Below are 57,671 nucleotides of genomic sequence, written 5' to 3'. Positions count from 1 at the left end.
ACGGTGATGGATCCGCTGTTCCAATAGAATCCGTAACCATTACTCATCTGCGTGTACGCGTTGGCGTTGACCGTCCCGGAATCCGAGTCGATGGCCCACTGGCCATTACCCAGGATGGCGGTGTGGTCGATGGTAACAGAGGAGTTTGTGTCACATTGCATTCCGTGGATCTGGTTGTTTGTGACGGTGCTGTTCGTGAGCGTGATCACCGCGCCGGACCCGTAGATTCCTCTCTGGTTGAGGGTAATCTCATCGTTATTGAGGACAATCGCCGAATCATAAACGACAACGCCCGTGAAGGTACTGCCGTTTGTGATGTTGCCGATGCGGAAGCCATCGATGGTTTGCGTTGCGCCCTGGCTGGAAGGCACCGTGACGACGTCGCCCGCTCGGTCAGCGTCGAGGACTGTGAGGTTCGCGACGAAGTCGCGCTGAGCCCGGTTGGTTTCATTGCCGACGAAGCCGCCATATACGGCAACGCCTGAGAGCAGGGTGATGCGCTCGTGGTAGGTGCCCTGCGCCACCCAGACCTCCCCGCCACCGGCCACCGCGGCGATGCCGCCCTGTACGGTAGCCTTCGCCTTCGTCCAGTCGGTGCCGTCGTTGGCATCGTTGCCGGTGAGAAGGTTGACGCGAACGACCGTCGGCGTAACTGCGTGCGACACGTTGTCCGACTGGTCTGCGCCGATATCGACTTTGCCGGCCGTCGTGCGAGGCTGGCCGTCCATATCGACCCAGGACACCTGCACCACTGTCGCGTCCCCGGCATTCCGGAGCGTCGAGGCTGGCTCAATGTGCAGATCGCGGGACGGCGGACCGCTCAGGATCGGGTCCACGCTCAGGTTGCCGTTGGTTCCGGTTGGGGCGACGGGAAATCCCTGATAGTCGGCGCCCGAGTTGCCCCAAACGTCGTTGTGGCTCAGGTTCAAAGTGCTGTTGGCGGTTCGGAAGATGCCGGATGTGTTGTATGCCACGATGTTGTTGGCCACGAGCGGTTTCGTGTTGTCGAACACGACACCGCCACCGTTCGCCGAGCACGAGTTTCCGGAGATCGTGTTGTTGACGATTGACGGCTGACCCTGGCTGACATACATGCCCCCGCCGCCGTACGGCGTTCCGTTGGCGTAGATCAGGTTGTTGGCGATCGTAGCGCTGGTGTTATCGAGGAAGATACCTCCGCCGTTATTGGCGCTGTTGCGGGCGATGACGTTGTTCTGAACGTTGGGCGCGTTGCCGGAGATGTACATGCCGCCGCCGTTTCCACTCCGCGGGCCACCGGTGTTGTGCGTGATGGTATTTCCCGTGATGACGCCGGTGGACGAGGCGTCCTTGGCGACCCACACGACTCCGATGGTGCCGTTACCGTCTACGGTGTTGCCTGTGATGACGGCGTTCCCATATGAGTCAATGGCCCCGACGTTATACGCAGAGCCTGAACCCGTAACCGTATTGCCCGTGGCCGTGATCGACCCGTTACAGGAAATACCGCCTGAGTTTCCGGTTACCGTGTTATTTGTGGAGACAAGCGTACCGGTGACGCCGATCGCATAACTGCCGTTTGAGGTTAACGTATTGTTCGCGATGGTGGCAAAGCCTGTCCAGGCGACTCCACGGCCGTTGCCGACAATCTGGTTGCCGCTGAGGTTCAGCGTTCCGGAGTCGCCGTTCGCCGCATCGTACTGGTTGCCCTGCATCGAATTGTTTGCGGCCGTCAGATTCGTTCCCGTATAGCACAGGAATGCGTACCCGCCGGAGCCGCCACTATTGGTCTTGATCGTGTTGTTCGTCGCGGTAACGGTGCACGACGTGGCCTTCACGCCAGGGCCGGAGTTGTCCCGGATCGTGTTGCGGTCCAGGAACAGACCGCTGTTCGCCGCCGTGATGCCGGATCCGTTCGCGAAAAACACGTTGTTCGTCACGGCCAGGCCGGCAAGGGTGGCGTTGATTCCGTACGACTTGCCGTTGGTGATGGTGAAGCCGTCGATGGTTTCCGGCGAGCCCACGCCGACGGGTATCGTGAGGACGGCATTGCTGTTCCCTCCGTCGAGGACGGTTATGAACTTGCCGTCCCGCTGGCTCTTATCGGTTTCAATGCCCTTGAACCCGCCGTACATCGAGACGCCGTTCTTCAGCGTCAATTGCTCGACGTACTGGCCGGTCTTGACCCACACTTCGCCGCCGCCGGCCGCCGCATTGATTCCCGCCTGGACGGTCGCCTTGGCCAGCGCCCAGGACGCGCCGCTGTTTGTGTCATCGCCGCCGTCCGCCGCCGGCTCCACATAGATGACCGGGGTGGGAATCGTGTACACCGTTCCATCGGATTCGTCGGCTCCGATGTCGACTATTCCGTTCTGGATGCGGGCCTGGGTGTCCATGTCCGTGTCGCCGGGGGCGACAACGGTATTGTCGCCCGCATCCTTGCAGGGCGAGGACGGCTGTATGTGGAGGTCACGGGAGACCGGGCCGGCGAGCTGGGGATCGGTGCTGATGTCCCCGGCGCCCGCGCTGACCCCGGAATACGCGTAGACCAGGTTGCCGTATACGTCGTTCTTGCGGAGTACCAGGGTACCGTTGATGCGGCAGATGCCCGGCGCGTTGTAGCCGAAAATGTTGTTCACGGCGGTTACGACACCGCCGTCCACGAAGAGCGCGCCGCCATTGCCGCCCGCCGAGTTTGCGACGACGGTATTATTGAGCACGTTCACTGTGGCGCTCTTGCTGTAGATAGCGCCGCCTTCGTTGAACGAGGAGTTGATCGCCATCACGTTATCCTTGATAACGTGCGTGCCGCCGGAGCAGAAGACCGCCCCGCCCTGCGTGCCTGTGCAGCCTTTGATGATGTTGTTTGCGATGGTTGCGCTGCCGGAGGTCACCGAAATGCCGCTGCCGTTGTTGTTGGTGATGGTGTTGCCATTGATGGCGGGTACGGCGCCGGCGCTGAGCACGCAGTATACCGCGGCGATCCCGGCTGCCGCCCCGGAACCGCTGCCGGAGATGGCGTTGCCACTGATGGACAATGGAGTACCGTCGCAGCGAATTCCATAGTCGCGGTTGTCCGCAACCGTATTGTTGTTCACGGTGGCGCTGCCGCCGGTCCCCAATACGCCGCTGTTGCGGTTGCCCTGGATTGTGTTGGCGGTGATAACCGGGGATCCTCCGGAGAAGTTGATGCCGTGTCCGGCGCTCGTCAGAATCTTGTTTCCGTTAAGAACGGGGGAGCCGCCGTTGAACGTAATGTCGGTATTGTTGAGTTGAATGGTGTTGGAGGAAATGGTCGCCGCTCCGGCATTTGCGTTGACGCCATTGTTGCCGTGCTGGATCGTGAAACCGTCGATGATTGTGGCGGCGACCGCGCCGTTGACGATGACGACGCAGTCTCCATTATTCGTGCCATCTATGACGGTCACGTTGACGGCGGGCGCGCGCTGAGTGCGTAGGGTTTCAGTGGCCGCAAATCCACCGTAAAGGGCGACGCCGCTGTTCAACGTGATGTGTTCGTTGTATGTGCCGGCGGCTACCCAGATTTCATCGTTCGCTGCTGCGGCCGCCGCGGCGGGTCCGATAGTTTTGTACGCGGCGTCCCACGTGGCACCGGTCGCGGGTGTGACAGTGGCCGCGGGATTCACCCGCAGAATGGCCGCGGACGATACAGATGCCGCCGCTCCGAACGCGGCGACGAGCAGGACAAGTGCGACCGGCCTCATCAGTGATGAACGAATACTCCTCAGTTTCATGGGGCATTTCTCCTGACATCGGTCGTGAAAACCCATGGCGGGCCGACCGAGTCACTTTGCAGGGGCGCGATTAGCACGTCTGGAGCCAAACCGTGGCGACCAGCCGCGATCAGAATGTATGGCAGGATTGTATCACCCAACCGCAGGTTCCGTCCACTTGCTGGGACGGCGGAATAATATGAGTTCGATAACCGGCGTCGTTGTCTATGACATCAGTTGGCTACGCTGATCACAAAGTCGGATGTGATCACTTTACCGGCGCGCTGAAATTGGGCCCAGGCCTTGTACAAGCCTGCCTTGGGGAAGCGCGCAACGAAGCGCACCACGCCATCAGGGGTCCGTTCCGTACTCAACGGGTGGGAATGCACGAAGCGTGTTCGATCCTCGCTCACGATGATGAGATGGCCCATGGCGCCGAGATAGGGCTCCAGGTCCGCGACGGGCTTTCCGTCCGGGGTCGATAGATGGAACAGCAGCGGTATGTCCTGGTGAGGCTTCAGCGGTGACGGAGCGTCCAGGCGCACGGTCACGCCTCCGAAGGATCCCGTGAGGAGGGTCGGCGCGAGGTGATACGGGGTAGCAAATGGCGCACCGTCCACCTTCAGCGGGACAGGCAGAAACTGCTGGCCATACCCACGCGGGGAAACGTCGGATAGAAGCAGGTAATCGCCTCCGGCCGGAAACGTTTCCTCGACGGTGAACGACCCGTCCTCGTTCTGCTGTGGATGGATGTGATCAAACCACCGGAGATCGTTGCTCATGACCAGGAGATGCCACGGTTTCGTGTGGACAACGACGAAATCCGACCATATCTCCTGACTCCCCCTGGCGAAGACCTTGAACTTGAGCTTATCGGGCTTCTGAGCCGCGGGAGGGTTCGGGTCCGGCTCAACCGTCGCGGAGAAAAGGGGTGTGAACAATGGTGTGCCTTCCGGTGCATCTTCCACGCTGAGATTGAAGGCAGCCGACTGAAGCGCGCCGCTTCTCGGCTTCACCGTAAGCGCGATGTGGTACTTGCCGCCGTGAGGGAAGAGCGCGCTGAGCCCGTAGTAACCCGGGGCGCCCTCCTCATGCACCGTCGGCGTCATCGGAGCCATCCCCGGCATCGACGGCATAGTTACCTCTGCCGTCACGGTAACGCCCTCGACCGGTATAAGCGTGTAGATATTCCCCGGCCGATCGCGTCCGGCCAGGAAGAAGTGGACGTCCAGGTCCGCTCCGGCCCAGATCCGTCCCATCGCCATCGGAGTGGCCGAAAGAGCGCCGGTTGGACCGGGAACCGGCGCGGGGGCCGCCGGTTGGCACTGGACGGCGGAACCGCAGGAGAGGGATAGGACGGCCAGAAGCGAGCCGGCGCCGACGATTACGTTGCGCATAGTGATTCCTCCATGGGGGCCCGCGCCTGGTTCCGAGTCGAGTGACCCGGAACCCGGCGCGGGCTGCATTCACGGTTGTGCGATGAGATAGTTGAACTGTTCGTAGTTCGTCGCCGGAAGCGCGTAGAAGTTCTCGTTGTAGATCACCCACTTGCCGGCGTAATAATCGTACCAGACGCCGACGGGCGACACATTGTTCGTGCTGATTTGTTGGTGCTGGGCGAGCAAGATCGCATTCGGGTTGCCGTTGACACGAGCATCATCAATGTACACGCCGTAGGTGCTGTATGCATTACTGGGGAAGTGCGTCACGGCCCCGCCGCCAACCTGCCAGGCGTCGGCGAAGAAATAGCGCTCGCCGTTGCTCATGCTGCTGCCGTCTTCGTTGTAGGCCTCCCAGTTCCCGGTGTTCGCATTGCGCCACACACCCAGCGGCATGTAGTCGTCGATGGCGACGTAGTCGTGAATCGCGAGGGGCAGGGGGTACGCGCCGTTGAAGGCCGGGTCGTCAAGGGTCACACGCCACGGCGCGGTTGTTGTTGCGGGCGAGCGAACCACCGTCTTAACCAGTTCGCCCAGGTAGTAGTTGAACACCTCGCCGTCCGCCATATTCGAAACGTCCTCGTTATACACGAGCCAGCGCCCGCCAAGGTAGTTCGGGTCGTACCAAACGCCGATGGGACCATTGTAAGCGCCGATGAAGCGGTGGCAGGCCAGGATGTGCACCTCAGGGTGCCCGTTCAGGATCGGGTCGTCGATGTACACCCCGTACCCGTTATAGTGGTTCCCCGCGTTGCGGATGACGTAGCCGCTCCGGCGAACGCGCATACGCTGCAGCCAGTACGTTGCATCGGCAATGTCAATCACTCCGTTGCCATTGGTGTCCGCCGCGGCAACCTGCCCCGGGAACGCCGTTTCCAGCCCGCCCACGATGCGGAGCATCTCGACGACATCGTCCATCCCGAGCATGCAGTCGCCCGTCACATCGCCGGGCAGCGGCGGCGAGACGGCGGATATCGAATCGACGTGCCAGCACGACGCCAGGGTGTTCGTCCCGGCGAACATGCAGACGACCTCGAACGGGCACCAGACACTCACGTCGCTGAACAGGGAGCCGGTGAAAGTGCCGTCCGGATTCACCGTCAGAACGGACGCCGTCTGCGTCTGGAATCCCCGCGCTACGTTCAGGGCCTCGATCATGACCTTTGGCGGGTCGGCGGCGTTGTAGTAGGGGCCGATACCGCTGAGAGTACCCGTCACGACGATGTTTCGCGGCCCCTGTTGAACGGCCGTGCACGTGATGGACGTGGGCGACATGACATGCGTCTCTACGCGGGCTCCCGACAGCGGCTTGGACTCCACATGCGTGTTCAAGGGGTTCTTGTCACTCACGAGCGTCTTGTACCAGGAGGCGGACACGTTTACGCCAAACGAGCTGCCCACAACGGCCGGTCCCAATGGCGTGATCGTAACCGGTATATCGCGGACCTCATTCGGCTGAAGAAGCACCTGCATCATTCCGCCATTCACGTCGAGCCCCCAGGCCGGCGGAAGCTGGCTGTCATACGCGAGGTAGAACCACTTCGGGTTCACTTTGTCGTCGTTGCGCAGATGGACGGGCGTGAGCGACGCCCCTGGTCCCGCCGGAACGGCCTGGAAGTAGTCGATATTCTCCTGCTGCCGGTCGCCCGATGCGCTGGTGTTGCTGAGGGCGTTGGAAACCGGGTCGATACGGACGCGAAGGCAGGTGTGGAATCCGAACACTCCGGCCGCCTGCTGCTGGGGCGTGATCGCGAAGTTGGGCGTCCAATTGAGGTAGACATCCGTGGAGGAGCCGGCCGAGATGCTGGCCAGCGCGGCGAACTGGGTTGAGTCGATCGTGCTGGCGGCGTCCGTTCCGTTGATCGGCACCCACCCGCTTGCGCCGTTCATTCCGAGCCCCGGAGGGTCGGTGCGGTCAATGTGCACGACCACGTTGTTGGCGGCGGAGTGTCCAACGTTGCGCACGCGCACATAGACCCGATTCACCTGGCCGATGGCCGGATCGTCGCCGTTGCCCACAGGCACTGTTCCGCCGGCGAGGTCGCTCCAGGTGCCATATCGGAACGTGCCATAGCCGTTGACGGGGCTGTCCACCCAGATGTCGGTGGACTCGTACGTGTTGCCGGGCGGCGAGAGCCAGGGGTTGATGATGACTTCCGGTTTGTTGGAGTTCTCGTTGAAGTCGACCGATATCGAGTAGTCGTCGTCTGTCTGCTTGTGGATGCCGATGTAGATTCCTTCGGGCTGATTACTGTACTGGTCGCCGTCGTGCCAGAGTTTGTCCCGGTCGCCTGCGTTGCCGACGATGGTGACCCATTGGCTGGCGCCCTCCACCACTTTCTCAATGAGTACGCCTTCATCCGGGATGCCAGCGGGGGAGAACCCGGGGTTCAGATCATCTCCGAGTAGTCTGCGCCGCACGCTCACCAGATAGTAAGATGTCGCGGAAAGTGATATCTTGAGCGCCTGCGCATTGGGTTTCCCGTTGGGATCGTACTCCTCCGCCCAGATGCTTACAACGCTTCCGCCCGCTGCCGAACTCATGTTGATGTATTTCGTCGTTGGCAGCCAGCCGGGAAACGCAATGGTAGACTGCTTCTCGAAGACTCCGGTCTGCCCGGGATAGTTGGCGTCCATTTGCTCGAACGAGCTGTTGTAGTTGCTCGGGTGTGCGGGACCGCCCTGTTGGAAGGCGTGCCCCATCTCGTGGGACCAGCGGCCCCAGACGGCCGCATCGACATCGGACGGGTTTTCGCTGAAGATGGCGGCGCCAACGTTCTTGGTGGCGCCGCCCGGCCCCATCGGCAGGTTGGCCTTGTTACCCTGCCCGCGATGAAACTGAGTGGCGTCCGTTTCCGCCATGATCACAACCACAGCGTCTACATTCGTCCAGTCCAGTCCGGCGGGGGAATTGGCGATGGCGTCGTTCAGCACGTTGCCATACTGGTTGCCGTCCGAAGTATCTCCATCCGGGTGGTCGGTGATGTAATTGCTTCGGTTTTGCGGCAGTTGGTACAGGTCCGTGACGCGGGCGTTGATGTTCATTTTGCCGTAGGAACTGTGCTGCCAGAGGGTGTTCAGGTTTGTGTTGAAAAAGCCGTCGACTTGCGCTTTGGTGTACCGGGACGTGTTCGCGTAGTCCTTGAAATAGACGCGCAACACAACGATGTTTTTGGTCCCCAGAACGTCCGCCTTGGGGCCCGACCGCGCGCGGAAGCCATCCCGGTACTGGTCAAGGCCGGCAACCGGAGTATCCAGGGGCGCGCCCCCGAAGTCGACTACCATCGGCCCAAGCGTGGGCGGTTGCGGTGCGGCGACAGATTCCCGACAGGCGAAGCCGGTAAAGGCGACCCCCAGGAGATAGATTAAGAGCGATCCCCGTTTCATGTATGCATGACTCCAATGCAGAGTCCGGGCGGAGAGACTCTCTCCGCCCGGACCCGCGTATGTATAACAGCCCTAAGGCTGGGCAATCAGATAGTTAACCACCTCGTTCATCGGGAGCACCGGGTGGTTAGGGCCTTCATTGTACGCCACCCATTTGGCATTGAAGACATCGTACCAGACCCCCATCGGGGCGGGGTTGGTGGACGACTGGTAACTGTGCTGCGCAAGCACCAGCGCATTCGGGTTTCCGTTGAGACGGCTGTCGTCGAGATAAACGCCGTAGTTGAAATAGTCGTTGCTGGTACTGTGATAGACGCGGCCGCCCGACCCGCTCGCGTCTGTGAAGAAGAAGCGCTCTCCGTCCGCGATCGTGCTGAAGCTGTCGTTATAGGCTTCCCAGTTCGTGGTGGTGGGGTTCTGCCACACCGAGAGAGGCGAATTGTTGTAGGCCGCCAGCCAGTCGTGAATCGCCAGCGGATCCGCTCCATAGTTGGCGTTCAGGCCGGGGTCGCTGAGGGTGACGCGCCACGCCGCCGTGCTCGTTGCGGCGGTCTTGTCCACCTGATGCACCTTCTCGCCGAAGTAGTAGTTGAACTTCTCGCCGAGCTGCATCACCGAGTTATCCTCGTTGAAGATGACCCAGTGGCCGGCCCAGTAGTAGACGCCGAGGGGGCCGTTGTATGCGCGGATGAACTGGTGGCACGCGAGGAACCGGGCGTCCGGGTGCCCGTTCAGGAGCGGATCGTCGATGACAACTCCGTACGTCCCATAGGGGCTGCCGGGATAATAGATGTTGCTGGCGTTGAGGGTGACGGTGCCGCTTCTCCGCACGCGCATCGCCCGGAGGAAGTACGCCACGTCAACGATGTCGAGACGTCCGTCACGGTCGACATCACCGGCGGCCACCTGGCCCGGATAGCCGACTTCGAGGCCACCGACGATGCGCATCATCATATAGATGTCGTTCATCGTGAGCTGGCAGTCGCCATCCATGTCGCCGGGGGTGGGGGGCGAGACGTTCTGGATGACATCGATGTGGTAGCACGAGGCCACTTTGTCCGTACCCGCGAAGAGGCAGACGGCCTCATACGGGCACCAGACATTGACGTCGCCGTTGATGTAGCCACTGAACGTGCCGTCCGCGTTCACCGTCAGCAAGCGGGCGGTGTCAGTGAGGTAGTGGCGGTCAACGTCCATCGCTTCCACCATCACAACAGGCGGATTTGCGGGGTCGTAGAACCCTTGGATTCCCGTCAGTTTCCCGCTGACAAACACGAGGCGAGGCTGCTGCTGGACCGCCTGGCATACGATACTTGACGGCGCCATCACGTGCGATTCCACGCGAATACCGCCAAGCGGCCTGAACTCCAGGTGCTGCCCCTCGGCGGGGTTGGAACTCACGAGATTCTTGAACCACGACGCTGAAACATCGACCCCGAATGAGCTGCCGACCACCGCGGGACCCATCGGCACAATCGTAACCGGCACCTCACGCACTTCGTCCGGATTCAGGAGAAGGGCAAGATTGCCCCCATTGACGTCCAGGCCCCACGCGGGCGGCAGCCCGCTGACGTAATTGAGGTAGAACCACTTCTTGTTGACCTTGTCGTCGTTGTGGAGGCGAATGATGTTCTTCGATACCGGCGTACCGGCCGGGACGGCCTGGAAGTAATCGATGTTTTCCTGTTCGCGATCGCCATCCTGGTTGTCGAACACGGTCTCGCCGGGTACGTGGTCCATCTTGACACGCACGCAAGTGTGGAATCCGAACACGCCGGCCGCCTGCTGTTCCGGAGTAAGGGTGAAATTGGGCTTCCAGTTCAGGTAGACATCTGTTGTAGCGCCCGGAGCAAGGCTGGCAAGTGAAGGAAAATCGGCGGAAGTGATCTGGCTGTTCGCTACGGTGCCGTTGATCGGCACCCAGCCTGAGGCGCCATTTATACCGAGGCCGGGCGGGTCCGTTCGTTCGATATGGACAACGATGTTGGTAGCGGTGGCATATCCCACGTTGCGCACGCGGACATAGAATCGGTTGATCTGCCCGATGGCGGGGTCGTCTCCGTTGCCAACCGGGACCGTTCCACCGGCCAGGTCGCTCCATGTGCCGTACCGGTAGGTTCCATAGCCGTTAACGGGGCTGTCGATCCAGATATCCGTGGTCTCCCAGGTGTTCCCCGGAGGTGATGTCCACGGGTTGATCATGATGTCCGGCTGGTGTGAGAAGTCGCCGTTGTAGCGAACCGTCACGGCGTAGTCGTCGTCGTCGATCTTTCTGATGACGATGTAGATCCCGTCCGCGGGGTTGCTGTACTGCCCTCCGTCGTGCCAAAGAGTGTCTCGGCTGCCGTTTCCCACGATGGTGACCCATTTGCTGGCCCCCTCGGTAACCCGTTCAATCAAGACGCCCTCGTCCGGGATGCCCGCGGGGCTGTAGAAGGCATTGAGATCGTCGCCGAGTATTTTGCGCCGCACGCTGATGAGGTAATAGAGGCTGCCCGTGATGTTAGCCCTGATCGCCTGAATGTTGGGCCTTCCGGTGGGGTCATACTCCTCCGCCCAGATATTGCCGATGCCTCCACCACCAGGGGGGTTGAACACCTGGTACTTGGCCGCCGGCATCCAGCCCGGGAAGGCGATGCTGTCCTGCTTTTCGAAGACGCCCGTTTGTCCGGGGTAGTTTGCGTCCATCTGTTCGAACGGGCTGTCGTAGTTGCTCGGGTGGGCGGGACCGCCCTGCTGGAACGCGTGGCCCATCTCGTGCGACCAACGGCCGTAGACCGCCGCTTCACTGTCGGACGGGTTTTCGCTGAAGATGGCGCAGCCTACGTGTTTGCTCCCTCCGCCCGGGCCCATCGGCAGGTCACACGTGCCGCCCTGGCCCCGGTGAAACTGGGTAGGATCCGTCTCCGCCATCACGACCATCACCGCATCGATGTTGGTCCAGTCGATCGTATTCGGTGAAGCGGCGATCGCATCCAGGAGGACGTGGCCGTACTGGTCACCGTCGGAAGTGTCGCCGTCACTGTGATCCGTGATGTAGTAGCTGCGATTCTGGGGAAGCTGGTAGAGCGCTGTTGTCTGGGCGCTGATGCTGATCTTGCCGTAGGATGAGTGCTGCCAGAGAGTGTTCAGCTGATTGTCGAAGAATCCCTGGACCTGGGCCTGCGTGAAGCGGGAGGTGTTGGGGTAATCGTGGAAGTAAACACGCATCACGACAATGCGCTTGGTGCCCAGAACGTCCGCCTTGGGTCCGGAGCGGGCGCGGAATCCGTTCTGGAACTGGTCCAGTCCGGCCACCGGGGTATCTGGAGGCGCGCCTCCGAAATCGGCGATGACCGGAACATCAAGCGGCGCGGCAATGATCGGCGCGCCGATTAAAAAGCCCAGGGCCGTCAATAACAGCCCGTTTCGCCATTTCATGACTGACTCCTCTATATGAACAGGCATATAACACGGGTGCTCAGCTACCGCACTCGGAGCGTCGCTGATTCATAGGATGGGCTACTGGGTGCGATAACAAACGTCTATACCCGAGTTCAGTCACAATCTATCCCGTCGGTGCGATATTCTTTTGGACATATCTGTCGGAGGGACGCCCGCGAAGAGGTCCATTGACATGGCGGCAAGCGGGCCGTATAATCGAGACCGTGGTTCATCCGTGGCCTGGACTCGCCCACGGACGCCTGCGGTCGTCGAATGGATCGGGGCGATGAGCGCCGGGCTCGCTCAGCGCGCCGGCGAAAGCCGCCGTACGCGCGGCGATGGAGCTTGGGGATGAAATCACCATCAGGGGAAGAGGAACCAACGGAATGAACACGGCACGCATCATCACATCACAGGCGCTGGATGCCATCATCCGCTCGGCAGCGGGCACGAACGCCGAGCGCGAGTTGATGGATGGACCGCCGACCCGCGTGGCCATCTTGCACGAATGCGGCAAGGCCGGCGCCACGGCGGAGACGCATGAACAGGCCGACGATATCTTTTATGTGCTGGATGGATCGGCGGTGGTGACGCTTGGCGGAACGCTCAATGATGCGGTTCAGACAGCGGAGGGCGAATGGAGGGGATCCGGCATATCCGGCGGTATGGAACAGCAGGTATCGAAGGGAGATGTCATGCTGATCCCGCGCGGCACGCCGCACATGCGCCACACGATCGGGCGCACCGCTGCACTGCTGCTGGTGAAGGTCTCCTAGCCTGACCCCAGCGGCGCGTCTTCGGTCCTACACGCCTTCCGCTTGCCGGCAGCACCATGCATACAGCGCATCGTACATCGGCGACTCCAGTGCGATCTTGCGATGGTCGTCCAGCCCATGGACGAGGGCGAAACCGGATGCGATGGCCTTGAGCCCGGCGCCCTCCGGCGACGACGCCACATCCGCGGAAACGTCGGCCGCGTGCACGATTCGGGCGAGACCGACCAACCCCGGATCGCCGGTGAGGCCATACTTCTGAACGATGCTCTCGAACGAGCACCGGCCGTCCACGTGTCCCAGTTCCACGCCCGGAACGTCGTACGGGATAGCGCCCTCGCGCTCCGCCGCCGGCAGGACCTCGTCCTTGGGGACAAAGAGGAACTCGGCGGCAGGGTCGATAAACCGTCGAATCAGCCACGGACATGCGATACGATCCACATTCGCGTTCTCACGGGTTATCCATTTCATTTCATAATCCCTCTCACTGTTCGCGGCCGACGGCCCATATGGCTTCCGCCGCGCGATCGACGTCTTCTTCATCCACGTCCAGGTGTGTTACCATCCGGATTCGGTTCTTCGCCGTCGCATTGGCAAGTACTCCGCGCACGGTCAGTGCATCGACAAAGGCGTCCGCGGGGCCCGTGGTGTTGAAGTAGACCATGTTGGTCGGCGGCGCGTACGGGTCGGGGAGCACGCCTGGAGCGTCCACGATGGCTACGGCGAGCCGTATCGCGTTCGCATGGTCTTCGACCAGGCGGTCGATGTTGTGCTCCAGCGCATAGAGGCCGGCCGCCGCGAGTATGCCCGCCTGTCGCATCCCGCCGCCCAGCATTTTGCGTACGCGCCGCGCACGGTTCACGAAATCGTTTGTGCCGCACAGGACGGAACCGATTGGACATCCGAGGCCCTTGGAGAGGCAGAACGTGATGGAGTCGGCGCGGGCGGCGTACTCACGAACCGGGATGCCGGATGCCACGGAAGCGTTGAAGATCCGCGCGCCATCTACGTGGACGGCCACGCGGTGCTCGTCCGCAACGGCCCGGACCGCGTCCATCACTTCGAGCGGGATGACGGCTCCGCCGGCCCGGTTGTGGGTGTTCTCGAGGATGATGAGGGCCGTCCCGGGCCCGTGCAGCGATTCATGTTGTATCGCATCGGCAATTTGCGATATGTCGGGTACGCCGCGTTCGCTGTGGAACTGCCGCGTCATGACGTTGGCGATGACCGCCGGCAGGCCCACTTCGTAGAGCATTGAGTGAGCGTCACCATCCATCAGCACCTCGTCGCCCGGCTTGGTGTGGACCTTCATGGCGATGGAGTTGCCCATCGTCCCCGAGGCGACGAACAGCGCCGCTTCCTTGCCCATTCGCGCGGCGGCAACCTCCTGAAGCCGGTTGATGGTCGGGTCGTCCCCGAAAACGTCATCGCCCACTTCCGCGTCCGCTATGGCCCGGCGCATTTCTGCGGACGGCCTGGTTACGGTGTCGCTTCTGAAATCCGAAACGGTGTGCATCACGGTTTCCTCCCGATAGTGAGGATAATCGCCCTGAGGCGCCGCATGGAAACCGTACTGGCGCGCTCGTGGCACGAGCGGCCTACAATGCGATGTAACCTCGCGAAAGGAAGCATGCATGACCTCCCGTGAACGGATGGAACTGGCGTTGGATCTGAAGGAAGCCGACCGCATACCACGATGCGAATCGTTCTGGCCTGAAACGCTGCCGCTCTGGCGGCAGCAGGGCATGCGCGACGATACGCCGATCAACGAATTGTTCGATTACGACATCGTTTCCGCGGGCTGGGTGAATCACGAGGCGCGCCCGGGTCTGGTGGAGCTAATCGCCGAGAGCGACGAATGGCACACCCGGAGAGACGGTCACGGCGCGGTCTTGCGCTATTGGAAGAACAAGAGCGGGACGCCGGAGCATGTGGAGTTTACTGTCAATACGCCGGACGCCTGGGCCGCGCACAAGAAGGAACTCCTTAAGGTGCCCATCCACCAGAGGGTGAATCTCCAGCAGGTGCTCTGGCTTCAGGAAGAGGCTCGACGCAACAACCGGTGGTTCTGCTGGGGCGGAGTTGAGTGTTTCGAGATGGCGAAGGACATCCTGGGTCACGAGATACTCTGCTGCGCGATGGCGGAGGATCCGGATTGGGCCGCGGATGTGTACATGACCCTTGCCACTCTGGCGGTCAGCGCCCTCGACTATCTGGAAACAAACGGCGTCCGGTATGACGGCGCCTGGGTCTACGGAGATATCGCATACAACCACGGGCCGTTTTGCTCGCCGCGCATGTATCGCCGCCTGGTTATGCCCGCGCACCAGAAGCAGATCGGTTGGTTCAAAGACCGCGGGATGAAGGTGATCTACCACACCGACGGCGACTTCCGTCCGCTGATACCCAGTTTCCTTGACGTGGGCATCAACTGTTTCCAGCCGCTGGAGGCGAAAGCGCACATCGACGTCAGAGAACTGAAGCCGCTCTACGGTGATCGCGTGGCGTTTATGGGGAACATCGACATCATGGTCCTCATCACGAACGACCGGGAGAAGGTTGAGGAGGAGGTTGCCGCCAAAGTACCGCTCGCGATGAAGGGCGGCGGGTATATCTACCACAGCGATCACAGCATCCCGCCCGGCGTCACCTGGCAGACGTATGAGTACCTGATGGAACTGATCGACCGCTACGGGCGGTACCGCTAGGTCCCTTGCAGTGCGGCGTTACCGAAACCGTTCACCTGTTAGCGCTGAGCCTGCGCGGCGAGCGCAGCGCATCAGGAGAGAGTAGATAATGACTGTCCTTCGACTCCGCTTGTTCCTCGCTTTGTTCAGGATACCTGCGGTCATCGCGGCCGCGGCGCTCTTCGCTGTGTCCGGCCCGGCCCGCGCCACGCCGTGCCGGCTCTACCTCGCGCAGCAGTACGACTGGGGCGCCAACAGGGGTTTCTACCTGGATTTCGAGAATGACGCGTCCACCGGACCGTGCAAACTCGTGAATCTTCAACTCATTCTGGGTGTGGCGAATGGCACGAACTGGCGGTTCATCTTCCATAAGCCTACGTGGCAGTTGAACCACGACTACACGGCCAAGGCGGTGATTACGCCGACCGGCTCGGAGTTGTGGCTGGACGGAGCGAAGGTCGGCCAGAACAGCGGCGGCATCGCCCGGGCCGACGGGAGCCTTTCGGCGGATTACCAGCCGGACTGGGCCGCGGGTCCCGCGGAGTACTGGGTCATACAGTCCGATATGACCGCGACATCCAGCGCGGGCGGGCTCGCAGACCTTTCGTTCGTCGAGGAATCGTCTCGGCCGGTTCCGCTCATGCTCTTCGCGCCGTATGTACCGAAATACGCTCCCTGGAACCCGGCGGCCAACGAGACGCAAACGTTCACGGCCACCTTCAGAATCATCCCGTTGCAGGATCCCTCGGTTTTCAGCCCATACGTCGATCGTTACGGTCAGAGTATTCAAGCCACGTGGCCCGGCAAGATCGCTTCCGACGCCGACCTGCTGGCGGCAATGAGCGATGAGACCGCGCGCAATGCGGCGTGGGGAATTCCATCGGGCTTTGACGCCTACGGCGGGTCCACAACTTCAGGCTGGCGCGAAGCCGCTACCGGCTATTTCAACGTTGTGAAGCGAAACGGTTTCTGGTGGCTCATCTCGCCGGATGGCAATCCATGCTTCTACCGCGGAATCTGCACGGCGCCATCGCTTTCGTGGGAGATGACGCCGGTATCGGACCGGCAGAGCATTTTCGCCGAACTGCCGTCCACCGCCGCGCCGTACTCGTCGTGCTGGGGCGCAGACGTTTGGGGCGAGGGGCAGGGGACGTCATATGTGGCATTCCATACGGCGAACATGATCCGCAAGTACGGCGCCGGGTGGCAGAACAGTGCTACCCAGTCAACGAAGACCCGGGCGCGGATATGGGGGTTCGCGGGGTTGGGGAAATGGTCGGACGAGACGCCGCAGTTAGCCGATACCCCGGTTCTGAACCGGAATGGTATTCCCAACCTGGTGCGCCATCCGGACATCTTCGATACTTCGGTCCAGGCGACGTTCCGAAGCGTTCTCAGCGCGCAGGTCACCCCGCGCCGTTTCAGCCCTCTCGTGGTCGGGTGGACGGTGGGCAGCGAGATCGATGAGATCGTCACGACCGACGAAACCGCTTCGATGCTTAATCTGGGATCCTCGGTTCCCGCCAAGCGAGCGCTCGTGGACTACGCGCTTTCCACGATTTATGCCGGCAGCGTGGCCGCGATGGCATCCTCTTGGAAGGTTACAGCAGCGTCCGCGCAGGACCTGTACGCCGCCAAACCGACGCCGCCCGCGGGCGATGTGGAAGCCCTTCGGCGGTACTTTGCCACCGAATACTACGGGTTCATCTATCGCACCATCAAGTCGCTGGATCCCAACCACCTGTACTTCGGCAACTACATTGTGCCGGGTTGGTGGCAGAACGAGGAAGACTGGCGCCTGATCGCGGCCAACTGCGACGTGATCGGCTACGACCGCTATGCCCCCTTGTTTGCCGACGCCACGATGGCGCGGCTGATCCGCGACACGAACAAGCCGGTGTTCGCCGGCGAATTCTCGTTCCCGCCGTTTTACTCCGGACTCCGCGCGTTCGGACGCTATGAGGCCGTTTCTACCGCTGACGACGCGGATGCCGGCGCGGCCTACGCGCATTGGATGCGGGATGCCACGGCGAACCCATTCTGCATCGGCGGAAACTGGTTCGAATACCGCGACCAGGCGATCACGGGCCGGGGCCCAGGACGGGGAACAGCACTCGTCTACGGCGAACACTATGCGTTCGGTCTGGTCGATATGAATGACCGCCCCAAATGGGACCTCGTGTCCGCGGTCCGCGCAGCCAACCTCGGCGCGACGGCATCGCGCCTGGCCGCGAACGACGCGTTTCAACCTCTCGCTCTCTCCGCGCGAGCCATGCGCATCGCCGGCGGATTCTCCGTGGGAACAGCGGCCGATATTGCAGATCTGGATACTGTCGCAACGGGATCGTCCGCCAACCGGATCGACCTCGCCGACGCGCTGGCGCTGGCGGTGAGGGGATTATGAGATTGTCAACCAGCCGCCTCAACCGTCACGAACGCGGCTCGATCTTTTCCAACAAGGCCTTCATTGGGCACCAGTTCGTAAAGGCGCTCTGAAACAGGTTCAACCCAACAAAGGCCGTGAAAGCGTAGAACCACGGGCTCACATATGTGCCGAGGGCGACTGAGGCCACCACAAACGCTCCACCGATCAACCGCAAATACCGTTCTGTTGTCATTTCTGTATCCTTTCACAAGAGTTGTTCAGCCCCGAGTCGGGCACGGAAGCCCGACCTGTCGATTGGCATCAGGGCAAAGGCGCGGGAATGGCGTGTGCGACCGCGGCGATCCCTTCACGCTGCTTCATCACGAAGTAGAGGATCGGCACGGCCAGCCGGGAAAGAAGCGTAGAGGCGATCTCGCCTGCCATCAGGCTGATCGCCAGACCCTGGAAGATCGGGTCGAACAGGATGATGAACGACCCGACGATGACGGCGGCGGCCGTCAACAGCATTGGCCGGAAGCGGGTCGCGCCGGCGTCGATTACGGCCTCTTCGAGCGGCATTCCCTGCTTGAGGCGCAGTTCGATGAAGTCCACAAGGATGATGGAGTTGCGCACGATGATGCCGGCGCCGGCGATGAATCCGATCATGCTTGTGGCCGTGAAGAACGCGCCCATCAAAGCGTGGGCCGGCAGGATGCCGACCAGCGTGAGCGGGATCGGCGCCATGATCACCAGCGGTGTCTTGAAGGACTGGAACCAGGCCACAACCAGGATATAGATGATCGCCAGAACCGCCGCGAACGCGATGCCCAGGTCGCGGAAAACCTCGTAGGTTATCTGCCACTCACCATCCCATTTCATGACCGGTTTCTGAGTTGTGAACGGCATCCGAGTGCTGAGGATCTCCAGCTTTGAATTCCCGGGGAATGATGCCTTGCGCAGAGCATGGTTCATCGCCATGATCGCGTAGACCGGGCTTTCCTGCCGCCCTACGACATCACCCGTAACGTACACAACTGGCAACAGGTTCTTGTGGTAGATGGACTTGTCGGTGGGAATCGCCACCGCCCTGACCAGAGAGCTGAGGGGCACCAGGTGGCCGTCACGCGCGCTTACCGAGAGTTGCTCAAGATCGTTCAGGCTGCTCCGTTCGGAACGCGCGAGCCGCATCGTTAGGGGGATGTCCTCGCGGGCGCCCTCGTCGTGTAACAGCCCCACCTGCGCTCCGCTCAGGGCCGTGGCGAGGGTGCGGTTGATGGCGGAGGTGTCGACGCCGACCAGCGCGGCCTTCTCCTTGTCTACCTCAAACCGGTAGGTTTCCTGTTCGTCATCCGAATACCAGTCCACATCCGCCACGCCGGACGTCGTTTCGAAGACGCGCTTCACGTGGGCGGCGACGGCCTGGCGGCTCTCGGGCGTTGGACCGTAGACCTCGGCAACCAGCGTCTGGAGAACCGGAGGACCCGGCGGCACCTCGGCCACTTTCACACGGACGCCCCATTTTGCGGCGATCGCGGCGATCTGGGGGCGGATCCGTTTGACGATACCGTGGCTTTGCGCCTTGCGATCGTTCTTTCCGAGCAGGTTTACCTGAATGTCCGCCTGGTAGGGGGCCTGGCGCATGAAATAGTGCCGCACGAGCCCGTTGAAGTTGAACGGCGCGGCCGTTCCCACATACGTCTGGTAGTTCTCAACTTCGGGGATGGTGGCAACGTAATCCGCCAATGCGCGTGTTGCCGCGGCCGTTTGTTCCAGAGTGGAATTCGTCGGCATATCGACAATCACCTGGAACTCATTCTTGTTGTCGAACGGCAGCATCTTCACCGTGACGGCCTTGAGCGCCACCAGGCCCATCGATGCGAGAAGCAGTACGATGACTCCGCCGAAAAACACGGCGCGCAGTTTGCCGGAGCGCAGCATCGGCGTCATCACTCCCCGGTAGAGGCGCGTTAGGAAATCATCCTTGCCCTCGTGAGAGTGCTTGTCGTGGAAGGCTTTCGAGTGTTCACCCTTGAGCACGCGAAACGCCGCCCATGGCGTCACGATGAACGCGATGAGGAGCGAGAACAGCATAGCGGCTGTTGCCCCGACCGGAATGGGCCTCATATATGGGCCCATTAACCCGCCGACGAATGCCATCGGCAGGATAGCCGCGATAACGGCGAACGTGGCCAGGATCGTCGGGTTGCCAACTTCGTCGACGGCCCGTATCGCAAGTACCAGGGGAGGCACGGGCTCGTCCTGGGGCATCCGATAGTGCCGAACGATGTTCTCTACGACCACGATGGCGTCATCGACGAGGATACCGATGCTGAAGATCAACGCGAACAACGTGATTCGGTTCAGGGTATAGCCGTACAGATAGAATACGAGAAGGGTGAGCGCCAGCGTCACAGGGATCGCAACCGCCACCACCAGAGACTCCCTGCGGCCGAGAGCGAACGCGATGAGAAGCGTCACGCTCACAACCGCGATCAGCATGTGGAGGAGAAGTTCGCCGGATTTTTCGTTGGCCGATTCGCCGTAGTTGCGCGTGACTGCTATCTGCACATCCGAGGGGATGATCGTTCCCTTCAGCGTGTCAACCTTGCGAAGAACCGCGTCTGCGATCTCGATCGCGTTCTTACCCTGGCGCTTGGCTATGGAGATGGTGACCGCCGGCTCAACGGCCGACCTCTCGACCCCGCGCGAGACCGCGCCAGCCGCAGCCTCGCGGCCGGCGGGGCCGTACCCGAACTGGACGTAGTTGTGGGGCTCCCCCGGGCCGTCAATGACGGAAGCAATGTCGCGAAGGAAAATCGCCCGTCCGCCGGCAGCTCCGACGACAACGCTTTCAACATCTTTCGCGTTCCGGAGAAACTGCCCCGTCTTGATCGACAGCTGCGAATTTCCTCCGGCGAAATCACCGGCCTGAGAGCGCTGGTTCGATGCGCCGAGGGCTTCGGCAACGCCATCGGGCGAAAGACCGAACCCGGCGAGCCGGCCCTTGTCCAGGACCACTCGCACCTCGCGGCGCGGCCCGCCGATGATGGTCGTCTCGGAGACGTTTTCCACCTGCTTCACCGCATCGTCGATGCGGGCTGCGATCTGCCGGAGCGCCGGCGCATCGTACTTCGTGCTGTGCAGCGTGAGCGCGAGGATTGGAACGTCGTCGATCGAGTGTGCCTTCAGTATCGGGGCCGATGCGCCCGGCGGGACCAGGTCATAGTGGCCCTGGAGTTTCTCGCGGAGCCGAACCTGGCTGGCTTCCTGGTCCTGGCCCACGAGGAAGCGGACGATGGCCATGGATTGCCCCGGGCTGGAAGTCGAGTAAACGTATTCGACGCCGGGAATCTCCCAGATCAGCTTCTCCATCGGTACGGTGACGCGCTGCTCCACCTCTTTCGCAGTCGCGCCCGGCATCTGAACGATGACGTCCATCATCGGAACGATGATCTGCGGTTCTTCCTCGCGGGGTGTCTTCCATACCGCGAAGGCGCCCAATGCGAGCGACGCGATGATAACGAGCGGCGTAAGCTTGCTGTTTATAAATGCGGAGGCCATCCGCCCTGCGATTCCCAATTTCATAGTCATGTCCCTGTCGGCGGGCGCGCGAAAACTCGGCGCCGTAGCGCTGATCTACTCTTCCACGGACTGCCCGTCGCTCACCGCTCCGGACGTCACCACCCGTTCACCAGGCTGCAACCCCGAGAGAACGGCCGTGCGGTGTCCGCCCGCGGCTGCCGTGGTCACCAGTCGAAGACTCGCTCGGCGGCCTTCACCCACGGCGTACACGTACGTGAGCCCCTCGCGAGGCAGGATGGCCGTGGTGGGAACCAGAATCTGGCGCCCCGTGCCGGTGCGGAATCGCGCTCTGCCGAACATACCGGATCGGACACCGCTGTCAGCGGGGAGCCGCACCTTCACGGTGAACGTGTGACTTGCCGGATCGCCTTGAGGGGAGATCTCCACCACTCTGCCGGTCACGGGGCGGCCGGCGAACGCATCCAGGTCCACCGGCACGGTTGATCCCGGACGGACCGAGGAGAGGCTGCTCTCGGGCACGGTTGCTTCCAGCCTTAGATCTCCACCCTGAAGCGTCAGGAGCGGCGTCCCGGGGGTCGCAAGGGAGCCGGGGTCAACGGAACGTCGGGTGACAACCCCATCGAACGGCGCCACGATGGTCGCGTAGTCGAGGGTTACCCTCGCCATCTGAAGGGCTGCCTGGCCTTGTCCGACCTGTGCCTTCGCGCCCAGTATCTCGGCGCGGCGAACGTCGGCCTGCTTGGCTGCGGCCCGCGCCTGTTTCACGCCGGCCTTCGCCAACGCAATTCCCGCTTCGGCCTGGCGAACGCCTTCCCGGGCAGCGCGAATGTCCTCCGAGCGGCTGCCTTCATCGGAGATGCTTTGCGATTCACGGGCGGTATCGTACTGCGCCTTCGCCACTTCGTACTGGCTCTGATAGGTGTCGAGTTGCTGTCTGGAGATGGCGCCCTGCTCGAAAAGCGATTTCATGCGCCCGAGGTTGGCCTGGGCCAGATTCACACCGGATTGCGCCTGCGCGACGGCCAGCCCTGATTGGGTGCGCTCCTGGCGGCGGGGGCCCGATACGACCATTTCGGCCTTGGCCCGCGCGGCTTCCAGCGCGGCCTGTGCGTTCGCGAGGGACGCTTCCGCCTGGGCGATGCGCGCGGCGGACATGCTCTGCTCCATCGACGCGGCGACCTGCGCGTTCCCATAGCCCACCGATGCGCTTCGAACCCCGGCCGAGGCCTGTGCCACTGCGGCGCTTAGATCGCGCGCATCCATCTGTACGAGGGGCTGGCCGCGCCGGACGCGCTCGCCTTCGCGAACGAAGACCCGCAATACCCGGCCCTGGATCTTGGTGGCGATCACGGCTTCCAGTTCAGCGCGGGTCAGGCCGGTCGCGTCGAGATACTGGGGAACGGTGGTCAGATTCGCGGTGCTGAGCACCACGTGGGCGGGGGCGCGTGCCGGCGCGGGCGCCTCGTCGGCTCGGATCGGCGAATTGCGGGCCCTTAGCACCAACGCGCTCAGCGCCAAAACAAGCACAGCCACTCCTGCAAAGATCCGTTTGTTTCTGGGTTTCAAAGGCTAACCTCCACTGAAATACACACGGGGCATAGTAACATAGTAATATACATATGTACTCAACAGCGAAGGACGTGTAGTCGGTTCCCGACAGGCCCGGCCCGTTTGCGTCCCAAAAGTAGAATGCGGGAGGCCCTGCCGCAGCAAGGAGCCTCCCGCATTTCGAATGCCCTGTCAGGGCGGAATAGAAGCGTCCGCGCTAGAACTTGATTCCCCAGCTGGCTTCGGCCTCAAACTCGTGCATCCTGAGGCTTATGGTCTGCTGACCGGGGGCTTCCATCGGGTTCGGGCCCTTCACATTCACGTTTGGGGCAAACATCACGGACATCGTGAACTCGTCCTTCGGACCGGTGGCGTGCGTAAACCCGCCCGTGAAGTGCCACTGCTCGACACCCGGGGCCAGGATGTTAAAGAGGACTTCGGACGACGGGATGGGCTGGCGGCCGTAGCTGACACCGCCGCGAACGGTCCACGCCGGGCAGACTTCGCGCTGGTAGCCGAGTTTGGCAACCGTTACGTCGCGCCATCCGAACCCTGCACCCTTATCGTCACCCAAGAGCCCGGTTGTGTCCGGGCCTTCAAACAGGTTGCTGAGGGGATTGTGGATCGCGGCGACCTTGCTGTACCAGATGCTTTGAATATCGAAGGCTAGCACGGACTTCGGGTCGGTCTTGTACGCGAGGCCGATGGTTGCCGTGGGGGGGATGTCGAATCGACCCCGGCCGGCGAAAAGGTCGTCGTATTTCTTGAAGCGGCTCATTTTCATCTTCGACTGGTAAGACGCCGCGAGGGTGAGGTCCGGCTGCACCTGCCCCTGGACACCGACTCTGAAACCCATTCCGGTGGATGTATCGGTCCCCTTGTCGGAAAGGTTGTCCGCATCACCATCGGCGGCAAACGCGCCGAAGTTCTTAAGGCCCTTGGCTTCGAAGCGCTGGTAGGCGAAGATGGGCGCTACGCCCCACGAGGCGGTCTCGCCGAATTTGCTGGCGTAGGTCGGTGCAATGAAAAGCTGCTCCAGGTTCACCCCGGCGGGGCCGCCATAGAACGTTCCTGCTCCGCCGCCCGCGGAACCGGGATAGCTCGTGTTCATCCCACCATTTCCGTAGACACAGATGCCGACGCTGCTGTTCGGACCGAGCGGGTTGTTGTAGGCAACGTGCGGTATGGCAAACCAATCGCGCCCGCTCTTGACGGTCCCCGGGGTCAGCCCGAACGTGGCGGGGAGACCGGACGGCGCACCCTTGACGGTGTACTGGCGCACCGGATTGAACAGCGACAAGCCAAGGTCCAGGCGCTTGCCGACGAAGGCCATACCGGCGGGATTCGTGGCGCCGATCATCGCGTCCTGTGGAAGCGCAACTCCCGCGCCCGCCATCCCTTTGGATTTGGTGCCGAACCCGTGCGTGAAATAGCCGTTGGTGGCGAGGCCCGGGCCGGCGCAGGCGAGGCAGGCGGCCAAAGCAACGACCGGACTGGCGAACAAAGCGATCCTTTTCATGCTTTTGTCTCCTAAAGAAGTGCCCGTGGGGGGCGATGTAAGGCGCGGTGCTGCCGGTGAGCGCATCGAAATGGTGCGGGCCCGCGAACTTCAGGGCATTATATAGACACAGCAATATATACATATCAAATTTATGCGAAGGTTAATGAATCGCGGAGCCGACGCGTGCGTTCCGCCTATTTCCGACCAAAATGGTCGGCAATTGATAAATACCGGGTATGGGGCTATGCATTTTTTGCGAAATCGGTTATAATTCTTCCTGAACGTGGATAGATAGGTATATACCTATATACACCCCATCTCGGGAGGCACCTGTTGTGATTGGCGGTATGACAACAAGACGACGCACGCACGCCGGCCTGGCGACCGCCCTGTTTGCGGCGCTGGCGTGTATCCTTTCGGCGCCGGCCGCCGCGGTTGGGCCGGATGCCACCGTGAACGGCTCCTGTCTCCGGTGCCACTCCATGGGCACTTTCGCGCGACGCGCCCCAACCGGTGAGGTTGAAAACCTCTCCGTGAACCCGAAAACCTTCAGCGCCAGCGAGATCGGGGCCCTCCCATGTACGCGGTGCCACGATGCGGGGTTCAAGCGATTTCCGCACCCGAAGCGGCCTCCGCTTCAGTTTGCGGCCGTTTTAGGAAAGAACAAACCGGATCTCGCGGGGGCGCCCCTCGCGGAGATTCAGAACGAGTTCAAGCAGAGCGTTCACTTCCAAAAGCACCCTACCTTGTTTACGTGCTTCCGATGCCACGATCCGCACTCCTTCCGGCGCTGGCGCGAAGTTACGCGGCAGAGCGTGGCCGAAAGGAACGCGATTTGTCTTCGCTGCCATGCATCGCAGGAGAACTACTCGCGCATCGCCGGGCGTCGCGTGCCCGATCTATCCGTGGTGCACGCCTGGCTGCCGCACGCTGAGATACACATGGCGCAGGTCCGCTGCCTGGACTGCCACGCCAGCGCCGTCGCACCGTCCCACAGCCACCTCATTATGCCGAAGAGCCAGGCCGTCCGCGACTGTGTGAAATGTCATTCGGCCAACACGGTGCTGCGCGACAAGCTCTACAAACACGAACGCGGACAGGAGATGGCGCGGCTGGGGTTTGCGAACGCGCTCATCGTCAACAACACCTACGTTATCGGCGCAACGCGCAACAGGATTCTGGACACGCTGGGCGCCCTCATCGTCCTCGGAACGCTGGCGGGCATGGGTGGCCATACGGTCTTGAGGACGCGCGGACGAGGCCCATCCGGCCACGCCGGGGAGGACAAATGATGACCACGCGCCCGATGTTCCCGGGATGGGTCCGCGGATGGCACTGGATGAACGCCGCGCTCTTTGTCACGCTGGCCGTGACCGGCTTCAGCCTCCATTTCGCCGGCGCTGGCGCGGCGCCCGTGTCCTTCAGGCTCGCCGTCCTCACACATAACCTGGCCGGCGCGCTGCTGGCTCTGAATTACTTCGTCTATGTGGCAATCCTCATTTTCACCGGGGAATGGCGCCAGTATGCCGTCCGCTTGCACGGCATCGTCGGGCGGCTGCGGGTCCAGGCGGCGTACTACCTCGGCGGGATCGCCCGCGGTGAGCCGCACCCTTTCCATGCCACGCCGGAGCGCCGGTTCAACCCGCTGCAGCAATTGACATATGCCGCGACGATGTTCGTCGGGTTCCCAGTGCTGGCCATTACCGGCCTCTTCATGCTATTTCCCGAGACGGCGCCGGAACGGGTTGCCGGCATCGGAGGAGTGTGGCCGATGGCCGTCCTCCACACGCTGTTGGCTTACTGCTTCGTGGCGTTTCTTGCCATGCACGTTTACCTCGCGCTCACGTGCTCCGAACCGCATTCGGGGCTGCGCGCAATGATCACCGGCGGCGCTATCGCCGAGCCGAACGTGGGACCGACGCGGGTCCCGGAGATTGACAACCATGTTCTGGAAACGGATTAAGGACGCTCTGAAGGCGGGGGCGAAACCATTTGGCAAGGTCGCGCCGCCCCTTCGGACGTTTATGGCAAAGCGAAAGCGGCCGTTGATTTACGTCTCCATCCCGCTGGCGCTGTGGCTGGCATTTTACGTCTTCGCAGAGGGCGGGCTGGAATGGTACACAGGGATCAGGAACGGTCCGCTGAAGTACAGCAGCGTGCAAACGCTTACGCCGGATGAGTTCGATGCGCTGGCGGACAGCCTTGTGCGCGGCGCCCGCGAGGCCGATGCCGCCAAGCTATCGGAGAATTCGAAAGACCCCGTCGTGCGCCAGGAACGTGAGCGCCTGTTGCTCCAAACGGCGTCCTTCCGTTCTGCGGGCAATCGCTACCCGCATATCGAGTACTTCCGACGGGCCGGCATCCGCTCCTACACCGGGCCGGAAACCTGCCTGAAGTGCCATCAGACGATGAAGGTCAACGGGCCGGACGGCAACGTCCATCAGGTAGACACGATGGACGACGTGATGGACACCTCCCACTTCCAGTTCCAGAGAATGGTCGCCGGTTTCTCGACCGTTGGTTACGACGGCCGCGTTGTGGACGGGGCTGGAACCCGGCCCGTGCCGGTCGGCAAAATCGACCGGGCATGCGGCATCCCTGGGAGTTTCTCGTGGACCGGCTGGGCGTCCCTGGTGAAGAGCAAGCCGGCATCGGCCGGCGGCAAAGTCGTGATGCGGAGTGAGGGTTGCGGCCAGTGCCACATCGGCGGCAACTACCACCCGGCGACGGAACTGATGCTTCCGGCGTTCAAGATTCCGACGGCTACGAAGCACGGACTGGACTGCCTCATCTGCCACTCGGACACTTACGATATGAACTATCGCCACGTGATCAAGGACAACGTGGGGATGCGCTGGGATCAGGACCGGACGATGAGAGCGGCGCTGACGGTGGGGCGGCCGACCGCCAAATCGTGCCTGCGGTGCCACCAGCATAACATGGGCGGCGATGTCTATGCCCACAACGTGGCCTCGCGGTCGTTGGGATTCACCAACTCTCGTCTCCTCCACGACGGGGCGAAACGCGGAAATCCGTTCGCGGCCGAGGACGACGTGCACGCGAAGGCGAACATGAACTGCCTCGACTGCCACCGGCCGCAGGGTCACAAGATCCCGCGCGGCAGCCTGGGCACCGATCTGGTGTCGAACGACCTGCCGGGCAAGGCCGTGTCGTGCGAATCATGTCACACGACGGCGCCCCACACGAAGAACCCGCTCACCCGAGTGATCCTGAATGGGCACAGTGCGCGCGTAGCCTGCGAGACCTGCCACATCAAGAGTCTCCAGGCCAGGAGCGTTGTGCTGCGGGATTGGGTGCACCCGACGTTCGACAAGCGGGAGGGTGTGTACGTTCCCACCGACATCTACCGGAACGGACAGGCCGGCAAGGGCCTCCAGTTCCTGTGGTTCAACGGCTATGGAACGTTCCTTGCCAACGCGCTGGGCGACAATCCGTTGGGTGGCACGGCGTACAATCCCCTGATGAACCAGATTACCCGGCTGTCCAACCCGGCGATCCGCAAGGAAGTACTGGCGTCCAACCGCGCGTTTTTCGTGGCGAACAAACTGGATCCATCCACGTATCTGACAGCGCCGCTGGACACGTTGACACAGTTGAGCCCGGAGATGCGTGCGACGCGGGCATCCGTGGTCGAACAGAACCTTCGCCCAACTATGGACAGGTTCCCGAGCAAAATCTACCCGTTCAAGATGTTCAACGCCTACATGTACGAAGACATGGGCAACCAGGGACCGTTCGGGGCGATGATCATGCCGTTTGACTACGCCACCTACTACGAAACGGGAGATTCCCGCAAAGCAATGGAGGTGGCCGTGAGCAACCCCATGGTGAAGCGGATGTACCAGGCGCCGTTCAAGTACTACATGATGGACGAGTTCATGAAGTACTTCGGCGTGGGCGTGTGGAACCCGAACTACCCGCTGGATCCGCGATACCGGAAGAACCTGCAGCCGCACTGGATGCGCCAGATGGGCACACTGATGGTGAATCATGGCATCCAGAAGGAAGGCCGCGCGTGCCAGGAATGCCACAGCCCGAACGGGATCATGGACTTCAAGGCGCTCGGATACAGCCCCGCCAAGGTCCAGGATTTGACCCATCTGCGCGAACTCAAGTGGATTGACCAGGCGAAGAAACAGATGGCGGCGAGGTAGTCACCGCAAAGCGACGTAACAATGGGGCCCGGGCAGAAATTGCCCGGGCCCCATTGTTGCGTGTGCTGAATAATAGTAGATGGCTAGTGGCCGGCGACCGCGGCGATAACCCTCGTGAGGCGCTCTTTCGCCTCATCGGCGACCGGCTTGAGCTCTTCAGCGCCGAACGCGGCGATGCCAGCTTCGGGGTCCATCGCGGAAACGATGCACATTCCCTCCCGCTGTTCGATCACCACGTTGCACGGCAGCATCAGTCCCATCGCCGGGTTCGTTGTGAGCGACCGATAGGCGAGACTGGGATTGCATGCGCCGAGGATAACGTACGGACGGAAGTCGACGCCCAGCTTATCCTTAAGCGTCTGGGCCACATTGATTTCTGTCAGCACGCCGAACCCCTCTTCTTTCAGCGCGGCCTTCACCCGGGAGGATGTGTTCTCGATCGAATCGACCACGGAGGTCGTAATTCCCATTTTCCCATACGCGGCTTCAAGCGGTTCCATTCGCACTCCTCTTCAGTTGTTGTGCTCAGCGGGGGCGTCCGGGGACGGAGGCGCCTCTTCGTCCAGATGATCGCGTCGAGACTCGACGCGGCAGCTATCGGACATTCAGGTCGGGACTCCGGCGCGGGGCAGGATCCATTTCATCAACGCAAAGTAGGCGACGATGAACAGGATCGTCACTAGATAGTCTGGCATTGCTTTACCGTCCTTCCTCTATTCCCAACAACCGGGCGGACGAAACCATTCCCCGGGGGCGTCTAGCAGGAAGCGCCGGCATTGTGTTGCCGGATGCAGTCGAGGATGAGAAGGACGCTGGGGGTGGCGATGCTGTAGAAGACGAAATTGCCCTGGCGCTGTGAACCGAGGACGCCCTGGTCCTTGAGGATGCGCAATTGCTGGCTCACAACAGCCTGCTGCGCGCCGCATGCCTCCTCAATCTGGCTGACCGTACGCGCCTCGCCTTCATTACGCAGATAATCGAGGATCCGCAGCCGAATTGGGTGGGCCACCGCCCGCAGCATTGGCGTCACGGTGGTCAGGGCGTCCATCGGGATCAGGGATTGAGTGTTCGATTCGGTACTGTCTTTCATATACATCTACTATATAGCAATTTCGAGATTCTGTCAACCGTGCACTGAGTCAGCGCTCCACGTGTCCATGAGCGGATGCCGACGTCTGGAGCTGAAGACCGCCTGAAGCCGGTCAGCGCTGCGCCGTTCCACGGAGCGGGTACCAACAGGCACCGTATCCCAGGTGACGCCTTTAGCCGATGAGGGCAAGGGTATCCTGCAGCGAGCAATCGGAGCGGCTGGAGATAATCTTCAGTTATATGTGGCACCGGTCAATGCGTTCATGCTTATAATGCGGAGATCGTGGGCCGGTTATCAGTCCTTTGTGCATGACGGCACGATCAAGGAGGTCGTGCGTGGATTGCGTCTCGTGCTGCGGGCTGTTCGATTGCGGGCAGTGCCGATACCGTGATGAGGGTAATTGCTTCGGGTGCCGTCAGGGCAATTCTTTCCTGGAGGCGTGGGGACGGACCCCCTGCACGATTTACTCATGCGTTCACGCCCAGGGCATCACCGACTGCCAGGCGTGCACGAACGCGGAGTGCATGCAGCGGGGGAAGCTGGAACACGTATGCCCCCTGCGCGCCGGCATCGACGAGCGGGACCAGTGGGTTTGGCGCGTCGCCCGGCATATTGAGCACAGGGAAGTCGGCGGCTCGACGCTTCCACGGCTTCCTCTCAAAACGCTGATGCGCTTCCGCTGGTACGTCACGGCGCTCGGCGACTTCGCGGAGCACGACATTGACATTATCTCGTCACGCGAACTGGCGGACAAGGTGGGGGTAGGCGCCCCGATGGTTCGCAAGGACCTTTCCTATGTCGGCGACCTGGGCACGCCCGGGCTCGGGTATCAGGTCTCTTATCTTCAGGAGCGCCTCCATCAGCTTCTGGAGCACCAGACGTGCCTGCTGGCGTGGGTAGGGGCAGAATGGCTCAGTAACCTTCTAACAACATTCGCGCCCGCCGTTGACCTCAACTTCCGGATCGTCGCGGCTTTCGACACACGGCCGGAGTGGATCGGAAAGAAGGTTGGGCAATGGGAAGTGCTGCCTCTGTCCGATCTCGGCGCGGTCTTTTCAAACGGCAACGTCGATGGCGCGGTCCTGGCGCTGCCGGAGTTCGCCTCCAGAGTCGCCGACGAATTGGTTGAAGCGGGCGCGAGGGGCATCCTGAACATGACGCCATCTACACTGTCACTGCCCCCGCATGTCAGCGTGCGGCAGGTTGACCTCGTAGGCGAGATGATGGCCCTGGCGATGACGGTCAGCGACGATACCCGGCTTCCGCGCACTCGACAGCCCGCCCGGCCGTTCGGCGCCCGTGCCGCCGGCCGGCAGTCGCCCGCGGCAGTCTCGGCGATGCCTGAGTTAACGCGTCAGAGCCAGTGACGCCAAACGAAGTAAATGGGGCACGCTGACGTACCCCATTGCCTCACGCCGGACGAGATGCGCGGCCGCTACTTCGGCGGCTCGATGCCGATGATTCCAACGTCGATGTACTGCCCGCCGCTCGTCTGCCTCTATCTGGCTCACCGTACGCGCCTCGCCTTCATTACGCAGATAATCGAGGATCCGCAGCCGGATGGGGTGGCCCACCGCCCGCAGCATCAACGTCACCGTGGTCAGGGCGTCCATGGGGATCAAGGCCGGGTTATCTGAATCATGCTTCTGTCAACCATGGGGAAAACATGGGAAGATTCTCGCGGCGAAGGCGCCCCGTCCAACTCGAAATAAATCCAATTGTCCATTGACCTGGTTGATAAATCGGTGGTAGTTTATATTTGGTGCGAAAGAGCTACGGTTCGAGCCAGACCGTTGTTGGCGTCATTCACACTTTTTGTGTGTCGTCGAGAAAGGCAGTTACCGTGGAAGGCCCCTGGCTGACAAACCAGCAGGTGTCCTTCAACTATGCTTGCAGTTGCGGGGAGTTGGACACGGTAGCCATGCCGTACATGAATCACGTCAACCAACTAGGGACTAACAATGCGTCCGCCGGTTGGCAGTACGTAAGCGGTACCGATGTGCTGCTGGATGAAGCAGACTGGCCCGCGACTAATGACCTTACCGCCCTGCCGGACATGGTATTGACCGGTCCCGATAAGGTTGGTTCCGAGGCGGTAGTACGGAATCACATCTTTGACGACAGTGGTACCGGTTACCCGTCTGATGGGCTCTACAGGACAGTTGGGGAATCGATGACCGGAACTTCCGGTGACAACTACGACTACGCTTACACGCTCGACGATGTAGGCAACCGCACACAGGTCGATACCGCGTCGAACACATTCACGTACTCCTACGACACGATCGGCCTGAACCAACTCTACGAGGTCTGGGACACCGGCACGATCGACGACGCATTCTCCTACGAATCCGCCGGCAATCTGGAGTACATTATGCAGTACAATGACCCATCTCCAGGGGGCAACCTGTACTGGTTCTCGTATTCCCCGGCCAACCAACTAACCGCTATCGATGAATACGGAGGGACCTACGGCCCAACAGGAAGTTTCGTCTATGATGGCCTTGGGCGCCTTGTCACAAAGACGGATGCCGCCGGCCACGTTGACCATCTGTTCTACGATGGTTCGCATCTGGCGTACGAAACCCGATCCGGCACCTCCAACGCCGTAGCCTACCAGTGGGCGGGCGGCATGCTGCTCTCCCAAAAACAAACCACCGCCACCAGCAGCCATGTCTACTGGTACTTGGAAGACACTCACGGCAACGTGGTGGGGCTGGTGGACGGCGCGAACAACAACACACCGGTTGCCCAGTACATTTACGACGCCTTCGGCAACCTACTGCCAAGCTCGTTCGAGAATCAGGCGGCAATGCCCATCTCCAACCCGCTGCGCTACCGCGGCATGCCGGGCTATCATTACCTCGGTGAGATTCCTGGCACGACAACCAATACGCAGCACACCTTCTACACCGCCGGCGCAAGAACGTACGACGCGGGAACCGGCCGGTGGCTTCAAGAAGACCCGATTGTGGGAATCAGGTCTGACCCCTTGTCCTTCAACCGGTACCTCTATTGCGATGCCAACCCGGCAATGAACGATGACCCACTGGGGCTTGCGACGGTGCAGCGCATGGGCTTTCTTGACTGCCTGAATTGGCTAATGGACCCTGATAATGATCCGGCGTGGCGATTCTTACAGATATCTGATCTAGGTACAGGCGCTTATTTTGGCAGCTTTGTCGGTGGGGCAAGAGCTGGCGCTGTTGCAGTTGGTGTGTTGGCGGGTGGTGGCGGCCTTGTCCGTCCAAACCAATACGCCGGTGGCCCCATTAGCTGGATAATCTGCGTGAGCATAGGCCCAGTACGGTTCGTTGATCCAGGTTCGTTCGAGCCCTCGCGTTTGCACGACGAGATCTGGCGCCGGGAGGGGAAAACGATTCCTGAAAACTGATCAAATGCGCAACCCGCAGTGGGATTGCCCTTTACGAATAGCCAAAGAGCTTTCCATCTAGCGAACCTAGGTGGCCAATCGGATAAACCTCGTGGTTTTCTGCGGTAGCGCCGGCGTCTTCGTCGCCCCCCCCGCCATCGCCAGCCGGTCCTTCTGGCTGGATGTCGGCGGGGGACGCCGGCCCTATTGCGACGATATACGATCGTTCAACGACGGAACACTTAGGTCGCGATGTTTGGAGGAGTGCGCAAGCCGTGCCCGAATCTCTAGCGCATCTGCTGATTGTCCGTCGGCTCCGAAAATCCGGGGGGCACACCCCGAATGCTCGCGGCATAGAGGATGTCGCCGGGCATAACGCACTAGTTGCGTATCCGTTGTCCCCGAGTAGGAGTGGCGAAGCACCCTACTCCGCTGAATTCCAAACACAAAGTCAAGGAGCATACCGAGCCATGCCAATTCTTCGGTTTGTGATGTCGGCGCTTGTTAGCTTATTGGTTGGCGGCGCCGTTCAGGAAGTGCAGTTCCAATGCATAATAAGGTGGCTTAAGCTGTCCGCAGTTGCCCACAGGGTGGTGGCTGCCATTTCGATATTCATTACGACCTTCGCTGCCGCAGGTGTCTTCGTTGTTCTGGCGCAGGTACCGCCGTACAGACAGACGTGGACGGCCTTCTGTGCTGCAATTTCACTGGCGGGCCTTTCGGCCGCATCTCGCACCCCCCGCGGCGAACGCCCATTCACGTCCCTGTGGCGATACCCACCGCGATAGGCCGATGGCGAGAGCATAGTTGCACTGGGCGTCCGGCGCCTCCGAAATTTGCCAGATATTTTGCGTCCGGGGGTGCTTCCGACAATAATACGCAGGCTTGGATCAAACACGCCGCACAGCTTCTAGACCGCCGGCGCCAGATCATACGACGCCGACTTTGGCCGCCGGCTTCTTGTCGGTTTACGGAGCCGCCTCGTTCTTCACCTGCGGCGGCGGAATCTGCCCTGTGTTGGCGGCGCGGACGGCAGCGCTATCCATCTTGATGATCGCGCGGTCATACGTGAGGATGCCGTTGCACTCGGTTTCGACGTCGGTTGTCTGAGTGTACACCACGGCGCAGATGCCCGGATCGTCCTTCAGCGCCCAAACCTGGCGGAAGAGGTCCACGTACTCGGCCGTGAGGGCGTTGCGATCCTTCAGCGTCTGGTATCCCCACGCCTTCTTCGTCCACGTATGGTTGCGCACCGGGAGGCCCAATCCGCCGAACTCCCCCACAACCGCCACGCGCGGCCAAACGGGCGCGGGCGATTTCGGAGCAGGGTAACTGTGAGTATCAAAGGTATCGCCCACACCGGCGTCGGTCCAGCCGCTGGCGTTGTTCACCAGGCGGCTCGGGTCCAGCGATTTCACCCACGGCGCAATCCGTTCCGTATCATACTGGCCCCAGCCTTCATTGAAGGGCACCCACATGATGATGCACGGATTGTTGTGCCGCCCTCGAACCATCCGCTGAAGTTCCCGTTCGAACTGCCGTCTGGATTCCTCCGATTTGTTATCCCCTGAGGGCATGTCCTGCCAGACAAGCATGCCCATCTTGTCGCACCAGTAGTACCACCGCTCCGGTTCGACCTTGACGTGCTTGCGGATCATATTGAATCCGAGTTTCTTCGCGATCGCGATATCGTACTTCAGCGCTGCGTCCGTTGGAGCGGTATAGATCCCGTCCGGCCAGAAGCCCTGGTCCAGCGGGCCTACCTGGAATACCGGTTTGCCGTTCAGCATCATACGCGGGATGCCATTGACCTTCCGGATATCAATCGACCGCATGCCGAAGTAACTGCGAACGGAGTCCGCAGGCTTGCCATTCCGGCGCGTGGACACGTTAAGCCCGTACAGGAATGGCGAAGACGGCGACCACAACTTGGCGTTAGGAACGGGAACCTTCATCTCTTCGCCGGGAGCGCCCTCAGCGGCGCCCACGTTTCGATTGCCATCCCTCGCCACGGCGCGAACCACGACTCCTTCGCTGCCATCCACGCGCACACGGAGACGGAGGCAGGAGTTTTCGACGTCCGGGGTGATGATCAACTGCCTGATGCTGGATTGCGGAACCGGTTCGAGCCATACGGTTTGCCAGATGCCGGTACACGGGGTGTAGAAGATGCCGCCGGGCTTGTTCACCTGCTTGCCACGCGGCTGATTGCCGCCATCCGACGGATCGAACACCTCGACAACCAGGTCCTGCTTGCTGGCAGTAAGGTGGTCCGTGATGTCCACGCTGAACCCGTCATAGCCGCCCTCGTGTTCCATCACCATGGCACCGTTGATCGATACCTTCGCCTGCCAATCAACCGCGCCGAAGTGCAGGATTACGCGTTGACCGGCCCACGCCTGCGGTATTTCAAACGTACGATGATACCTCAGGCGCTCCGCCCTCTCCATCACCCCGGACAGCGCGGACTCCACAGGGTAGGGGACCAGTATCTGGTGATTGGATGCGACCGTGCCGCGTTCGTCCGCGAGGATGCTAAGCTCCCACAGGCCGTTCAGGTTGAGCCAGTCCTTGCGAACCATCTGAGGACGGGGATATTCGGGCAGAGCGTTGCGCGGTGAAACGGCTTTGGCCCAGCGTGTCATCAGCGGAGCTTTTGCCGCGTGCCATGTGGCCGCGGCAACCTGCGCCATCACCATTCCGGCGATAAGCATCAGGCAGAGAAACAGCAGCATTCGAGTCATCATTTTGGGTTCGGTCTCCTCCCCGCATTGTATGGCGGCTGGACAAAACCGTCAACACGGGTCGCCCGAATCACGATAGTTTTGGCGCGCGTGCCGGACGTAGCCAGGAGAAGGCGCAGCCGTTTTCATACTGACTGGAATCGCGCCCGCTTCGGGCGAACGGGACGCGGGGAAACGCTGCCGGGAGCGATCGCCAAAGGAGCCGCTGGCGGCAGGGAGAGGCTGACGGCGCCGCCATTCGACAACACCGAAGCGCTGCTCACATTATACTGCGTAGACCACATCCAGCAAACGGGCGGCCGCGCCCGTTGTAGAAACGGAGAAATGTGCCGAATGAAGCATTCCCAAGCGAGTCTGGCAGCACTGCTCCTCCTTTCAGGCGCTGCCTCATCCCAGGCCGGCCCTCAGCATTGGGGCTCCGGGTACCCCTATCTTGTGACCATCGAGCGTGACGCCCGGGGCGCCCGGTTGTCGGCGTATGAGCCGCCCCTCCGGGCGAAGAACGCGGTATGGCTTCGCCGGTGGGTCGATTCCGGCGCGCGATACAACAGCGTCATTCCCGGCGGACTGTCGGTAGGCGATTTCTGGCCGGGGGGCGTAGGCAAGGAATACGCCGTCCTACTGACAAAGGCCCCTTCCGGGACCAGGGCCTTCTTCGCCGAGGCGCCCGAAGCGTTCGGCACGATGCCGTGGAAGTGGTCGAGCGGAAGCTCTGTAAAGCTCCAGGGGGTGGTGCTCCAATCAGCCGCGGGCGACCTCCTTGGCCAGAAGAAGGACCAGTTGCTTGTGCTCACCTCGTCCCCGCGTGGCCGCCAGATCGAAGTCTGGGGAGTCACCGGTACCCCGGGAAGCCCCATCTTGCGGCGGCAGGCAATGATCCCGGTCGCCAGAAACGCGGGCGGTTTCGTTTGTGGAGACTTCTGGGGCGAGGGCAGGGACCGGATCGGGCTGATAACGGCGAACCGTATCGATTTCCTGAAGCTGACCGACGGCAAGCTTAGCCCGATGGTCAGCGCCAAGATGCGTGGCGGAAAACCCGGACTGGCGGTCTCCGCAGATTTCGTGAAAGATGGCTTCGACGTGCTGGCTGTGACCGGAGCCGAAACCGACTCATACAGTATCTTCTCGGCTCCTTTGCTTCCCGGAACGAAGAAGAAGCAGGGGCCGGTATATACAGGCAGGGCGATGTCCGGCCAACCGCTCCCGGGGTTCAGTGGAGCGAACCAGACATTCGCGATGGCGGCCCGGTTGGATACCAGGGGTGGCATCATCGGCGCCGGCGTGGGCCGTGTGTTCGGATACGTGAGAGATACGCCAATATCCGCCATCCGAAAGAGCCACGGCATCGATCCACGCCCGGATGCCGAGATCGCCTTCACTTCGAGGTTTCCGCTTTACTCGTTGACCAAGGGGGCTCCGCACTACGGATGGCCCCTCAAGGGTGAAACCTTCGGCTACGACGTTGCGATCAAGAACAACGGCGCGACGCCGATCCCAGCAGGTGCGAAATTGACCGTCTGGTTTGGCGCCAAACAGCGAAATGCGGACACCAGCGAGGCAACCATGCGGAAGCCCGATCGAGTGGTGAAAATTGGCAAGCCCATCCCGCCGTTCGACCCGATGCATCCCAGCTACATTCATATCAAAGTCCAGGGGAAGTGGCCGTACAGCCTGATCAAGATGTCGCCGCAAGCCACATGGATGAAGATCAACCTAGAGCAGGTGGGGGAACGCTGGCTCGTCCTGAAACTCGACGCCCCGGGGGATCGAACGCTGCGCAACAACCGCGTTGAGGCGGCCTTCCACGCGCACACGTTTCACCCCATCCACCGTGAGAACACCCTGGCGGACCGCGTCCCGACAGTGTTGGGCGACCCGTGCAGCCTGGAATATCTCTCGAGCAAACTCGCAGACGCGGAGACATGCGTTTGGGAGCGTTCACGGACGCAAAACAACGAGGATGTCCTCCAACGCGTCTTCTTTGATGGTTACAAGATCGGCTTTCCGGACGCGGAAACGGACGAGGCTAAGCGCCTCGCCGCCTGGCACGCGATTCAGGAGTGGTGGGAAGGCTGGCGAGAGCTTGATATCTGGACGGGTGAGAACCAGACCTGGGAGAAGTACGATTGGAGCTATTCCCCGGAACTGCACGAGACTGAACACCTTTTCCATCCTCTCGGCGACCTCTATGGCAACTACGTGATGCCCGTCTGGCTGCGGGAATGCAAGATGGCGGACGGAACCCCCGTGCAGATGCGCACAAACCTCTGGGGGCCCGATCTATTCGGTGACGGGCATGCGCTGATTGGCCCCGCCGCCTGCGAACTGATGAAGCGGTATCTGGTGGGGTCTCGCGGCGCCGGCCTAGAGGCGTGGTGGACCGTGGCGCCGAAGACGGTGAAGGTTCAGATACTCGATCGCGCAGGGAAACCTGTTCCGAACGCGGAAGTCACGTGGTGGAGCGATTCACACATCGGGGCGGTTGGCGCCGGAAGGACCGACGCTACTGGCTGCTGGGACGTCAGTTCCTTTTTCGGCAAGCTCAGTGAGCCGGACAAGATCGGCGTCCGGCATTTCTACGGCGATCAGAACGGCGGCCTCACCGACTTCAATGCTGACATCTTCACCGTCAGGATCGGCAGCTACCAGGACGCGGCCATCCTCGGCGCCAGCGACGTTAACGCTCACAGCCGCCTCTCGCTGCTTCACCACGCGATGTTGAACCCCGAGGAATGGACCTGGCCGATCAAGACCAACTACGCCCCCGACGCCCCCGAACCCGATTTCAAACTGGTGAGCGCCGTTCGCGGCGCGCGTATCTCGATCGACGTAGACGGGCCGAAAGCGAAGTATGCGCTCTACCGCAGTTGGGAACCGGCTTATATCCGGGAGAAACTCGGCGAGTTTGAGGCGGGAGGCGATACGCCTCCTATGATCCAGGACATGGCGGAAGCGGATGGCCACTCCGCCGGGAGGTTCCGGGCGATCTACGAGGTCACACGTCTCGCAGATGGGAAGGAGAGCCTCCCTCGCCGGATATCCGTTTGCGGATTGAAGAACGGCAAGGGGGTTTCGGCCATGAATGATGGCCGGCTTGTTGTGGCAACCAATGCCGGAATCGCGAATCCCTTCGCGGTCATCTTCGACGGCACGACACCTGCGGAGGAGTTCTTCTATCACTATCGATTCGGTCACACGGCCCGGAAAGTCGTACAGTCGCTAAAAGACCCGAAGCGGTTCTACGTGACGCTTACAGGATCGGACACGAAGCCGGCGTACGGGTTCGACATCGCCGTACCAAATGCGACCGGAGCCTACGAAGTGCGAAGCGAGATGAACGACTTTTCGTGCAGTTCGTTCACAGGCTCAACGACTCAGACGCTGACGTTGGCCGATCAGAAGATGGCGGACCGCCTCAACCCCGGGGACAGTATCTACGTTGGCGACAAATACGTCCGGATTATCGCAAAGGACGGCCTGGCCCTCACCACGGATGGGCGCGTATTCGCCGATGGCGCGACGAATCTCACCTTCACCGCGGACCGGACGGCGGGCTCGCCCGGAAGCCGCGCGGAGATGCGGGAACTTGATCACGCCGGCGGACTGGCGTGCCTGAACGTGGCCGGGAAGGAATACGTCGCCATCGCCGACACCGGGAATCACCGGGTCGTCGTCTGGAGCGATACCACCGCCTACGTCGCAAAGTACGATGATCCGGCATTCACGCCGATGGCCATAGCAGCGGACCCGATTGAACCGAGCGCATTCGGTGTGGTCGGACGCACCGGTGCGGGCGTTGCTTCCGTGCGAAGGATGACGTTCGACGGCGCGGGGCTGAATCTTGTCAAGGAAGTCCCGCTGTCGGACGCAAGCGTGAGCACGAACGGCGCGTTGGGCATCGCCATCGCGAAGATGCCGGGTGAACCCTTCCAGGTTGCCATTTCGGACGCCGAGGGCAAGCAGGTATTGGAGTACACCGCCGGAGCGAATGCCCTGACCCTGCAAACGAAACTCGTCAAGGCAATCGGTGTCTGCGCCGGCGACCCGACGCTTGAGAAGCCGCTCGACGTGGCGTACGTGGAAAAGGACGGGGTGCTGCAACTCTTCGCGCTCGATAACGCCGACAGGTTGGTTCGATTGCGGTAGGCCATCTCAGCAAAGCCTGAGAACGGACGACTACTGGTTCGCCCGTTCTCAGGCCGCGCTGTTGGCGCCGACCGACGCATGCCAGACGTGCTACGGGTTCGGGTCAATGCCTGCTGCTTTTCGCGCGATCATTACAACGTCGCGCAGGGTTACTGAACCCGTGTGGGTGAGGCCCAGACACGCTACGTCCGTCGCGGACGCCTGGCTCAGGCCCCCCACGATTCTCATCGCTTTCAGCGCATCCACGAAGGTGTATGTCTCGATGGTGTACGTAGCCTCGTTGCTGGCGACGCTTCCGCAGGGGTTGGACACCACGCAGCGGATTCTGTACTGGCTCACTCCCGCGCACGGGTGGATGCCGATGTTGACCGCCGATGAATTGATGGGTGAGGCGTAGGCGAACGCGCCGCCGCCGCAGGGCATGGGAAACGGATCGTTGCCAAGCCCGCGCCAGCCCGCTTCTCCTCCACCCGGGTCGGTCTGGATCTGCCATAGATACATGAAGGGTCCGGACCCGGAAGCCGTGACCGCGAATGAGGCGCCACCCCCAGGACATGTCGTCGCCGACTCAGGTCCTGTCACCCCGGTGATCGGGCCGCTGCCCACGCCGGTGAACCGGACCCAGGACGTGTATGAATCACTGTTCGCCCAGTAGGTCCCATCACCAAACCAGACCTGTCCGTTACCGCCCGCTGTACCCTCCACCGGGCCAAGTCCGGCCATGGCCAGGCGCTGGACCCCATCGATCTCGAGTGTTGCGCCGGTCGTAGACACCGCAAGCCGGTAGGTGTGGTGTGAGTCTGTGGTGTCAAAGGGCATGTCCACGGTGTTTGGGCTATCGTAGAGGCCGTAGGATGTGTTTGAAAGGAATACCCGGCCGCTGCCAAAGCCCACCCAGAACATATGACCGTGCGCGTCATACACCGCTACCGAGTAACCGGGGCGCGGCCACCCCGTGGCAGGGTTGACCGCCCGGTCCGGCGCGCTGGCGATCCGGAGGCGCGCTTCCACGGCAACCCCGTTGCCGAAGTCGATGGGAACATCACCACGTTGCCAGTAGACGGCGGCGCCGTTCACGCCGTCGGATTGAAGTCCCAAAGTGGACAGGTGCAGGTCTCCGCCTACGATTTCGAGCGGGTATGGTCCCGGTGGCGGATTGGCATCGACAGTCTTCTGGAAGCACTGTGCCTCGGGAAACGTACCCAGAGCGGCGCTATAGGTGACCCACGACTGGGCGTATGCTGTCTGGGCGCGGAGAAAGACCACTGTAGCGATGACCCCAAAATGCGCTATGGATCCAATCCGAACTCTCATAGTCTGTTCCTTCCGAATGGAGGCTCCTGTCCACCGCCCAGTTTCGAGCCTGGCCGCTGCTACTCCAGTCCGTCGACAGGCTTCCACCGATCGAGTGTATCACTTCTCCTAGAGACCCAACCATTCGCGCTGTGCCGCTGGTCGGTGCCCCCAAACCCGCGGCTGCCAAGACCCGCCCCCGTGCTAAAGTACAGTGGATTTCACAAGGAAACAGAGGCACTCCCCAACGCATGGATAAACTTGCCCGATACCTGAGCCCGGCGGACGCCGCCGCGCTCATGCAGCAGAATGCCAGCGACCTAGGGTCAACCGAGGTCGCCGTCGTCCGCAACCTCGAATACGTTTTCACGCCGGTCGAGTATTACCCGCTCGCGCCGCGCGTGACTGAACCGTTGGACGGCATCGCCGCCTTCGCCGTAGATATGGACGGCACGTCCACGACTACGGAGCCGCTGGCCGTTCACTCGCTTGAGTACATGGTCCGCCGATTCACCAACCGGATGACGAAGGAGCAGTGGTCCGGCCTCGATCACGAGAAGGACTACCCGTACATCATCGGTAACAGCAACTTTCGGCATACGGAGTTCCTGGTGGGGCGGTATGAGGGGCTGCTTGATCCCGCCGCGCTGCGCGACGCGTTCTTCGAGTCGCTGGCCTGGACCCTCGGCTGCATGGACGACCGCCACCGGCGAAAGGACATCAAGCTGGACGCCGCTAACTGTGGATTGGGAGCGCTTCTGGCCGATGGCGAATTCAAAAGGATCACCTCATCGGGCGAAGTTTCGAGCGAAAACGCCGCGGGCATTTCCCAGCGGTTTGTGGGCCGGTTCGGGCGCCTTTTCGATGCGCCGAACCGGTCGGCGCTCATCAGCGCAGTGCTGGACATCTATTACTACCGCTACCACTCCATCCTGCGCCTGGTTGAGCGCGGGGAGGGGAATCGACTCTCGGAGGAGTTGCTCGGTGAGCCGGGGAGGCATCTGGTGGAGCCGATGCCGGGCTATGCGGTATTTCTCGCACTGGTGAAGGGCCTGCTGGGTGACGATGCTCCCGCAATGGCGCCGGAACTCCTGAAGCACCTTCCCGCCGGGGCCATCTCGGAAGCGGACGCGCGGGTGGTGCTTTCGGTCCTCGGCAAGCGCTTTGAGGCGGAGCCCGCGCGGGTGGGGCTTGTGACCGCGTCCATCGCTTACGAGACGCACGCGACCATCAAGGCGATATTCGACGTGATGCGCGAGGAAGTCGTGGCCTGGCCGATTCCGGAAGCGAAGCGCGATTCCATCATCAGCGCGTTCTCCGATTACGCCGCGTTCTACGACGGCTTCGTGTGCGCGACGGACGCCAGCGAAGCGCGGTTGAAGCCCCATCGGGACCTCTACGCCATCGCATTGTACCAGATGTCGATCCCGCGCGAGGACTACGCGCGTTGCATCGGCCTCGAGGACTCCGAGCCGGGAATCATCTCGCTGCGAGCGGCGGGCGTCGGCTGCGCGGTCGCGCTGCCGAACCACGACACCGGACGTCAGAATTACCAGGCTGCCGCGCACATCGTCCACGGCGGCCTGCCGGAGTTCATCCTGCTGCGCAACCTGCTGTTGGTGAAGGGCGCGCGATGATAAAGGCCGTATTCCTGGACCGCGATGGCGTGATCTGCCACCGGCACGAACGGCGCTCAGAGGAGCGCAATCGCGCCGCCGCCGAGATGCTCGGCCGCCCGGACCTTCACATCACCGCCGAAGACGAGATCCGCATCTTCTGGAAAGCGCACAAAGAGACGCCGGCGACGCAGGTCGTCACGCCGGAGCAGGAAGACGCGTTCTGGTGGCGCTGGGGCGAACTCCTCTTGTCCGCGCAGGGTATGGCCGATGGCGCGGATGCCGCTCGCGAGCTTTGCGCGCGCTACCCCTACTACTCAATGCTCGAAGCGTACCCGGACGTTTCGCGTACGCTTGAGGCCTTGCGGAAGCGCGGATACCGCCTCGCTATCATCAGCAACACGTTCCCATCGCTGAAGGCCTCCATCGAAGCCATGGACCTCGGCGAGTATTTCGTTGCGTTCGTTTCAAGCGCTCTCGCGGGCGTTGAGAAACCCGACCCTGCCATCTACAGGATCGCGCTGGAGACGATTGGCGTCTCGGCCGAGGAATCGGTGTTTGTGGACGATCTGGCCGAAAACGCGGACGCAGCGCGTGAACTCGGGTTCACTTCATTCCGTCTGGACCGGCGGAGCGAACACGCGGACTGGGACGCCTGGACGATCCACTCGCTGGACGATGTGGTAATGTACCTGGAGGAGCACGGTGAACTATAACGATTGGATCATCACGAACACGGATACAACGGCCCACGCTCTGGAAGCGGCGAACAGCGTCTTCACCATCTCGAACGGCTACCTGGCGGTGAAAGGCAATCTGCTTGAGCGCCGCGAAGGTCGCTGCCCAACGACCATCGTGGCCGGCATCTTCGGCGAAGCGGACATGACGTCGTCCATCCCGCCGAACGGCGCTGAATGCCGCTACCTTGACGCTGGCCTGTTCGACGAACCGAAACTCCGCCCATCGGTTGCCAACCTGCCGAACCCGTTGTACATCAGTGTCCGTGTCGATGGGGAGGAATTGACGCTCGAATCATGTGTAGTCTCGGACTTCAGGCAGTTCCTCGATCTCCGCACGGGGGAATACCGCTACAGGTTCGAGATCACCCCGAAGAACGGTCGGACGTTCGCCATCTTGATGGAGCGCATCGCGTGCATGGAGCGTATAAACACGGTGGCGATGAGATACACCGTTACCTCCATCGATTACTCCGGCCCGGTCGCTATCCGCGCGGGAGTGGACGCCTCGGTTCGCTCCAATCTTCACGGCGAGAAGCAGTTCGACATAATTCAAGCCTCGCCCGAGTCGGTCAGAGTCCGCCTGGCCGGCAGTGGCGCCGAGGTTGAGACGCGCACGCACAGCCGAATCAGCGGGGTGAAGGCGAGGGACCGAGCGGTAGAGGTAGACGCGTTTTTCGGCGTGGAGTGGGACTTCGACATCGGAACCGGCCGGCAGGTGGTGGTGGAGCAAATTGCCACGGTCACGACTTCCGAGGATGAACGCCTCGAAATCCCCATAGTCCCGAGGCACGATAAGATGGGGCTGCACGAATCCGGTTACGACCATGCTCTTTCCGAAAACTGGGCCTGGTGGGACAAGGCGTGGGAACGGGCGGACGTAGAGATCGAGGGCGATGACCTGGCCCAGCGCTATATCCGTTTCTGCCTGTTCCAGCTCATTTCCGCTGCTCCGCGTCATACGGACAAGCTGAGCGTCCCCTGCAAACTGCTGACGGGAGAGTGGTACCAGGGCAGCGTGTTTTACGACACGGACCTCTACATCCTCCCGTTCTACACCTTCGTGATGCCCGAAGTGGCAAAAAGGTGCCTGAACTACCGTTATCTCGGTCTTGATAACGGCCGCGCCATCGCGAAGCGCCTGGGTTACGCCGGCGCCAAGTTCGCGTGGCAGTCGGGGCCGAGCGGTGAAGAGGTGCTCGGGCCGTGGTACCGCTTCGTTCACACGAACATACACATCGACTCGGACGTAGCCTACGCGCTGAACCTGTATAAGAACGCAACCGCGGATTCTGGTTTCATGCGTGAGAAGCGGATCGACATCCTGGTTGAGTCGGCGCGATTCTACGCATCCCGCGCCGTGCGGGACGGTGAAGTATATCACCTGAAGGACGTCTCCGGTCCCGATGAGGGCCACTGCGAGAGCACGGACAACTTCTACACGAACGTCATGGCCGCGAAGACCTTGAGATGGGCCGCCGGCACACTGGACCAACTCTCGCAGGAAAGCCCCGAAAGCGCTGCCGCGGTGAAGAAGCGTCTGCACATCGGCGATGGAGAGCCGGATGCATGGCGCCGTGTGGCGAATGGCCTTCGCCTTATCTTCGACCCGGCGACAAAGGTGTACGAACAGTACGACGGTTTTCACGCGCTGAAGCCGATCCCGCCGGGCTTCCGGGAGGACCAGAAGGAGTGGTGGTTCACCGTCCACCCGTACCAGGCAATCCACCAGCCGGACGTGGTCATGGCGATGACCCTGCTGCGGGAGGACTATCCCGACGATGTTTATGCCGCCAACCGCGATTTCTACGGGGAGCGGAGTATGGATTTCTCCAGCATGAGCCACGTCATTCACTGCCTCGCGGCGAAGGACGTCGGCGACATGGACGAGGCGTACCGCCAGTTCATCATCACGGCGGGGGAGGATCTGGACGAAAGCCTGACGGGACGGGGGGACACGGCGGACGGCCTGCACGGCACCGCCACGGGCGGCGCGTGGATGGCGGCGGTGTTCGGATTCGGCGGCGTGCGGCTGACCGACGCAGGCCTGACCATTAATCCAGCCCTGCCGGCGCACTGGAAAGCGCTTCGTTTCAATATCTGGCTGCGCGGCGAAAAGCTTCGCTTCGAGGTCACACAGACAACGCTGCGCATAACCGTCGGCAACGATGCGTCGCTGGAGATGCCGGCCGTAATCTTCGGGCAGAAAACAACGCTCAGGAGCGGAGAAACGTTCGAAACGATGTCATCCTGAGCGAAGCGAAGGATCTCGACAAACCGTTGAGATCCTTCGCTCCGCTCAAGATGGCACGTCAGGGATGCAGCCTGCCGGACATTCATCGTTCATCGCTTCGCGTTTGTCATTTCGTCTGCTTCTGGTGGTCGTTCGGGATCAGGAAGTGGTGTTTCGCCTTTCCGCGCAGCGGCTGAAGCCCGGCGTAACGACTGTCGGGATGCCGCGGCGGTCCGCCATCTCGCGACCGACGCTGGAGAGGCTTTCCTCATCCAGGACCCGGCCCGCCAGAGGGAATACAAACGTGTCCTCAAGGGCGATGTGGCTCGCGTACATGGAGCGCAGACGTGTGATGGCCTCCACCAGGCGTCCGGTATCCTCCGGCGGCAGGGTTCCCTCATCAAGCCATTTGCGGCCGAGCACGTCGACCTCTTCGTGCAGTGGCTCCGCGGCGCGATGGTCCGCCTCCAGGCCGTCCAATTTGACGAGGGCTTCCACAACGTCGTTACCACCGACCTCCCGCATCCGCGGGAACAGCGAGGCTTCCTCGTCCTGGGTATGGAGCGGCGCCGCCTGCTGGAAATAGCGGAGGGCGGTTTCGAGGCCGGCGCGGTACTCGGCGCTCAGTTCGCGACCCCGTCCTTCCGTCGCAACGGTCTCTATCACGCCGAGGAACTTCTCTACGCGACGGTGGCAGTCGCTCAACAGCGCCAGCGGCGTCTCGAAATTGGCCATCGGTTTCACTTCACCAATCTGCATCTTTCACCTCATCCGGTAGGACACCGGAACTGCCGTGAGTCGGGCACGGAGGCCCGACCTACCGGGAGAGCATGGCTGCCCCAAACCAGGCGGCGAACCACAGAGCGTAAACGGACTCCAAAGCGCCCACCCACTTGAGGGGAGGTAAGCGGCGACTCAGCCGGCCAACGGCCCAGAGCGCTCGTAGCGATACGGGCACAACAGCAATGGTCACCATCGCCATACTCAAACCAACCTGGGCGGCCATTGCCGGCGCCAGGATCAGCAGCGTCGCGTGATACAATGCGCTGGCCCGCCCCAGCCGCCAGCGAACCGGCAAATCGAGCGCGCCTTTGTGCCTGGCTCCGCCGAGCAGCGTCTTCACATGGAGTACGCCACCCGCAAAGAAAAGCGCGAACGCGGCCCAGAGGACCCAGGCCTCGGGCGTGAAGGTCCCGCGCGCGACGACGAGTGCCGCGGGAGCGCTGAGGGTGAGGCCGACGACGGCCAGCATTTCGCCGAAGACCGAGCGGTCCCATCGGCGCTTCGAGGGCAGGCCCAGGAGCACAGCATGGAGGCCGAATAATAACCCGGCGATGCACATTACGCCCAGCAGGGCCGCTCCGTGCCAGAAAACGATCAACGGGACCGCCGTCGCCACCGCAATCGCGCCGTAGGCGGTCATCCAGAATGCTGATCCGCGTTGCCCCTTGCCGCGTAGAAGCAGATCGGCGGGGTGCCTGGCGAGATAGGCCGCCGTCACTGCCGCGGTGAGAAGCAGCACCTGTGGCCAGCCCGAGGGGCGCGCGACCGCGAACGCGGTAAGCATCGGCAGCAGCAGCATCACCCACGCGCCGTGTTCGTGGGGTATCGGCGGCGCACCAATGCGCCCTGTGAGCGTCGCCGATACCCCTTCCGTCGGAGCGGACTTCAGGCGGGTGACCCCGGTCATCAGGCTGCCGCCTCCGTGGCGATGGCCTTCGGGAAGAGGACCACGTCTTCCTTGTAGATGTGGCGGTTCAGATCGTTGTCCAGGTGCCCCAGGCTCTCGATCACCGCGACGTGTGTAGTGCACGCCCACTCCGGAGCAGTGTAGGCGTTGGTGAGCCGGCTCAATTTGGCGAGGGCCTCTTTGGCGCCGACGTGTTCGCGCTCCATCACGAAGATCGGGTTCCGTACGCTCCCACAATGCGATGCGGCTCGAGCATTTCCCGCTTCAATCTGGCGGATGATCGGGAACAACACCTGCTCCTCCTTCGCCAGATGGAGTTCCAGTTCCTGACGAAGCCCCGTGAACACCGTCTCCACCTCGGGCAGGTTTGGGTCCTGATCCGCGTGGTTGGCGGCCAGCTTGCCGAGGAGGCGGCTCAGCCGCGGCAGTTCCTCGCGGAGATAATCGTGGTGCTCGGCGATGATGTTGTCCACGAGTTCACCCATCGAGGCGCCTGTCCAGTCGCGCCCTCCATCCAGCGGCTCAGCCTTGTCGGACGCGGCCAGCAGGCCCAATATATGGTCCAGCATGAGGCCGTTCTGGCGACACGCATCTGCGAGCGAGCCTTCGGCCTCACAGTTGTAGAGGATTCCGATTCTGTCCAGCACGCGAGCGCGTCCGGGCCGCTCCCGGACCAATTCGCCGGGTGTTTGGGTTGCATTCATTCCGTTCACTCCATTAGAAAACGTGCGCCGGTTCCGGCTATTTCACTGCCATGATCAGCAGCATTACGGTCGGTTCCTTCGCGAGGACACTGTGCGCCAGATTGGCGGGCATGTGCGCCCAGCTTCCGGCCGGGCCGGGGTGGGGGTCTCCGCCCAGCGTGAGGTCGGCGTTGCCGCTGACGATCTGTATCAGGGCGGGCACCGATGCCGTGTGCTCGGAGAGCTCCTGGCCGGTATCGAAGCCGAACAGCATGACCTTGAACTTGTCGTCCGCGCTGATCGTGGTGCTGATGATGCCATTCTCGGGAATCTGCACCCTTGCCGCCAGTTCGTTGATGTACGTGTAATCCATTGTTTTCCTTTCGACTCGTAGGTCGGGCTCCGAAGCCCTTTCTACCCTAGCGGACCGCCAATTCGCGGTCCCGTTCAGTATTTTCCGGCTCCAACGACCATCCCGTTTTCAAACCCGCGACGAACCAGCCGAGGGCAACGGCCCCCAGGCTGAAGGTTACGTCGCCGAACACGCGCATCCAACGCAGATGCGCCATTAGTGGCGTCTGCAGGAATTCCGCGCTTCGCGCATACCACATCCCGTGTTCAACACTCGCCCACGTTTGCAGAAGGCCCACCGGCAGCAGGCTGAGCAGAACCATCAGGGCCAGCCCGATGTTGATCGCCCAGAACGCGAAGGAGAGCACACCGGTCTTCCAGGGGCGCGTGCTGGTGAGCCCCCTCAGGCAGAACAACATCAGCCCTATGCCGAGCATTCCGTAGACCCCGAACAGGGCCGTGTGGCCGTGCACGGGTGTGGTGTTGAGCCCCTGCATGTAGTACAGCGCGATGGGTGGGTTGATGAGGAAGCCGAACAGGCCCGCGCCGACCAGGTTCCAGAACGCAACCGCGACGAAGAAGTAGATCGGCCACTTATAATTGGCCACCCACGGACGCACGCGGCTCATCGTCAGGTTCTCATAGCCCTCAATACCGATCAGCGCGAGGGGAACGACTTCCAGAGCGCTGAACGAGGCGCCCAGGGCGAGCACGGCGGTCGGCGTGCCTGTGAAATACAGGTGATGGAACGTGCCGATGATGCCGCCGGCGAGATAGACGATGGTGCTGAACAGGACGGCAGACGTGGCCGTGAGGGTGCGAAGCAGGCCCATTCGTGTGAAGAGGAAGGCGATGACCACTGTGGCGAATACCTCGAAGAAGCCTTCAACCCACAGGTGGACCACCCACCAGCGCCAGTATTCCGCGATGGCCAGGTTCGTATGCTTGCCGATCATCAGAGCCGCGCCATAGAAGCCCGCGATGGCGAGGGACGAGATGAGGAAGAGGCCCAGCAGCGATCGGTCCTCCGGGTTCTTCTTGAATGCCGGCGCCAGCGCACGTGTCACCAGGGCGAGCCAGATGAAAAGCCCGACAAGGAGGAACGCCTGCCAGAATTTGCCAAGGTCGATATATTCGTAGCCCTGATGGCCGAACCAGAAATTGGCGGTGTAGCCGAGTTTCTGCATCACGCCGAGCCACTCACCCGCCATGGAGCCAACAACGATGGCGACCAGCGCCACCAGGAGGAAGACAACGCCTGCCTTCTGGAACTTGGGTTCATACCCGGAGACGGCGGGAGCGACGAACAACCCCGTGGCCAGCCAGGCCGTGGCGATCCAGAAGATGCCAAGCTGGAGGTGCCAGGAGCGCGTCACCGCGTAGGGGAGGAACTTGGACAGCGGGAATCCGTAGAACGAATTGCCCTCCACGCCATAATGTGCCGTGACGACGCCGAGGCCGATCTGGACCAGAATGAGCGCCGCCACCACCCAGAAATACCATAGCGTGGCTTTCATGCTGGGCGTGGCCTTCAGGCCGGTGAGCGGATCGGTGGCCGGTACGTCCGTCTCTGCGCCCGTTTCGCGCCGGCGGAGCGCGGCGTAGTACCACGTCAGCACACCGATGCCGGCGAGAAGAAATACAACGCTGACGACGGACCATACCAGGATCGCGGGGGTGGGCCCGTTGCCGATGAGGGGTTCACCCGGCCAGTTGTTGGTGTAGGTGATCGCCTGGCCAGGCCGGTTGGTGGAGCAGGCCCAGGAGGCCCAGAAGAAGAATGCATTCATGGCCGCCATGCGCTCCGGCGTCTTGATGATCCCGGGCGGCAGGGCGTCGGCGTCGCGCAGTTTCTGGAGGTCGGGGGCCGTACCCCAGAGGTCCGCGTAGTGCTCGCCGACGGCCCGGATAGCCTCGGCGCGCATCGGGGATACCGTGATGACGCCGGTTGCCGGGTTGAACGTGTTGGTGCGCACTTCCTCGCGGAGTTGCGCCTTCAGCATATCCTGCGTGGGCATGTCGAGATCCGCATACGGCTTGCCGGAATGGGCCACGGCCAATTTGTCCAGGATGTACGTCGCTTCGCGATGAACGAAATCCGCCGTCCAGTCCGGCGCCACGTACGCACCGTGTCCCCACACCGTGCCGATCTCCTGACCTCCGGTGGACTGCCACACATTTTGACCATCCTCGATCTGCTGCTGCGTGAAGAGCGTCGTGCCGTCCGTAGTCACCACGCGAGAGGGGATAGGGGGCGCCTGCTGGTAAATCTCGCGCCCAAACCAGCCCAGCACCGCGAACGACCCCAGAATGACCACGGCCATCCCGATCCACAACCGTCTGTACTGCATCGCTGCCTCCTCAACTCACCGTCCGGCCGGACCCGGGCGCACGCCCCGGTCCAATGGATGATACCCCGATAACGTGGGATAATTCTGGATAAGTATATCCAATTATCGACAAAACCATTGTACGCTTGATATAAAGTGGATGTCAAGGTCCAGAATTGATTGGAGCCAACAAATGATCTCACAAACCGCGGAGTACGCCCTGAGGGCGATAGTGATGTTAGCGGACAGCGATGGCGCGCCCCAGACGACGCATCGCATTGCGGCCGCGACCAAGGTGCCGGCAGACTACCTGTCCAAAGTGCTGCAGAGCCTCGGGCGGGCCGGCATCATCACGTCGCATCGGGGAATGGGGGGCGGATCCGTGCTGGCCCGTCCGGCTTCGGAGATCAGCGTCTACGACGTTGTGCAGGCTGTGGACCCCATCGCGCGCATCCAATCCTGTCCGCTGGGACTGGTGAATCACGGCAAGCTACTCTGCCCGCTCCATCGCCGAATCGATAATGCCATCGGGTCCATGGAAAGCGCGTTCCGCTCAACATCCATCCACGAACTCCTCGCCGAGCCCGCGGAATCGCATCCCCTCTGCGGTGTGGAGGTGTAGTTCAGGTCCCCGGCGCGCCCGGCGCCCATTCGCGTCGCCCCTCTCCGGTGCATTTCTACGTTGTGCTCGGGGCTCCATTCGACACACGCGCACATAAGCGCTTCCCACTTTCCGGGCTAGCGCCAATTTCCCGCTTCAGGGGGTTGCCGCGCGATCTGCCTGTATGGTAGAATCCTTCAAAGGGCTGACGCGTCCGTTGGGCGCACTCTCAACAAGACCAATGCCTGATTGGTCTCATTCATCTCCGGGGTACCGGGTAACGACACCTATGGACCAGCACTTGCCTCGATTCATCTGTTTGGCCTGACGAAGTCCGGCAGTACTCCCCATCCCATTATCGAAAGGGAACACGCATGTCGAAGCTTTTCACGAGTCTGCGCGTGACGCTGATGGCTTTCGCGGCCTTCGGCTTCCTGGCTGTGGTCTCGCCGGGACGCGCTGCGGTGATGACGTGGAACGTGAACGTGACGTTCAACGGTTCCACCTACGACGTTTCTTACAACCTGTTGACGGACGTGACGGACATGACGGTCCGCATTTACACTTCCGCAACCACGCCCGTGCTTGTCAAGACCCTCAATGCCACATCGAACCCCGCGATCACGTCCGCTCAGTGGACCGCGGGCGCTCACAGCGTGGCCCTGGCCAATCAGGTCATATGGAACGGCGACAAGGACTCCGGTGGACCGGCTCCGGGCGGCCAGTATTTCGCCCAGATCACGACCAAAGGCGATCCCGTCACCACGATGGCGCAGATTGTAGACCCAGTTGTGGGTTCCGCCAGCACCGATGGGCGCTGGTCATACAACGGCTCCGCCAACATTCTCAGCAGCAGCTTGTACCACAACCTGATTTACTGGCCAACGATGGCCACGAGCGGCACGAACGCTCGTGACGGCATTTACGTGTATAAGCCGGACATGTCCAATGCTCTGGTGGGTTCGTCGCACATCTATGCCGCCGGCGTTGACAACACCACCCAGGGATTCTCCACCTCTACATCTGTCCTCCGCGATGGCACGGTCGCCGTGGCAGGCTCCGGACTGAAGAGCGGCGCGGCCGGGACCGGAGGTGTCATCGAGGTATTGAACGGCAACGCAAGCCAGGCGAATACGATTGCCCAGAACGTGGCGGCGGAGTTTGGCGGCGCTCCAACCAACAACGTATACGCGCGTGGCTCAATCGGATTCGGCACCAGCACCGATGCCGAATTCTTCTATGTCTCCGCGTCGCCTCGAAACGGATTTTCCATCTCCACAAGCCCAGACGCCCGGTCCGATATCATGTACGTCCGGTTCGGTTCAACGCCCGTGGCGCCGGTCACAATCATCCCGCTGGCAAGCCTCGCCGCGAACTGCAACCTCATACGCTCCATCGCGATCAACCGGGCAGAGGACACGATCTGGCTCGGTGGACAGTCCAGCACGACAGCGCTTTACGTCCAGAAGTTCGTCCGCGCGGCGGGGCAGCCGGTCAGCGACCCGGCATCCTGGTCTTCAGCGGGCGGGTTCAGCGTCTCCGCTCCCACCACATTCACCGGCAATACAGGCACGAACGCCTGGGTGGCGCTTTCACCGGACGAAACTATCCTCTGGGTGTCCTGCAATAACCTGGGGGCCAATACCGGCTCCGGCGATGGCGTCATCAAGGGTGTAAACCCGTCCACCGGCGCCGATATCGCCGGCCAATCGGTAGCGTCCAGCGCCACGACAGGCACTGGAACCAAACCGTCGCTGAATCACTGGCCGGAAGCGATCGCCACAACGGGCACCTTCGATGGAACAACCTATTACAACGGCAACATCGCCTACGCGACCTATGCCGGCACAACCAGCACCACGGCGCGCCGGGTTGGCCTCGTCGCTCCCGTGGATAACGGCAGCACCGACATCACCCGCGGCCCGGACTTCAGTGTTGTCACCGCGACCAAAGTGACGCTGCTCACCGGTCCAACCGCCGCGGTCACATACCATGGCGCGACCGTCACGTGGACGACGGATATCCAGTCCGACTCCATCCTGGAATACGGCCCCACGTCCGGCGCGTACACGATGGTGTCCATGCCGGATCCGGTGACCAACCACTCCGTGACGGTTGACAATCTCGAACAGAACACCTTGTACTACTACCGTGTTACGTCCAATGCGGGGACGCTGACTCCGGCGGTGAGCGCGGAAAAGACGTTCACCACAACGCCGTTAACGATCTCGGATGTAACCGCCGCCGCAACGGACAACGGCGTAAACGTGACTTGGACCACCAACGAACCGGCAACCACGCTTCTCCACTACGGAACCGCGAGCGGCAGCCTGACCAAACAGATCGAATCCACCGCGCTGACCACGAGCCATACCGCCACAGTCGCCGGATACAAACCCGGCACGGTTCTGTATTACCGGCCCGAATCCGGATACTATCTCACGCCTCCGCTGTTCTCCGTGCCGCCGTCCCCGACTCTGGACGTTGAAGGCCACGTAACGGTTCCGGCCAGCGTCATCTTCTCCAACCTGAAGATCAACGCGGGCGCCGATTCCGCCACGATATCCTTCGACACCAATATCGCCGCCACGGCGACGATGGTCTGGGGCGTCACCACGACGCCCACTACGCCGGTCGATGACACCGGAACCGCGACTTCGCACACGTATCTGATCACCGGCCTGGCGCCCGGAACGACTTACTACTACATCCCGACGCTCGCCCCGGCCGACGCCAGCCTGCCGGCCCGCACACTGCCGGTTTCAGCCTTCGTGACCAACGTTCTCGGCGGCGCGGCGGCCAGCGTAACCCATGCCAGCCCGGGTGACGTTGCGCTTTCGCTGCGCGCGAATCTCGAAGCGCCGGCCACCGGCAGCCTGTTCAGATTGGCGATGCAGGGCGTGCCCGCCGCGCCCGTCGCCGGACCTGACCTGCCGGCGGCCCGCCATCACGAGGGCGTGGTCGTCTACAACGGATACATGTACGTGATCGGCGGACGCAGCGGCGGTGGAACGTACTACGGCAATGTCTGGTACAACAACATCGACTCCACCGGCGCTATCGGCGGCAACGGAACCGACACGCCGAACCCGTGGGTAACCGGCGGAACCTCCGCCAACTCCTTCACCGGCGGTCCGAATGACCTCCCCGCGCCGCGCGCGCAGATCAACAACATGTGCTTCGGATACAACGGATTCATTTACGTCGTCGCCGGCGTGGACGTGTCCGTGGCGACCATCAACACCGTGTGGTACGCGAAACAGAACGCGGACGGGTCGCTTTCGCTGCCTCCGGGCGCCACCGCCGTTGCGGCCGGCTTCCCTTGGGCGGCCGCAACACCTCTCCCCTCCAGCAAGTCGCTGGGCAGCGCCCGCGTGGTGGATGGATGGGTGCTGGTGAGCGGCGGCACGATCGCGCCAACTTCCAACGCGAACTACATGGCACGAATCAAGCCGGACGGCTCGCTCGGCACGTGGTACGTTGCGCGGCCGATCAACTCGACCCATACATACCAGCGCACCATCGTCAACAACCACACCGTCTACTCGGTCGGTGGCCAGATAAACCCCGGCACGGAACTCACAAACACCGAAGACATCACTTCCGTCCAGCCGGACCGCGACCTTACCCCCTGGGTTCGGTTGACGAATGACCCCGCCTACGCCGCATCCGTGATGGACAATCCCGGCGATCTCCCCGAATACAGCGGGCACTGGGGAATGGCCGCCGACCTCGTTCGCGGCAAGATTCTCTCGGTTGCCGGGCGCCTGAACACCGATCCGAACAACCGCAACAACCCGGCGACGCTGTCCGCCGGCATTTCCTATACCAAACTCGATGCCTCCGGCATGCCGGGCGCGTGGGTTGACGCCACCGCCCAGGACTTCTCCATCGTGTACCCGCAGGCCGTGATAGACCTGGATGGCCAGGCGTGGAACGGCAGCCTGTATACCGCGGGAGGCCGCATCACCACCGCTCTCGGTGCGCAGGCGCTCACCGCCCGAATTCCGATGGTGGACGATGGCGCAAACCGCGTCTACTCGGGGACCGCTGAGTCCCAGATGATCGATCTGGGTTCACTGACCAACCTCAAACACTTCACAGTGGCGGGAACGAACGTGTCGCCCGGCACAGTAGAGGCTCGATATCGATTCGCCAACACGGAAGGCAACTTCACGGACTGGATCACACCCAGCAGCCTCGACGCCGACATCAGCGGAGGCGCCCGGTGGTTCCAGTACGAGCTGGTCCTCAAGGGCGATGGAACCGGAACGCCGGCCGTCTCCAGCGTCACTCTCACCACCGGTTCATTCGGCTCCGCCGCGTTCACAGTTCAGCCGGGCGGGGCCTCGCCGGGGCTGCCGTTCGCCGTCCAGCCGGTGGTAACGGTACAGGATAGCTCCGGCGTCGTACTTTCCGGCTACACCGGACCGGTCACCATCGCGCTCAAACCCGGAACAGGCACAGCCGGCGCGATCCTCAGCGGCACGCTCACAGTCAACGCCGTTGCCGGCGTCGCCACGTTCACGGACCTGGCGATCGACCTGGCCGGAAACGGATACATCCTCACAGCCACCGCGGGCGCCCTCACACTGGACAGCGCCGCGTTCAGCGTCGCGCCATCCCTGTACGTTCTGGCCGACGTGGTGAGCGCCCTTCGGGTTGCCGGGGGCCTCGAACCGGCCGGCTCCCAGTTCAGCCGCCTCAACGTTGTCACCGGCGACACTCCGGAGGTTATTGATATCAGGGACGCCCTGCGCATCGCGCGAAAGGTGAAAGGCAAGGACATCAACCCGTAAGCGGGGCTAAGTAAGGGCAAGTCGGGGAAGCGGCCCGTTTCCGGACCGCTTCCCCAAATCTGAAGTTAGAAGTGTGATGTTGGAAGTTGGAAGACGCTTGGTCTCACCTCCAACTTCCAGCAACCGTCTTCCGGTTCGCGCGGCGTCCTGGCATATGAACCGGCCGATGGCGGGATCGTAGTGCCGGTTGCCCATCAGGATCAGGCCGCTTTCGTAATCCGCCTTCTGCGCAGCTCGCAGGCTTATCACCTGCCATACCGCAAGATCCTCATGTCGGTAACGGGAAATCCGGAATCGAGCTGCCTCGCCAGATCTTCCATCATTTGACAGGCCTCTGCCCATCGGAGCCCGTCCATATCCCTGTCCTCGTGAGTCCACGAGAGGGAAAAAGACTCAGCGAATCTCCAGGCGGATCTGAGTTCCGAGTCCTCAAGGATAGCCTCGGAACACTTAGGAGCGAGGCCATTGACCAACTCCGCAAATTGGTCTGCATCAGCTCGGCGCGGACTTGAAATTGTCAGTCGAATAGCTCGCGATATCACAGCAGCTTGTTCCGGACGTGTCATCACCAACCTCCCTGCCACGGATGATGCTGCCCAAGGGAAGGCAAGCGATGATAGTGCGGCAGAGACCGTCCGCGGGCAATTGGAACAATGGTGTTCTTACGAGGCAAGCGATGCCAGTCAAGTCTTCCTAGCTGTTCACCATGTTGATACACCTTAATGAGCGTAACCCCACCTGTGTTGGGCAGTCGCCAAGGTCCCTCTAGTGCAATCGAAGTCGGGTTAGGGATCCTCTTGATGGCGGGCGAAAGTGCAAGCGTCAAATTCATCGTGGCGCGACCGGCGGACGCCATGTCGTCTGTCTTGTTGAACGGGTTAAGCCCATCGACAAGGGATTTGCCGACATCTTTGAACGATCCCCAGCTCCAATGGCTCTGATTCAGGAAGCTGACTGTATCAACCGCTCCCTTCACTGCTTCAACAGGATTCAGCGCACTTGCCTCGCCCTTGGCGAAATCACCTACGTCTTTGAAGTAAGCTCCCCAGGAGTCATAACCCAAGAATCCGCCATCACTATCGTCCTTTGGCGATCCCTGCGATACCAGCCTCAGCCCGCTTGGATCCACGGCCACCAACGGGCTGTTGCCGCAATACGAGTACCAGTTGCTCTCGTCCTGCGCGGGGTCCTGGCTGATGAACCGGCCGATGGCGGGATCGCCCGTACGGGCCGGTTGCCCATCAGCATCAGGCTGTTGGCATCCGTCTGGTACCGGCTCTTCCCGTTCCAGCTGTCAGCGGCGGGTGTAAAATGGACAAAAGGGCGCGGTTGAAAATTCCCCACCTGTAGGCGAGAGCGCCACCCTTTCCTGTAAGGGAAGGAGGTGGCCGTATGCTACGAGGAGGGACCGTGGAGAGAATACGGGAACTG

The 57,671-nt window shown here is 61.8% G+C and carries 36 protein-coding genes (1 of these 36 running past the window's edge); 15 read left to right on the top strand and 21 right to left on the bottom strand.

What is annotated here, in order from left to right; genetic code table 11:
* The 4 genes from VGM51_05485 to VGM51_05470 form a co-directional block, all read right to left on the bottom strand.
* A protein-coding gene (locus tag VGM51_05485) for a right-handed parallel beta-helix repeat-containing protein (protein ID HEY3412500.1) crosses the window boundary here: on the bottom strand, window positions 1-3,734 show its beginning. 4,717 nt of this gene lie to the left of the window's left edge; only the first 3,734 of its 8,451 coding nucleotides appear in the window; the start codon lies at window positions 3,732-3,734; its stop codon lies off the left edge, out of view.
* A 212-nt stretch (window positions 3,735-3,946) separates the two neighbouring features.
* A complete protein-coding gene (locus tag VGM51_05480) occupies window positions 3,947-5,110 on the bottom strand; it encodes a FixH family protein (protein ID HEY3412499.1) in 1,164 nt (387 codons plus the stop codon).
* Window positions 5,111-5,179: 69 nt separating this feature from the next.
* Entirely contained in the window at window positions 5,180-8,539 is a 3,360-nt protein-coding gene (locus VGM51_05475) for a dockerin type I repeat-containing protein (protein ID HEY3412498.1), read from the bottom strand.
* A gap of 72 nt (window positions 8,540-8,611) precedes the next feature.
* Window positions 8,612-11,959: a hypothetical protein gene (locus tag VGM51_05470; protein HEY3412497.1), complete on the bottom strand. Its 3,348-nt coding sequence runs from the start codon at window positions 11,957-11,959 to the stop codon at window positions 8,612-8,614.
* Window positions 11,960-12,348: 389 nt separating this feature from the next.
* Here VGM51_05470 and VGM51_05465 point away from each other — a divergent pair, with 389 nt between their 5' ends.
* Window positions 12,349-12,738 carry a cupin domain-containing protein gene (locus VGM51_05465; protein ID HEY3412496.1) on the top strand — a complete coding sequence of 130 codons (390 nt, stop codon included), beginning with the start codon at window positions 12,349-12,351 and terminating at the stop codon, window positions 12,736-12,738.
* Window positions 12,739-12,765: 27 nt separating this feature from the next.
* On the opposite strand, the gene VGM51_05460 is transcribed toward VGM51_05465, so the two are convergent.
* Both VGM51_05460 and ltaE read right to left on the bottom strand, forming a co-directional pair.
* Window positions 12,766-13,206: a chromate resistance protein ChrB domain-containing protein gene (locus tag VGM51_05460; GenBank protein ID HEY3412495.1), complete on the bottom strand. Its 441-nt coding sequence runs from the start codon at window positions 13,204-13,206 to the stop codon at window positions 12,766-12,768.
* Window positions 13,207-13,219: 13 nt separating this feature from the next.
* Window positions 13,220-14,251, bottom strand: a complete 1,032-nt coding sequence (ltaE, locus tag VGM51_05455; GenBank protein HEY3412494.1) for a low-specificity L-threonine aldolase — start codon at window positions 14,249-14,251, stop codon at window positions 13,220-13,222.
* 118 nt (window positions 14,252-14,369) lie between these two features.
* On the opposite strand from ltaE, the gene VGM51_05450 reads away from it, so the two are divergent.
* Together VGM51_05450 and VGM51_05445 are read left to right on the top strand one after the other, a co-directional pair.
* Window positions 14,370-15,443, top strand: a complete 1,074-nt coding sequence (locus VGM51_05450) for a uroporphyrinogen decarboxylase family protein (GenBank protein ID HEY3412493.1) — start codon at window positions 14,370-14,372, stop codon at window positions 15,441-15,443.
* An 88-nt stretch (window positions 15,444-15,531) separates the two neighbouring features.
* Window positions 15,532-17,826: a hypothetical protein gene (locus tag VGM51_05445; GenBank protein ID HEY3412492.1), complete on the top strand. Its 2,295-nt coding sequence runs from the start codon at window positions 15,532-15,534 to the stop codon at window positions 17,824-17,826.
* 25 nt (window positions 17,827-17,851) lie between these two features.
* Here the strand turns inward: VGM51_05445 and VGM51_05440 are convergent, their stop codons facing one another.
* From VGM51_05440 to VGM51_05425, 4 genes are all read right to left on the bottom strand, one after another.
* Window positions 17,852-18,040, bottom strand: a complete 189-nt coding sequence (locus VGM51_05440; GenBank protein ID HEY3412491.1) for a DUF2892 domain-containing protein — start codon at window positions 18,038-18,040, stop codon at window positions 17,852-17,854.
* A gap of 68 nt (window positions 18,041-18,108) precedes the next feature.
* Entirely contained in the window at window positions 18,109-21,372 is a 3,264-nt protein-coding gene (locus tag VGM51_05435; GenBank protein ID HEY3412490.1) for an efflux RND transporter permease subunit, read from the bottom strand.
* Window positions 21,373-21,423: 51 nt separating this feature from the next.
* Window positions 21,424-22,896 carry an efflux RND transporter periplasmic adaptor subunit gene (locus tag VGM51_05430; GenBank protein ID HEY3412489.1) on the bottom strand — a complete coding sequence of 491 codons (1,473 nt, stop codon included), beginning with the start codon at window positions 22,894-22,896 and terminating at the stop codon, window positions 21,424-21,426.
* Between the two features lie 199 nt (window positions 22,897-23,095).
* On the bottom strand, window positions 23,096-24,397 hold the full coding sequence (locus VGM51_05425) for an outer membrane protein transport protein (protein HEY3412488.1): 1,302 nt from the start codon (window positions 24,395-24,397) through the stop codon (window positions 23,096-23,098).
* 329 nt (window positions 24,398-24,726) lie between these two features.
* On the opposite strand from VGM51_05425, the gene VGM51_05420 reads away from it, so the two are divergent.
* From VGM51_05420 to VGM51_05410, 3 genes are read left to right on the top strand one after another with little or no spacing between them, the layout of a single operon-like run.
* The gene (locus tag VGM51_05420) at window positions 24,727-25,671 is read left to right on the top strand and encodes a cytochrome c3 family protein (GenBank protein HEY3412487.1); all 945 of its coding nucleotides are present in this window, start codon (window positions 24,727-24,729) and stop codon (window positions 25,669-25,671) included.
* A complete protein-coding gene (locus VGM51_05415) occupies window positions 25,668-26,342 on the top strand; it encodes a cytochrome b/b6 domain-containing protein (protein ID HEY3412486.1) in 675 nt (224 codons plus the stop codon). Before VGM51_05420 ends, VGM51_05415 begins: the two co-directional genes overlap by 4 nt.
* The gene (locus tag VGM51_05410; GenBank protein ID HEY3412485.1) at window positions 26,323-28,554 is read left to right on the top strand and encodes a cytochrome c3 family protein; all 2,232 of its coding nucleotides are present in this window, start codon (window positions 26,323-26,325) and stop codon (window positions 28,552-28,554) included. Before VGM51_05415 ends, VGM51_05410 begins: the two co-directional genes overlap by 20 nt.
* Window positions 28,555-28,637: 83 nt before the next feature.
* On the opposite strand, the gene VGM51_05405 is transcribed toward VGM51_05410, so the two are convergent.
* Both VGM51_05405 and VGM51_05400 read right to left on the bottom strand, forming a co-directional pair.
* Entirely contained in the window at window positions 28,638-29,054 is a 417-nt protein-coding gene (locus VGM51_05405; protein ID HEY3412484.1) for a DUF302 domain-containing protein, read from the bottom strand.
* A 257-nt stretch (window positions 29,055-29,311) separates the two neighbouring features.
* Window positions 29,312-29,644 (bottom strand): metalloregulator ArsR/SmtB family transcription factor, encoded by a 333-nt coding sequence (locus tag VGM51_05400; GenBank protein ID HEY3412483.1) that lies wholly within the window; start codon window positions 29,642-29,644, stop codon window positions 29,312-29,314.
* A gap of 335 nt (window positions 29,645-29,979) precedes the next feature.
* Between VGM51_05400 and VGM51_05395 the strand changes: the two genes are divergently transcribed.
* The 3 genes from VGM51_05395 (at window position 29,980) to VGM51_05385 (ending at window position 33,038) form a co-directional block, all read left to right on the top strand.
* The gene (locus VGM51_05395) at window positions 29,980-31,011 is read left to right on the top strand and encodes a redox-sensing transcriptional repressor Rex (protein HEY3412482.1); all 1,032 of its coding nucleotides are present in this window, start codon (window positions 29,980-29,982) and stop codon (window positions 31,009-31,011) included.
* Window positions 31,012-31,026: 15 nt separating this feature from the next.
* Window positions 31,027-31,281 carry a hypothetical protein gene (locus VGM51_05390; GenBank protein HEY3412481.1) on the top strand — a complete coding sequence of 85 codons (255 nt, stop codon included), beginning with the start codon at window positions 31,027-31,029 and terminating at the stop codon, window positions 31,279-31,281.
* Window positions 31,282-31,565: 284 nt separating this feature from the next.
* Window positions 31,566-33,038 carry an RHS repeat-associated core domain-containing protein gene (locus VGM51_05385; protein ID HEY3412480.1) on the top strand — a complete coding sequence of 491 codons (1,473 nt, stop codon included), beginning with the start codon at window positions 31,566-31,568 and terminating at the stop codon, window positions 33,036-33,038.
* Window positions 33,039-33,985: 947 nt separating this feature from the next.
* Here the strand turns inward: VGM51_05385 and VGM51_05380 are convergent.
* Window positions 33,986-35,764 carry a glycoside hydrolase family 2 TIM barrel-domain containing protein gene (locus tag VGM51_05380; protein ID HEY3412479.1) on the bottom strand — a complete coding sequence of 593 codons (1,779 nt, stop codon included), beginning with the start codon at window positions 35,762-35,764 and terminating at the stop codon, window positions 33,986-33,988.
* Window positions 35,765-36,094: 330 nt separating this feature from the next.
* Here VGM51_05380 and VGM51_05375 point away from each other — a divergent pair, with 330 nt between their 5' ends.
* Complete coding sequence (locus tag VGM51_05375; GenBank protein ID HEY3412478.1) at window positions 36,095-39,907, top strand: hypothetical protein; 3,813 nt, start codon at window positions 36,095-36,097, stop codon at window positions 39,905-39,907.
* Between the two features lie 90 nt (window positions 39,908-39,997).
* Here VGM51_05375 and VGM51_05370 read toward each other — a convergent pair whose 3' ends face one another.
* Window positions 39,998-41,221 (bottom strand): hypothetical protein, encoded by a 1,224-nt coding sequence (locus tag VGM51_05370; protein ID HEY3412477.1) that lies wholly within the window; start codon window positions 41,219-41,221, stop codon window positions 39,998-40,000.
* 230 nt (window positions 41,222-41,451) lie between these two features.
* On the opposite strand from VGM51_05370, the gene VGM51_05365 reads away from it, so the two are divergent.
* From VGM51_05365 to VGM51_05355, 3 genes are read left to right on the top strand one after another with little or no spacing between them, the layout of a single operon-like run.
* A complete protein-coding gene (locus tag VGM51_05365) occupies window positions 41,452-42,837 on the top strand; it encodes a hypothetical protein (GenBank protein HEY3412476.1) in 1,386 nt (461 codons plus the stop codon).
* Complete coding sequence (locus VGM51_05360) at window positions 42,834-43,532, top strand: HAD-IA family hydrolase (protein ID HEY3412475.1); 699 nt, start codon at window positions 42,834-42,836, stop codon at window positions 43,530-43,532. The genes VGM51_05365 and VGM51_05360 overlap by 4 nt, the downstream gene beginning before the upstream one ends.
* A complete protein-coding gene (locus VGM51_05355; GenBank protein ID HEY3412474.1) occupies window positions 43,522-45,807 on the top strand; it encodes a glycosyl hydrolase family 65 protein in 2,286 nt (761 codons plus the stop codon). The genes VGM51_05360 and VGM51_05355 overlap by 11 nt, the downstream gene beginning before the upstream one ends.
* Window positions 45,808-45,945: 138 nt before the next feature.
* On the opposite strand, the gene VGM51_05350 is transcribed toward VGM51_05355, so the two are convergent.
* Genes VGM51_05350 through VGM51_05330 form a run of 5 tightly spaced genes read right to left on the bottom strand, consistent with a single transcriptional unit; the run spans window position 45,946 to window position 50,861 of the window.
* On the bottom strand, window positions 45,946-46,545 hold the full coding sequence (locus VGM51_05350) for a hemerythrin domain-containing protein (GenBank protein HEY3412473.1): 600 nt from the start codon (window positions 46,543-46,545) through the stop codon (window positions 45,946-45,948).
* 58 nt (window positions 46,546-46,603) lie between these two features.
* Window positions 46,604-47,476 carry a YwiC-like family protein gene (locus tag VGM51_05345; GenBank protein ID HEY3412472.1) on the bottom strand — a complete coding sequence of 291 codons (873 nt, stop codon included), beginning with the start codon at window positions 47,474-47,476 and terminating at the stop codon, window positions 46,604-46,606.
* Window positions 47,476-48,180 carry a hemerythrin domain-containing protein gene (locus tag VGM51_05340; GenBank protein HEY3412471.1) on the bottom strand — a complete coding sequence of 235 codons (705 nt, stop codon included), beginning with the start codon at window positions 48,178-48,180 and terminating at the stop codon, window positions 47,476-47,478. Before VGM51_05340 ends, VGM51_05345 begins: the two co-directional genes overlap by 1 nt.
* 37 nt (window positions 48,181-48,217) lie before the next feature.
* Complete coding sequence (locus VGM51_05335) at window positions 48,218-48,532, bottom strand: cupin domain-containing protein (GenBank protein HEY3412470.1); 315 nt, start codon at window positions 48,530-48,532, stop codon at window positions 48,218-48,220.
* Window positions 48,533-48,578: 46 nt separating this feature from the next.
* Window positions 48,579-50,861, bottom strand: coding sequence for a nitric-oxide reductase large subunit (locus VGM51_05330; protein HEY3412469.1), 2,283 nt, complete (start codon window positions 50,859-50,861; stop codon window positions 48,579-48,581).
* Between the two features lie 172 nt (window positions 50,862-51,033).
* Between VGM51_05330 and VGM51_05325 the strand changes: the two genes are divergently transcribed.
* Window positions 51,034-51,462 (top strand): Rrf2 family transcriptional regulator, encoded by a 429-nt coding sequence (locus VGM51_05325; protein HEY3412468.1) that lies wholly within the window; start codon window positions 51,034-51,036, stop codon window positions 51,460-51,462.
* 353 nt (window positions 51,463-51,815) lie between these two features.
* A complete protein-coding gene (locus VGM51_05320; protein ID HEY3412467.1) occupies window positions 51,816-56,240 on the top strand; it encodes a fibronectin type III domain-containing protein in 4,425 nt (1,474 codons plus the stop codon).
* A 6-nt stretch (window positions 56,241-56,246) separates the two neighbouring features.
* Here the strand turns inward: VGM51_05320 and VGM51_05315 are convergent, their stop codons facing one another.
* The gene (locus VGM51_05315) at window positions 56,247-56,489 is read right to left on the bottom strand and encodes a hypothetical protein (GenBank protein HEY3412466.1); all 243 of its coding nucleotides are present in this window, start codon (window positions 56,487-56,489) and stop codon (window positions 56,247-56,249) included.
* A 316-nt stretch (window positions 56,490-56,805) separates the two neighbouring features.
* Complete coding sequence (locus VGM51_05310) at window positions 56,806-57,303, bottom strand: hypothetical protein (GenBank protein ID HEY3412465.1); 498 nt, start codon at window positions 57,301-57,303, stop codon at window positions 56,806-56,808.
* Window positions 57,304-57,671 lie beyond the last annotated feature (368 nt).

It is taken from the genome of Armatimonadota bacterium (genome assembly GCA_036504095.1).
Taxonomy (GTDB): Bacteria; Armatimonadota; DTGP01; order JAKQQT01; family JAKQQT01; genus DASXUL01.
This window is presented reverse-complemented; position numbering and strand designations above follow the sequence as displayed.

Bases quoted from the DNA above. Each gene is read 5' to 3' on its own strand.
- VGM51_05480 (HEY3412499.1), bottom strand. From the start codon at position 5,110: ATGCGCAACGTAATCGTCGGCGCCGGCTCGCTTCTGGCCGTCCTATCC.
- VGM51_05475 (HEY3412498.1), bottom strand. From the start codon at position 8,539: ATGAAACGGGGATCGCTCTTAATCTATCTCCTGGGGGTCGCCTTTACC.
- VGM51_05470 (HEY3412497.1), bottom strand. From the start codon at position 11,959: ATGAAATGGCGAAACGGGCTGTTATTGACGGCCCTGGGCTTTTTAATC.
- VGM51_05465 (HEY3412496.1), top strand. From the start codon at position 12,349: ATGAACACGGCACGCATCATCACATCACAGGCGCTGGATGCCATCATC.
- VGM51_05460 (HEY3412495.1), bottom strand. From the start codon at position 13,206: ATGAAATGGATAACCCGTGAGAACGCGAATGTGGATCGTATCGCATGT.
- ltaE (HEY3412494.1), bottom strand. From the start codon at position 14,251: ATGCACACCGTTTCGGATTTCAGAAGCGACACCGTAACCAGGCCGTCC.
- VGM51_05450 (HEY3412493.1), top strand. From the start codon at position 14,370: ATGACCTCCCGTGAACGGATGGAACTGGCGTTGGATCTGAAGGAAGCC.
- VGM51_05445 (HEY3412492.1), top strand. From the start codon at position 15,532: ATGACTGTCCTTCGACTCCGCTTGTTCCTCGCTTTGTTCAGGATACCT.
- VGM51_05440 (HEY3412491.1), bottom strand. From the start codon at position 18,040: ATGACAACAGAACGGTATTTGCGGTTGATCGGTGGAGCGTTTGTGGTG.
- VGM51_05435 (HEY3412490.1), bottom strand. From the start codon at position 21,372: ATGAAATTGGGAATCGCAGGGCGGATGGCCTCCGCATTTATAAACAGC.
- VGM51_05425 (HEY3412488.1), bottom strand. From the start codon at position 24,397: ATGAAAAGGATCGCTTTGTTCGCCAGTCCGGTCGTTGCTTTGGCCGCC.
- VGM51_05420 (HEY3412487.1), top strand. From the start codon at position 24,727: ATGACAACAAGACGACGCACGCACGCCGGCCTGGCGACCGCCCTGTTT.
- VGM51_05415 (HEY3412486.1), top strand. From the start codon at position 25,668: ATGATGACCACGCGCCCGATGTTCCCGGGATGGGTCCGCGGATGGCAC.
- VGM51_05410 (HEY3412485.1), top strand. From the start codon at position 26,323: ATGTTCTGGAAACGGATTAAGGACGCTCTGAAGGCGGGGGCGAAACCA.
- VGM51_05405 (HEY3412484.1), bottom strand. From the start codon at position 29,054: ATGGAACCGCTTGAAGCCGCGTATGGGAAAATGGGAATTACGACCTCC.
- VGM51_05400 (HEY3412483.1), bottom strand. From the start codon at position 29,644: ATGAAAGACAGTACCGAATCGAACACTCAATCCCTGATCCCGATGGAC.
- VGM51_05390 (HEY3412481.1), top strand. From the start codon at position 31,027: ATGGGGCACGCTGACGTACCCCATTGCCTCACGCCGGACGAGATGCGC.
- VGM51_05385 (HEY3412480.1), top strand. From the start codon at position 31,566: ATGCCGTACATGAATCACGTCAACCAACTAGGGACTAACAATGCGTCC.
- VGM51_05380 (HEY3412479.1), bottom strand. From the start codon at position 35,764: ATGATGACTCGAATGCTGCTGTTTCTCTGCCTGATGCTTATCGCCGGA.
- VGM51_05375 (HEY3412478.1), top strand. From the start codon at position 36,095: ATGAAGCATTCCCAAGCGAGTCTGGCAGCACTGCTCCTCCTTTCAGGC.
- VGM51_05370 (HEY3412477.1), bottom strand. From the start codon at position 41,221: ATGAGAGTTCGGATTGGATCCATAGCGCATTTTGGGGTCATCGCTACA.
- VGM51_05365 (HEY3412476.1), top strand. From the start codon at position 41,452: ATGGATAAACTTGCCCGATACCTGAGCCCGGCGGACGCCGCCGCGCTC.
- VGM51_05360 (HEY3412475.1), top strand. From the start codon at position 42,834: ATGATAAAGGCCGTATTCCTGGACCGCGATGGCGTGATCTGCCACCGG.
- VGM51_05350 (HEY3412473.1), bottom strand. From the start codon at position 46,545: ATGCAGATTGGTGAAGTGAAACCGATGGCCAATTTCGAGACGCCGCTG.
- VGM51_05345 (HEY3412472.1), bottom strand. From the start codon at position 47,476: ATGACCGGGGTCACCCGCCTGAAGTCCGCTCCGACGGAAGGGGTATCG.
- VGM51_05340 (HEY3412471.1), bottom strand. From the start codon at position 48,180: ATGAATGCAACCCAAACACCCGGCGAATTGGTCCGGGAGCGGCCCGGA.
- VGM51_05335 (HEY3412470.1), bottom strand. From the start codon at position 48,532: ATGGATTACACGTACATCAACGAACTGGCGGCAAGGGTGCAGATTCCC.
- VGM51_05330 (HEY3412469.1), bottom strand. From the start codon at position 50,861: ATGCAGTACAGACGGTTGTGGATCGGGATGGCCGTGGTCATTCTGGGG.
- VGM51_05325 (HEY3412468.1), top strand. From the start codon at position 51,034: ATGATCTCACAAACCGCGGAGTACGCCCTGAGGGCGATAGTGATGTTA.
- VGM51_05320 (HEY3412467.1), top strand. From the start codon at position 51,816: ATGTCGAAGCTTTTCACGAGTCTGCGCGTGACGCTGATGGCTTTCGCG.